Source organism: Demequina aurantiaca (genome assembly GCF_050598105.1).
Lineage (GTDB): Bacteria > Actinomycetota > Actinomycetes > Actinomycetales > Demequinaceae > Demequina > Demequina aurantiaca_A.
In genome coordinates this window covers 2569888-2626251 of record NZ_CP192436.1, presented here as the reverse complement: position 1 = coordinate 2626251, position 56364 = coordinate 2569888, and the positions used below count along the sequence as shown (strand labels likewise).

51 protein-coding genes and 3 tRNA genes (2 of these 54 cut by a window edge) are annotated in these 56364 nt (G+C 67.3%); 35 read left to right on the top strand and 19 right to left on the bottom strand.

The genetic code is table 11. The annotated features are described in order from the left end of the window. Positions 1 to 90: the end of a 2-succinyl-5-enolpyruvyl-6-hydroxy-3-cyclohexene-1-carboxylic-acid synthase gene (menD, locus tag ACQU6B_RS12070; protein WP_430867787.1), read on the top strand. The gene continues 1578 nt to the left of window position 1, outside the view; the window shows 90 of its 1668 coding nt (coding positions 1579-1668); its start codon lies beyond the left edge, outside the window; the stop codon is at positions 88 to 90. A 24-nt stretch (positions 91 to 114) separates the two neighbouring features. Here the strand turns inward: menD and ACQU6B_RS12065 are convergent, their stop codons facing one another. Together ACQU6B_RS12065 and ACQU6B_RS12060 are read right to left on the bottom strand one after the other, a co-directional pair. Continuing rightward, a complete protein-coding gene (locus ACQU6B_RS12065; RefSeq protein WP_430867786.1) occupies positions 115 to 1092 on the bottom strand; it encodes an alcohol dehydrogenase catalytic domain-containing protein in 978 nt (325 codons plus the stop codon). Positions 1093 to 1282: 190 nt separating this feature from the next. After that, positions 1283 to 2545, bottom strand: a complete 1263-nt coding sequence (locus ACQU6B_RS12060; RefSeq protein ID WP_430867785.1) for an isochorismate synthase — start codon at positions 2543 to 2545, stop codon at positions 1283 to 1285. Between the two features lie 276 nt (positions 2546 to 2821). On the opposite strand from ACQU6B_RS12060, the gene ACQU6B_RS12055 reads away from it, so the two are divergent. From ACQU6B_RS12055 to ACQU6B_RS11970, 18 genes are all read left to right on the top strand, one after another. Beyond that, a complete protein-coding gene (locus tag ACQU6B_RS12055; RefSeq protein ID WP_430867784.1) occupies positions 2822 to 4099 on the top strand; it encodes a geranylgeranyl reductase family protein in 1278 nt (425 codons plus the stop codon). Between the two features lie 81 nt (positions 4100 to 4180). Next, on the top strand, positions 4181 to 4513 hold the full coding sequence (gene ndhC, locus ACQU6B_RS12050) for an NADH-quinone oxidoreductase subunit A (protein WP_430869250.1): 333 nt from the start codon (positions 4181 to 4183) through the stop codon (positions 4511 to 4513). Between the two features lie 3 nt (positions 4514 to 4516). Beyond that, positions 4517 to 5068: an NADH-quinone oxidoreductase subunit B gene (locus ACQU6B_RS12045; protein WP_430867783.1), complete on the top strand. Its 552-nt coding sequence runs from the start codon at positions 4517 to 4519 to the stop codon at positions 5066 to 5068. Next, positions 5065 to 5826 carry an NADH-quinone oxidoreductase subunit C gene (locus ACQU6B_RS12040; protein WP_430867782.1) on the top strand — a complete coding sequence of 254 codons (762 nt, stop codon included), beginning with the start codon at positions 5065 to 5067 and terminating at the stop codon, positions 5824 to 5826. Before ACQU6B_RS12045 ends, ACQU6B_RS12040 begins: the two co-directional genes overlap by 4 nt. Further along, on the top strand, positions 5823 to 7172 hold the full coding sequence (locus ACQU6B_RS12035) for an NADH-quinone oxidoreductase subunit D (protein ID WP_430867781.1): 1350 nt from the start codon (positions 5823 to 5825) through the stop codon (positions 7170 to 7172). Before ACQU6B_RS12040 ends, ACQU6B_RS12035 begins: the two co-directional genes overlap by 4 nt. Beyond that, positions 7169 to 7843, top strand: coding sequence for an NADH-quinone oxidoreductase subunit NuoE (nuoE, locus tag ACQU6B_RS12030; RefSeq protein ID WP_430867780.1), 675 nt, complete (start codon positions 7169 to 7171; stop codon positions 7841 to 7843). The genes ACQU6B_RS12035 and nuoE overlap by 4 nt, the downstream gene beginning before the upstream one ends. Further along, positions 7840 to 9174 carry an NADH-quinone oxidoreductase subunit NuoF gene (gene nuoF, locus ACQU6B_RS12025; RefSeq protein WP_430867779.1) on the top strand — a complete coding sequence of 445 codons (1335 nt, stop codon included), beginning with the start codon at positions 7840 to 7842 and terminating at the stop codon, positions 9172 to 9174. The genes nuoE and nuoF overlap by 4 nt, the downstream gene beginning before the upstream one ends. Further along, positions 9171 to 11660 (top strand): NADH-quinone oxidoreductase subunit G, encoded by a 2490-nt coding sequence (locus ACQU6B_RS12020; protein ID WP_430867778.1) that lies wholly within the window; start codon positions 9171 to 9173, stop codon positions 11658 to 11660. The genes nuoF and ACQU6B_RS12020 overlap by 4 nt, the downstream gene beginning before the upstream one ends. An 8-nt stretch (positions 11661 to 11668) precedes the next feature. Beyond that, a complete protein-coding gene (gene nuoH, locus ACQU6B_RS12015) occupies positions 11669 to 13018 on the top strand; it encodes an NADH-quinone oxidoreductase subunit NuoH (protein WP_430869249.1) in 1350 nt (449 codons plus the stop codon). Continuing rightward, on the top strand, positions 13011 to 13799 hold the full coding sequence (gene nuoI, locus ACQU6B_RS12010; protein ID WP_430867777.1) for an NADH-quinone oxidoreductase subunit NuoI: 789 nt from the start codon (positions 13011 to 13013) through the stop codon (positions 13797 to 13799). Before nuoH ends, nuoI begins: the two co-directional genes overlap by 8 nt. Continuing rightward, positions 13796 to 14566 (top strand): NADH-quinone oxidoreductase subunit J, encoded by a 771-nt coding sequence (locus ACQU6B_RS12005; RefSeq protein ID WP_430867776.1) that lies wholly within the window; start codon positions 13796 to 13798, stop codon positions 14564 to 14566. Before nuoI ends, ACQU6B_RS12005 begins: the two co-directional genes overlap by 4 nt. After that, positions 14566 to 14865, top strand: coding sequence for an NADH-quinone oxidoreductase subunit NuoK (nuoK, locus tag ACQU6B_RS12000; RefSeq protein WP_430867775.1), 300 nt, complete (start codon positions 14566 to 14568; stop codon positions 14863 to 14865). Before ACQU6B_RS12005 ends, nuoK begins: the two co-directional genes overlap by 1 nt. A gap of 2 nt (positions 14866 to 14867) precedes the next feature. Beyond that, positions 14868 to 16748: an NADH-quinone oxidoreductase subunit L gene (gene nuoL / locus ACQU6B_RS11995; RefSeq protein WP_430867774.1), complete on the top strand. Its 1881-nt coding sequence runs from the start codon at positions 14868 to 14870 to the stop codon at positions 16746 to 16748. Between the two features lie 3 nt (positions 16749 to 16751). Then, the gene (locus ACQU6B_RS11990) at positions 16752 to 18245 is read left to right on the top strand and encodes an NADH-quinone oxidoreductase subunit M (RefSeq protein ID WP_430867773.1); all 1494 of its coding nucleotides are present in this window, start codon (positions 16752 to 16754) and stop codon (positions 18243 to 18245) included. Further along, a complete protein-coding gene (nuoN, locus tag ACQU6B_RS11985; RefSeq protein WP_430867772.1) occupies positions 18242 to 19822 on the top strand; it encodes an NADH-quinone oxidoreductase subunit NuoN in 1581 nt (526 codons plus the stop codon). Before ACQU6B_RS11990 ends, nuoN begins: the two co-directional genes overlap by 4 nt. 2 nt (positions 19823 to 19824) lie before the next feature. Continuing rightward, positions 19825 to 20868, top strand: coding sequence for a polyprenyl synthetase family protein (locus ACQU6B_RS11980; protein WP_430867771.1), 1044 nt, complete (start codon positions 19825 to 19827; stop codon positions 20866 to 20868). Between the two features lie 17 nt (positions 20869 to 20885). Beyond that, positions 20886 to 21152 (top strand): hypothetical protein, encoded by a 267-nt coding sequence (locus tag ACQU6B_RS11975; RefSeq protein ID WP_430867770.1) that lies wholly within the window; start codon positions 20886 to 20888, stop codon positions 21150 to 21152. A 44-nt stretch (positions 21153 to 21196) separates the two neighbouring features. Next, positions 21197 to 22198 (top strand): NAD-dependent epimerase/dehydratase family protein, encoded by a 1002-nt coding sequence (locus tag ACQU6B_RS11970; RefSeq protein WP_430867769.1) that lies wholly within the window; start codon positions 21197 to 21199, stop codon positions 22196 to 22198. Positions 22199 to 22261: 63 nt separating this feature from the next. On the opposite strand, the gene ACQU6B_RS11965 is transcribed toward ACQU6B_RS11970, so the two are convergent. Continuing rightward, positions 22262 to 22762, bottom strand: coding sequence for a MepB family protein (locus ACQU6B_RS11965; RefSeq protein WP_430867768.1), 501 nt, complete (start codon positions 22760 to 22762; stop codon positions 22262 to 22264). 130 nt (positions 22763 to 22892) lie between these two features. Here ACQU6B_RS11965 and ACQU6B_RS11960 point away from each other — a divergent pair, with 130 nt between their 5' ends. Both ACQU6B_RS11960 and ACQU6B_RS11955 read left to right on the top strand, forming a co-directional pair. Further along, the gene (locus ACQU6B_RS11960) at positions 22893 to 23468 is read left to right on the top strand and encodes a sigma-70 family RNA polymerase sigma factor (RefSeq protein ID WP_430867767.1); all 576 of its coding nucleotides are present in this window, start codon (positions 22893 to 22895) and stop codon (positions 23466 to 23468) included. Continuing rightward, the gene (locus tag ACQU6B_RS11955; protein ID WP_430867766.1) at positions 23465 to 25084 is read left to right on the top strand and encodes a hypothetical protein; all 1620 of its coding nucleotides are present in this window, start codon (positions 23465 to 23467) and stop codon (positions 25082 to 25084) included. The genes ACQU6B_RS11960 and ACQU6B_RS11955 overlap by 4 nt, the downstream gene beginning before the upstream one ends. On the opposite strand, the gene ACQU6B_RS11950 is transcribed toward ACQU6B_RS11955, so the two are convergent. The 8 genes from ACQU6B_RS11950 to ACQU6B_RS11915 all read right to left on the bottom strand — a co-directional run bounded on the left by ACQU6B_RS11950 (position 25081) and on the right by ACQU6B_RS11915 (position 32866). Continuing rightward, positions 25081 to 25296, bottom strand: coding sequence for a hypothetical protein (locus ACQU6B_RS11950; protein ID WP_430867765.1), 216 nt, complete (start codon positions 25294 to 25296; stop codon positions 25081 to 25083). The two genes, ACQU6B_RS11955 and ACQU6B_RS11950, sit on opposite strands and share 4 nt — an antisense overlap. A 61-nt stretch (positions 25297 to 25357) precedes the next feature. Beyond that, positions 25358 to 26311, bottom strand: coding sequence for an EamA family transporter RarD (gene rarD, locus ACQU6B_RS11945; protein WP_430867764.1), 954 nt, complete (start codon positions 26309 to 26311; stop codon positions 25358 to 25360). 114 nt (positions 26312 to 26425) lie between these two features. Beyond that, complete coding sequence (locus ACQU6B_RS11940; protein WP_430867763.1) at positions 26426 to 27313, bottom strand: ABC transporter permease; 888 nt, start codon at positions 27311 to 27313, stop codon at positions 26426 to 26428. Next, the gene (locus ACQU6B_RS11935) at positions 27300 to 28106 is read right to left on the bottom strand and encodes an ABC transporter ATP-binding protein (protein ID WP_430867762.1); all 807 of its coding nucleotides are present in this window, start codon (positions 28104 to 28106) and stop codon (positions 27300 to 27302) included. Before ACQU6B_RS11935 ends, ACQU6B_RS11940 begins: the two co-directional genes overlap by 14 nt. Continuing rightward, on the bottom strand, positions 28106 to 29533 hold the full coding sequence (locus ACQU6B_RS11930) for a sulfate adenylyltransferase subunit 1 (protein WP_430867761.1): 1428 nt from the start codon (positions 29531 to 29533) through the stop codon (positions 28106 to 28108). The genes ACQU6B_RS11935 and ACQU6B_RS11930 overlap by 1 nt, the downstream gene beginning before the upstream one ends. Beyond that, entirely contained in the window at positions 29533 to 30474 is a 942-nt protein-coding gene (gene cysD / locus ACQU6B_RS11925; protein WP_430867760.1) for a sulfate adenylyltransferase subunit CysD, read from the bottom strand. Before cysD ends, ACQU6B_RS11930 begins: the two co-directional genes overlap by 1 nt. Further along, positions 30471 to 31178, bottom strand: a complete 708-nt coding sequence (locus tag ACQU6B_RS11920) for a phosphoadenylyl-sulfate reductase (protein WP_430867759.1) — start codon at positions 31176 to 31178, stop codon at positions 30471 to 30473. Before ACQU6B_RS11920 ends, cysD begins: the two co-directional genes overlap by 4 nt. Then, the gene (locus tag ACQU6B_RS11915) at positions 31175 to 32866 is read right to left on the bottom strand and encodes a nitrite/sulfite reductase (protein WP_430869248.1); all 1692 of its coding nucleotides are present in this window, start codon (positions 32864 to 32866) and stop codon (positions 31175 to 31177) included. Before ACQU6B_RS11915 ends, ACQU6B_RS11920 begins: the two co-directional genes overlap by 4 nt. Positions 32867 to 33295: 429 nt before the next feature. Here ACQU6B_RS11915 and ACQU6B_RS11910 point away from each other — a divergent pair, with 429 nt between their 5' ends. The 4 genes from ACQU6B_RS11910 (at position 33296) to ACQU6B_RS11895 (ending at position 38108) form a co-directional block, all read left to right on the top strand. Then, the gene (locus ACQU6B_RS11910; RefSeq protein WP_430867758.1) at positions 33296 to 34666 is read left to right on the top strand and encodes an FAD-dependent oxidoreductase; all 1371 of its coding nucleotides are present in this window, start codon (positions 33296 to 33298) and stop codon (positions 34664 to 34666) included. A 233-nt stretch (positions 34667 to 34899) separates the two neighbouring features. Continuing rightward, positions 34900 to 35715 carry a zinc metalloprotease HtpX gene (gene htpX / locus ACQU6B_RS11905; protein ID WP_430869247.1) on the top strand — a complete coding sequence of 272 codons (816 nt, stop codon included), beginning with the start codon at positions 34900 to 34902 and terminating at the stop codon, positions 35713 to 35715. A 110-nt stretch (positions 35716 to 35825) separates the two neighbouring features. Beyond that, positions 35826 to 36212 carry a hypothetical protein gene (locus tag ACQU6B_RS11900; protein ID WP_430867757.1) on the top strand — a complete coding sequence of 129 codons (387 nt, stop codon included), beginning with the start codon at positions 35826 to 35828 and terminating at the stop codon, positions 36210 to 36212. A gap of 165 nt (positions 36213 to 36377) precedes the next feature. Then, the gene (locus ACQU6B_RS11895; RefSeq protein WP_430867756.1) at positions 36378 to 38108 is read left to right on the top strand and encodes a thiamine pyrophosphate-dependent enzyme; all 1731 of its coding nucleotides are present in this window, start codon (positions 36378 to 36380) and stop codon (positions 38106 to 38108) included. A gap of 35 nt (positions 38109 to 38143) precedes the next feature. On the opposite strand, the gene ACQU6B_RS11890 is transcribed toward ACQU6B_RS11895, so the two are convergent. Further along, positions 38144 to 38635 carry a YajQ family cyclic di-GMP-binding protein gene (locus tag ACQU6B_RS11890; protein ID WP_430867755.1) on the bottom strand — a complete coding sequence of 164 codons (492 nt, stop codon included), beginning with the start codon at positions 38633 to 38635 and terminating at the stop codon, positions 38144 to 38146. A 134-nt stretch (positions 38636 to 38769) separates the two neighbouring features. Here ACQU6B_RS11890 and ACQU6B_RS11885 point away from each other — a divergent pair. Beyond that, a tRNA-Tyr gene (locus tag ACQU6B_RS11885) sits at positions 38770 to 38851 on the top strand. Between the two features lie 90 nt (positions 38852 to 38941). On the opposite strand, the gene ACQU6B_RS11880 is transcribed toward ACQU6B_RS11885, so the two are convergent. The 5 genes from ACQU6B_RS11880 to ACQU6B_RS11860 form a co-directional block, all read right to left on the bottom strand. Then, positions 38942 to 39925, bottom strand: a complete 984-nt coding sequence (locus tag ACQU6B_RS11880; protein ID WP_430867754.1) for a formylglycine-generating enzyme family protein — start codon at positions 39923 to 39925, stop codon at positions 38942 to 38944. Between the two features lie 43 nt (positions 39926 to 39968). Further along, complete coding sequence (nrdG, locus tag ACQU6B_RS11875; protein ID WP_430867753.1) at positions 39969 to 40517, bottom strand: anaerobic ribonucleoside-triphosphate reductase activating protein; 549 nt, start codon at positions 40515 to 40517, stop codon at positions 39969 to 39971. 3 nt (positions 40518 to 40520) lie between these two features. After that, positions 40521 to 42740, bottom strand: a complete 2220-nt coding sequence (gene nrdD, locus ACQU6B_RS11870) for an anaerobic ribonucleoside-triphosphate reductase (RefSeq protein WP_430867752.1) — start codon at positions 42738 to 42740, stop codon at positions 40521 to 40523. A 146-nt stretch (positions 42741 to 42886) separates the two neighbouring features. Beyond that, complete coding sequence (locus tag ACQU6B_RS11865) at positions 42887 to 44347, bottom strand: sugar porter family MFS transporter (RefSeq protein WP_430867751.1); 1461 nt, start codon at positions 44345 to 44347, stop codon at positions 42887 to 42889. 111 nt (positions 44348 to 44458) lie between these two features. Then, complete coding sequence (locus ACQU6B_RS11860; protein WP_430867750.1) at positions 44459 to 45775, bottom strand: winged helix-turn-helix domain-containing protein; 1317 nt, start codon at positions 45773 to 45775, stop codon at positions 44459 to 44461. A gap of 96 nt (positions 45776 to 45871) precedes the next feature. Between ACQU6B_RS11860 and ACQU6B_RS11855 the strand changes: the two genes are divergently transcribed. The 7 genes from ACQU6B_RS11855 (at position 45872) to ACQU6B_RS11825 (ending at position 51012) form a co-directional block, all read left to right on the top strand. Continuing rightward, positions 45872 to 45944, top strand: a tRNA-Thr gene (locus ACQU6B_RS11855). A 54-nt stretch (positions 45945 to 45998) separates the two neighbouring features. After that, positions 45999 to 46072: transfer RNA gene (locus ACQU6B_RS11850), tRNA-Met, on the top strand. A gap of 74 nt (positions 46073 to 46146) precedes the next feature. Continuing rightward, positions 46147 to 46311, top strand: a complete 165-nt coding sequence (rpmG, locus tag ACQU6B_RS11845; protein ID WP_061963497.1) for a 50S ribosomal protein L33 — start codon at positions 46147 to 46149, stop codon at positions 46309 to 46311. 152 nt (positions 46312 to 46463) lie between these two features. Then, positions 46464 to 47549: an endonuclease/exonuclease/phosphatase family protein gene (locus tag ACQU6B_RS11840; protein ID WP_430867749.1), complete on the top strand. Its 1086-nt coding sequence runs from the start codon at positions 46464 to 46466 to the stop codon at positions 47547 to 47549. Between the two features lie 93 nt (positions 47550 to 47642). After that, entirely contained in the window at positions 47643 to 50015 is a 2373-nt protein-coding gene (locus tag ACQU6B_RS11835) for an arylsulfatase (protein WP_430867748.1), read from the top strand. A gap of 119 nt (positions 50016 to 50134) precedes the next feature. Further along, a complete protein-coding gene (locus tag ACQU6B_RS11830; RefSeq protein WP_430867747.1) occupies positions 50135 to 50581 on the top strand; it encodes an FAS1-like dehydratase domain-containing protein in 447 nt (148 codons plus the stop codon). Continuing rightward, positions 50581 to 51012: a MaoC family dehydratase gene (locus ACQU6B_RS11825; RefSeq protein WP_430867746.1), complete on the top strand. Its 432-nt coding sequence runs from the start codon at positions 50581 to 50583 to the stop codon at positions 51010 to 51012. Before ACQU6B_RS11830 ends, ACQU6B_RS11825 begins: the two co-directional genes overlap by 1 nt. Before the next feature lie 28 nt (positions 51013 to 51040). Here ACQU6B_RS11825 and ACQU6B_RS11820 read toward each other — a convergent pair whose 3' ends face one another. Beyond that, the gene (locus ACQU6B_RS11820; RefSeq protein WP_430867745.1) at positions 51041 to 52105 is read right to left on the bottom strand and encodes a LacI family DNA-binding transcriptional regulator; all 1065 of its coding nucleotides are present in this window, start codon (positions 52103 to 52105) and stop codon (positions 51041 to 51043) included. 148 nt (positions 52106 to 52253) lie between these two features. On the opposite strand from ACQU6B_RS11820, the gene ACQU6B_RS11815 reads away from it, so the two are divergent. Both ACQU6B_RS11815 and ACQU6B_RS11810 read left to right on the top strand, forming a co-directional pair. Beyond that, complete coding sequence (locus tag ACQU6B_RS11815) at positions 52254 to 53621, top strand: MFS transporter (protein WP_430867744.1); 1368 nt, start codon at positions 52254 to 52256, stop codon at positions 53619 to 53621. 35 nt (positions 53622 to 53656) lie between these two features. Beyond that, positions 53657 to 54757 carry a UDP-N-acetylmuramate dehydrogenase gene (locus ACQU6B_RS11810; RefSeq protein WP_430867743.1) on the top strand — a complete coding sequence of 367 codons (1101 nt, stop codon included), beginning with the start codon at positions 53657 to 53659 and terminating at the stop codon, positions 54755 to 54757. A gap of 162 nt (positions 54758 to 54919) precedes the next feature. Here the strand turns inward: ACQU6B_RS11810 and ACQU6B_RS11805 are convergent, their stop codons facing one another. After that, positions 54920 to 56364, bottom strand: the 3' portion of a protein-coding gene (locus tag ACQU6B_RS11805) for an ABC transporter permease (protein WP_430867742.1). The gene runs 1060 nt beyond the window's last position; the window shows 1445 of its 2505 coding nt (coding positions 1061-2505); its start codon lies off the right edge, out of view; the stop codon is at positions 54920 to 54922.

The following is a 56364-nucleotide window of genomic DNA, read 5'->3' as shown; positions in this document are numbered from 1 at the left end:
CACACCGAGGTGCGGTCGGCCGATGCGCTGGCCGCGGCGCTCGCGCAGCCTCCGGTCGGGATTGAGGTTGTCGAGGCCCGCCTGCGTTGACGGCTGACGGCCTGCCGTGGACGACTACCGCGCCGTCAGGATCACCTTGCGCTGGCCTGGCCGCGGCGCTGCTGCCGCGCGGAACGCGTCCTCGACCCGCTCGACGGGGAACACGTCCGTGACGATGTGCTGGGCAAAGTCGGGGTGTGCGATCAGATAGTCCTGCGCCAGCTCGAGCATCTCGCGATGGTGGCGAGTGACGCCGGTGACCAGCGTGCCGTTGTTGCGGAAGAAGGCGCGCAGGGGCAGGGCGTACCAGTCGTCGTCGGGGACGCCGTAGGCGACCACGGTGCCGCCGTTGGCGATCGCATTCATCGCGTCGGCGACCGTGGCGCTCTGGTGGCCGACCATCTCGAAGATCACATCGGGGCGGTCCTGTTCCGCGAGCGACGCCGCCCACACTCGCGACGTGGTGCGTGCCAGCGAGTCGACGGGCAGCCCGACGATGTCCTCGGTCCGGTCGACGGGGTCCACGCCCACGATGCTGACGGCCCCTCGTTCCTTGGCCATCACGCTGGTCATCAGGCCGAAGGGCCCCATGCCGATGATCGCGACCGACTTGCCCTCGAGCGATCCGAGGCGCTCGAACACGGTGAGCAGGCAGGCGACGGACTGGGCGACGGTGACGTGCGCATCCGGCGCGGCCATGCGGACCTTGGAAACCTGGTCGCCGCGGGTGACGAACTGCTCGCGTAGCGCGCACCAGTCGGTGGCCCAGCCGACCACGCGGTCCCCGGGGCTGAAGTCGGCGTGTTCGGAGTGAACCACTGTGCCGACGACCTCGTGCATCGGGTGTCCAGGGGTCGCGTAACCCAAGGGGGGAACCATCGCGCCGCGCGCGAACGGCATGTCGGAGCCGCACACGGCGCCCGCGCTGAGGCGGACGAGGAGCTCGCCCGGTCCGGCCGTGAGCGGCTCCGCGTCCTCCGTGCGCTCGAAGGTGAAGGGCGCGGTGAGGCTGTAGGCCCACTCGGTGCTGGTCTCTGCGGTGTCAATGCTCATATCCGGAACCTAGCGCCGGTGACGGTCGTTCGACCGGGACTTTGGGCCGGTGAGGCGTGGTTGCGGGGCAGAACGGACCCCTACCGCGCACTCACCGCCCAAAACGTGCGGTATCGGACCCATAGGGCGCGGGTGGGGAGCGGCGGGGCGGGTGCGGGAGGTGCGGGTGCGGGCGGCGCGGTGGGGCCGACTACAGCGCCCCCAGGGCCCTGCGCATGGGTTCCAGCTTGGCCTCGGACTCGGCCCACTCGGACTCGGGAACCGACGCCGCGACAATGCCGCAGCCGGCGAACAGGCGCGCGCGGGTGGGGTCCTCGCGGTTGATCTCAGCCGAGCGCAGCGCGATGCACCACTCGCCGTCGCCGGCCGCGTTGGTCCAGCCCACGGGCCCGGCGTACCGGCCCCGGTCCAGGTCCTCGAGAGCGTCGATCACGGCCGCGGCCGCCAGGGTCGGCGTCCCGCACACCGCCGCAGAGGGATGCAGCTCGCTCACCAGTTCCAGCGAGGTCGCGGAGTGGTTGAGGACGCCGGTCACGTCGGTGGCGAGGTGCATGACATTGGGGAGGTGGAGCACCGACGGCTCCTCCGGCACGTTGATGGAAGCGCAGTGGTCGACCAGCACCTCGCTGACGGAACGCACCGCGTACTCGTGCTCCTCGCGGTCCTTGGAGGAGCGGGCCAGGGCGGCGGCGTGGGCGAGGTCAACGAGTTCGTCGCCCGTCGGCCTGATGGTCCCGGCCAGCACGCGCGACGTCACCAGGCCGTGATCGACTCGCGCCAGCAGCTCGGGCGTGGCCCCCACCAGCCCGTCCACGTGGAACGTCCAGCAGCTCGGGTAGTCGTCGGCGAGCGGGCGCAGCACCGCGCGCACGTCGATGGGGTTCTCCGCCTGGGCGCCCACCGCGCGGGCGAGCACCACCTTGTCGACCTCGCCATCGACGATTCGCAGGATCGCGGTACTCACCGCCGCGTTCCAGGTCTCGCTGTCGCCGGTCTCGACGCTGACGTTGCCGAGCGGGGCGACAGGGACGGCCTCGCCCAGCGCATCGGCGAGAGCGGGAACGACGCCGCCGGGTGCCCTGGTGATCTCGGTCATCCACGCGTGGTCGCCGCGCTTGCCCACGACGAACCGGGGCACGATCATTGTGCCGCCCGCCGCGGAGGCGTCGGAGAAGGCGAATGACCCGAAGGCGATCAGGCCGGTGCCGGGCTGACGCAGGTCGTCGTGGACCTCCGCGTGTCGGGTCAGGCGTCGCCACCACGCATTGGCGTCGGTGTAGCGGGTCGCGCCGGCGCCGTCGAAGCGCTCCGCGACGCCCCACGCGATGAGTCCCTCGCCGCGACGAATCCACGAGTAGCCGTCGGGCGGCAGGAGATCGAGCAGGTCGCCTGGGTCGGAGATCGCGACGGTGCGGGCGCTCAAGGGCCCGGCAGTTGTGGAGTTGACGGTCACTCTCTTACCTTACGGCGCGCCGGAGTCGAGGCCGTCCCGGACCCCGACCAGGAGGCCGCGCGACCCCGCCCGGGGTGAGATGGCGGGCGCGGTCAGCGACCTCGCCCGAGGCCGCGGGACCCCGCCCGGGGGGCGATCCCCGGCGCGGTCGGCGACCTGGCGGAGCGCCCAAAAGCCCACCTATATATACGCACAATAATTGTTGCGTTAATCGAGCGCGTTTTGTGCGTTACTCGGAGTGCGCGAGCACCCGTTTTCGGCGCGTACCCTTGACGCGTGAGAACTGAAGCCGACGTCATCGTCATTGGTGCGGGCCCCGGGGGGTCCGCCGCGGCGTACTACCTGGCCCAAGAGGGTTTTGATGTGATCGCCCTCGAGAAGTCGCACTTCCCGCGCGAGAAGGTCTGCGGCGACGGGCTCACGCCCCGCGCTGTGCGCGAACTGCAACTGATCGGCCTCGAGACGCCCCGCGAGGATGGCTGGATTCCGAACAAGGGCCTGCGGATGATCGGCGGCGGCCACCGTCTCGAGTTTCCGTGGCACGACCTCGAGTCCTTCCCCGACTACGGACTCAGCCTGCCGCGCGCTGCCTTCGACCACAAGCTTGCCCAGCACGCGCGAGCTGGCGGCGCCGACGTGCGCGAGGGCTGGTTCGTCACCGGCGCGGTGCGCGACGAGCGCTCCGGACGCGTCACCGGCGTGACGGCCAAGCGCACGGACGCCAACGGCCGCAAGGTGGGCGAAGAGGTCACCTACAGCGCCCCGCTGGTGATTGCCGCCGACGGCGTGAGCGCGCGAATCGCGCTGGGCCTCGGCATCGAACGTAAGAAGAACCGCCCCATCGGCGTCGCCGTGCGTACGTACATCGAGACGCCCCGCGACACCGAGGAGTGGATGGAGGGTCACCTCGAGATCTGGGACGGGGAGCGCGGTGCCTCGAACCTACTTCCCGGCTACGGCTGGATCTTCCCGCTCGGCGACGGCACCGCGAATGTCGGACTCGGCACGCTGAGCGCCAAGGGCATGCCGCCCAAGCTCGACCACCGCGCGCTCATGGCCGACTGGCTCGAGCACTCCGCGGCGGACTGGGAGTTCGGCGACCAGGTAGGCGACATCAAGGGCGCCGCCATCCCCATGGCCTTCAACCGCCAGCCCCACTACGTTCCCGGGTTGATGCTCGTCGGCGACTCCGGCGGCATGGTGAACCCGTTCAATGGCGAGGGCATCGCCTACGCGATGCAGGCGGCGCGGCGCGCAACCGAGGCCGCGGTTGCTTCTCGCGCGGCGACCACCGCCGAGCAGAAGGAGGCCGCGCTGGCCTCCTACGCCCGCATGATGAAGGATGACCTGGGCGGCTACTACACGATGGGTAGGGTGTTCGCGAATCTCGTGGAGCACCCATCGGTGATGCGGCTCAGCACTCGGTACGGTTTGGCTAGTCCGCTGGTGATGGAATTTACTTCTAGACTGCTTGCAGATGTCTACGAGCCGCGCGGGGGTAACTGGGCCGACAAATTACTATCGGCCTTGACTAAGATTACTCCGGCGGCTTAAACGCGTGTCCGGCAATATTTTGGATCGACTGAAACGTATGAAAGGAAGCGCCACGTGAATCCCTACGTACCGATTGTCGTGATGATTGTCATCGCCGCACTCATGGCCATAGGTGGCCTCACCCTTAGTTCGATGGTGGGACCCAAGCGCTACAACTCGGCAAAGCTCGACCGCTACGAGTCAGGCCTGCAGCCCACCCCGGGCGCGGCCGGCGGCGGACGTATCCCGATCAAGTTCTATCTGGTCGCGATGACCTTCATCATCTTTGACATAGAAGTGGTGTTCCTTTACCCGTGGGCCGTCGCCCACGAAGCCCTCGGCTGGTTCGGTCTGATCGCGATCATGACCTTCCTGTTCCTCATCACGATCCCCTTCGTGTATGAGTGGCGCCGCGGCGGATTTGAGTGGGAGTAGACAATGGGACTTGAAGAAAATGCACCTCCGTTCATGCTCGGTGGAGTCGAAGACTTCCTGGGCTACATGCGCGCCGGATCACTGTGGCCCGCCACGTTCGGCCTGGCGTGCTGCGCGATCGAGATGATGGCGACGGGCACACCCCGTTTCGACATCGCCCGCCTGGGCTCCGAGGTATTCCGCGGTTCGCCGCGTCAGGCCGACCTGATGCTGGTCGCCGGACGCGTGTCCAACAAGATGGCCCCCATCCTGCGCCAGGTCTACGACCAGATGGCAGAGCCCAAGTGGGTCATCGCCATGGGCGTGTGCTCCTCCTCCGGCGGCATGTTCAACAACTACGCGATCGTGCAGGGCGTTGACCACGTGGTCCCGGTCGACATCTACCTTCCCGGCTGCCCCCCGCGCCCCGAGATGCTGCTGAACGCGCTGGTCGAGCTGCAGGAGCAGATCCGCAAGACCCCGCTTGGCACCAACCGGATCGAGATGGCCGCCGCAGCCGAACAGGCGGCACTCGCGGCCACCCCGACCTCCGACATGAAGGGACTGCTGCGTTGAGCGACAAGCCCGCAAAGAAGCCCGCGTCGAAGAAGTCCCCTGTGGGCTACACGCCCGAGCAGACCAATCAGGACATCGCGTCGGCGGTGCCCGACCCCGAGGGTCGCGCCCCCATCACGCTGATCAACGTCCGCGAGGGCATGTTCTCCGGGGCCAACGACACCTCCGGCTTTGGCGGACTCGTCAAGGCCGTCCAGATGCCGGGAAGCTCCGAGCGCCCGTACGGCGAGTGGTTCGACGGTGTCGTGGACATGCTCGAGGAGCTGCTTGGCGAGGACGCCGAGGAGGCGTTCGAGTACGTGGTCGTCGATCGCGGCGAGCTCACCATCTACGTGCAGCGCGACCACCTGCTGACCGTCATGACGCACCTGCGCGACGACCAGGACCTGCGCTTCGAGTTCTGCCTTGGAGTCTCGGGAGTGCACTACCCAGACGACCTGGGCCGCGAGCTTCACGCCGTCTACCCGATGCACTCGATCACGCACAACCGCCACATCCGCATCGAGGTCGCCGTGAGCGAAGACGACCCGCACCTGCCGTCCATCACCAGCGTCTACCCGGCCAACAACTGGCACGAGCGCGAGACCTGGGACTTCTTCGGCATGATCTTCGACGGCCACCCGTCGCTGGCCCGCATCGAGATGCCCGACGACTGGGTGGGCCACCCGCAGCGCAAGGACTACCCGCTCGGTGGAATCCCGGTCGAGTACAAGGGCGCGACGATCCCATCACCCGACACGCGGAGGCAGTACCGATGAGCCCGCAGACGTTCAGCACCCACGCCACCGGCGCCTTCTCCTCAGACGAGGACGCCCCGGAGTACACCGCCTACGGCCAGGACTGGTCGGAGATCTCGGAAGAGGCCAAGCGCCTCGGCCAGCAGCGCATCGTCGTCAACATGGGCCCCCAGCACCCCTCGACCCACGGCGTGCTTCGCGTGATGCTCGAGATCGAGGGCGAGACGGTCACCGAGGCCCGCGCGGGCATCGGCTTCCTGCACACGGGCATCGAAAAGAACATGGAGTACCGCTCGTGGACCCAGGGCGTGACGTTCTGCACGCGCATGGACTACGTGCAGTCGATGTTCCAGGAAGTGGTCTACTGCCTGGGCATTGAGAAGCTGCTCGGCATCACCGACGAGATTCCCGAGCGCGCCAGCGTGCTGCGTGTGCTCATGATGGAGCTCACTCGGATCGGCTCGCACCTGGTCGCGATCGGCACCGGCGGTAACGAGATGGGCGCGACCACGGTCATGACCACCGCGTTCATCGCCCGCGAGGACACGTTCCGGATCATCGAGATGATCACCGGCCTGCGCACCAACAACGCGTACATCCGCCCCGGCGGCGTCGCGCTCGACACCCCCGATGGCGCGGTCGACTACATCCGCTCGCTGCTGCCGGACATCAAGATGCGCCTCGACCAGCTTGCGGACCTGCAGCTCGAGAACCCGATCTTCAAGCTCCGCCTCAAGGGCATCGCGAACCTCAACCTGTCGTCCGCCATGTCGCTGGGTGTCACGGGGCCGATGCTGCGCTCCGCTGGTCTGCCTTACGACATGCGCAAGACCAACCCGTACTGCGGCTATGAGACGTACGACTTCCAGGTGCCCACCTCCACCGACGAGGACGCGTACTCACGCGTGGTGCTGCGCATGGAGGAGTGCTACGAATCGCTCAAGCTCATTGAGCAGTGCTGCGAGCGCCTCGACGCAATGGAAGGCCAGCCCGTGATGGTGGCCGACAAGAAGATCGCCTGGCCCGCGCAGCTCGCGCTTGGACCTGACGGCCAGGGCAACTCCCTCGAGCACATTCGCCACATCATGGGCGAGTCGATGGAGGCGCTGATTCACCACTTCAAGCTGGTGACGGAGGGCTTCCCCGTCCCGGCAGGACAGGTCTACCAGCAGATCGAGAGCCCCAAGGGCGTGCTCGGCGTGCACCTGGTGAGCGACGGCGGCACCAAGCCGTGGCGCGCGCACTTCCGCGACCCTGGCTTCAACCACCTGCAGGCGTTGTCCATCCTTTGCCAGGGCGGACAGGTGGCCGATGTGGTGGTCGCCATCGCGACCATGGACTTCGTACTGGGAGGCGTCGACCGATGACCTACGACGAGAAGACCCTCGCGGGTCTCAACAAGGACGCGGCCGAGATCATCGGCCGCTACCCCGTCAAGCGCTCCGCGCTGCTGCCGCTGCTGCACCTGGTGCAGTCGATCGAGGGCTACGTGAGCCCCAACGGCATCGCCTTCTGCGCGCAGCAGGTCGAGCTCACCTCCGCCGAGGTCAGCGCGGTAGCCACGTTCTACACGCAGTACAAGCGCCGCCCCAACGGCGAGTACGCGGTAGGGGTGTGCACCAACACGCTGTGCGCCATCATGGGCGGCGACGAGATCTACCGCACGGTCTCCGAGCGACTCGGCGTCGGGCACGACGAGACGACTCCGGACGGCAAGGTCACGCTCGAGCGCATCGAATGCAACGCGGCCTGCGACTACGCGCCCGTCATGATGGTGAACTGGGAGTTCTTCGACGACCAGACGCCCCAGAGCGCACTCAAGTTGGTCGACGACATCCTCGCGGGCAAGGACATCACGCCCACGCGCGGGCCGGACAAGGTCTCGAACTTCAAGGACACGTCGCGTGTCCTCGCCGGCTTCTCCGACGGCCGGGCTGACCAGGACCAGGGCATCGGCGCGCCGTCGCTCGCGGGACTCAAGGTCGCCAAGGAGCAGGGTTGGTCCGAGAACCAGGGCCGGAAGGAGGCGGGCGAATGACCGATCTCACTCCCGTCCTGAGCGCCACGTGGGGCGCCGAGAAGTCTTGGGCGCTCGACACGTACACCGACCACGGCGGCTACGCCGGCCTGAAGAAGGCCCTCGCCATGGAGCCAGGCGACATCATCGCCGCCGTCAAGGACTCCGGTCTTCGCGGCCGCGGCGGCGCGGGCTTCCCCACCGGCATGAAGTGGGGCTTCCTGCCCCCCGATGACGGCGGCCCCCGCTACCTCGTGGTCAACGCCGACGAGTCCGAGCCGGGCACGTGCAAGGACATTCCGACCATGCTGAGCGCGCCTCACACGCTCATCGAGGGCGTCGCGATCACGTCGTTCGCCATCGGCTCGAACCACGCGTTTATCTACGTGCGCGGTGAGGTCGTTCACGTCTACCGCCGCCTCATGCAGGCAGTCGCGGAGGCCTACGCGGCCGGACACCTGGGAAAGAACATCCACGGCACCGGCTACGACCTCGAAGTCACCGTCCACGCGGGCGCCGGCGCCTACATCTGCGGCGAAGAGACCGCGCTGCTGGACTCCCTCGAGGGCCGCCGTGGCCAACCGCGACTCAAGCCCCCGTTCCCCGCCGTGGCCGGGCTTTACGCCCGCCCCACCGTCGTGAACAACGTCGAGTCGATCGCCTCCGTCCCGGCCATCATCGACCGCGGCGTCGAGTGGTTCACGTCCATGGGAACCGAGCGTTCCAAGGGCATGGGCTTCTTCTCGCTGTCCGGCCACGTCAAGAACCCCGGCCAGTACGAGGCTCCGCTCGGCATCACGCTGCGCGAACTCCTCGAGATGGCGGGCGGTATGCGCGAGGGCCACCAGCTCAAGTTCTGGACCCCCGGTGGATCCTCGACCCCCATCTTCACGGACGAGCACCTCGACACCCCCCTCGACTACGAATCCGTAGGCGCGGCGGGCTCGATGCTGGGCACCCGCGCGCTGCAGATCTTCGACGAGACCACGTGTGTGGTCCGCGCCGTCACGCGCTGGACCGAGTTCTACAAGCACGAGTCCTGCGGCAAGTGCACCCCGTGCCGCGAGGGCACCTACTGGCTCGCGTTGATCCTCAAGCGCCTCGAGGCCGGCACCGGCACCCAGGCTGACATCCAGCAGTTGCTCGACACCTGCGACTCGATCCTGGGGCGCGCCTTCTGCGCACTAGGCGACGGCGCCACGTCCTGCGTCAGCTCCTCCGTCAAGCTGTTCAAGGAAGAGTACGAGGCGCACGTGACCGAGGGTGGTTGCCCGTTCGACCACTCCGCATCGGCGATCTTCGAGTACGAGAACGCTTCCGAATCGCCCGCTATCGAGGAGGCACTCGCATGACCGCCACCGCAGACAAGGCCACGGCCGTCCCCGTCGAGACCGTCACGCTGACGATCGACAACTCCGAGGTCACCGTGCCCAAGGGCACGCTGATCATTCGCGCCGCCGAGCAGGTCGGCATCGAGATCCCGCGCTTCTGCGACCACCCGGCGCTCAAGCCCGCGGGTGCGTGCCGCCAGTGCCTCGTCGACGTCGCTGCCCCCGACCGTGAGGGCAACGTCCGCGCGTTCCCCAAGCCGCAGGCATCTTGCACCATGACCGTGATGGACGGCATGGTGGTCAACACTCAGCACACCTCGGAGGAGGCGGAGCGAGCTCAGACCGGCGTGATGGAACTGCTGCTCATCAACCACCCCCTCGACTGCCCCACGTGCGACAAGGGCGGCGAGTGCCCCCTTCAGAACCAGGCCATGAGCGCCGGCCGCTCCGAGACGCGCTTCGTAGAGACCAAGCGCGTCTTCGAGAAGCCGCTGCCGCTATCCAGCGAGATCCTGCTGGACCGCGAGCGCTGCATCCTGTGCCAGCGCTGCACCCGCTTCTCCAAGGAGATCGCCGGCGACGCGTTCATCGACCTGCAGAACCGCGGCGCGATGCAGCAGATCGGCACGTTCGACGAGGACGTGCTGGGCTTCGACGGCTACGGCCCCATCGGCGTAGCAGCGGAGGACGAGTCGGGCAAGGCCTTCAGCTCGTACTACTCCGGCAACACCGTCCAGATCTGCCCGGTTGGCGCGCTCACGTCCGCGGCCTACCGCTTCCGCTCGCGCCCCTTCGACCTGGTCTCCAGCCCCGGCATCTCCGAGCACGATAGCTCCGGCAGCGCGATCCGCGTCGACCACCGTCACGGCACCGTGATGCGTCGCCTCGCGGACCTCGACCCCGTGGTCAACGAGGACTGGATCACCGACAAGGACCGCTTCGCCTTCAAGTGGCAGAACCTCGACGACCGCATCACCAAGCCGCTCATGCGCGGCGAGGATGGCGAGCTGGTAGAGGTGCCGTGGCCCGATGCGATCGCCGCCGTAGCGGCCGGTCTCGCCAAGGCGACCCGCGACGAGGACGCCAAGGGAGCCGCAGTGCTTCCCGGTGGCCGCGTCACGCTCGAGGACGCGTACGCCTACGGAAAGTTTGCCCGCACGGTGCTCGGCACCAACGATGTCGACGTCCGTACGCGCATCGCCAGCGACGAGGAGCAGGCGTTCCTCGGCTCGCACGTCGCAGCCTCCGGCATCGGCGTGACGTTCGCGGACCTCGAGAAGGCGCCCAGCGTGCTGATGGTGGGCTTCGAGCCCGAGGACGAGGGCGGCGTGGTGTTCCTGCGCATGTTCAAGTCCGTCGGCAAGCAGTCCGTCTTCACCGTAGCGCCGCTGCTGTCGCACGGCTCCGCCAAGCTCAACGCGACCCTCGTCCCCGCCGTTCCTGGCAAGGAGGGCTCGGCGCTGTCCAAGCTCGACGACGCCGCTGTGACGGCCCTGAGCGAACCCGGCGCGGTCATCGTCGTCGGCGAGCGCGCAGCGGGCTCCGCCGGCGCCCTCACCGAGGCACTGAAGCTTTCCGAGCGCACGGGAGCCCGCCTCGCGTGGATCCCGCGCCGAGCAGGAGAACGCGGTGCGGTCGAGGCCGGCGCTCTTCCGGGACTGCTTCCGGGTGGCCGCGACGCAGGCTCAGCCAAGGCTCGCGCCGAGATCGCGAAGGCGTGGGGGGTCGAGGCTCTCCCGGGTACCCGTGGCCGCGACGCCGCAGCCATCATCGCCGCGGCATCGGCCAAGAAGCTCGACGCGCTGATCGTCGGCGGCGTGACGCCGTCCGACCTCTCGGGTGACGTGCTGAAGGCGCTGGAAAACACGCCGTTCGTCGTCAGCCTCGAGGTGCGCCGCACAGAGGTTTCCGAATACGCCGACGTGGTACTGCCCGTCGCGCCGCCCACCGAGAAGTCCGGCACCTACGTGAACTGGGAGGGGCGCCTGCGCGCGTACGCCACGGCGATCGCGACCGACGCGCTTCCCGACTATCGCGTGCTCGAGCTCATCGCGCGGGAGATGGGTGTCGACCTCGGCACCCGCTCACTCGCGTCGGTGAACAGTGAGCTCGCGTCAATCGCCGCTCCGGCAGCAGCGGTCCGACCCAAGGCCCCCGCGGTCAGGGTGGCCGCAGCCAAGGCCGCCAAGAAGAGCGACAGCATCGTGCTGGCCTCGTGGCACCAGCTGGTCGACGAGGGCGCGCTGCAGGACGGCGAGCCCTACCTCGCCGGCACCGGCCGCACCGCCGTCGCGCGACTCTCGCAGGCTACGGCCGATGCGCTGGGCGCCGCCGGTGGAATGGTGACCTTGATGGGTCGCTCGCGTCAGTCTCTCGAACTCCCCGTGCACGTGACCGATATGGTCGACGGCGTGGTGTGGGTTCCAGCCAAGTCCCCGGGATCCTGGGTCGCACGCGACCTCGGGCTCGAACCGGGCGACTCGATCACAGTTAAGGGTGGCGTGTGATGACCAGCATGAATCTTCTCGCCGCTGCGGTGGAGCCGGGCTCCGAGGCGGCAGCCTTCGCGGCCGACTCGATGTGGACGGTCATCGTCAAGGCCATTCTCATCGTGATCTTCCTGCTGACCTCCGTGCTGTTCGCGGTGTGGTTCGAGCGCCGCGTGATCGGTCGCCTCCAGGAGCGTCCGGGTCCGAACGTGCACGGGCCCTTCGGCCTGCTGCAGTCGGTGGCGGACGCCATGAAGCTCATGTTCAAGGAAGACATCACGGTGCGCGCCGCGGACAAGGTGCTCTACATCGCTGCGCCGATGATCTCCGTGTTCTCCGCGCTGCTGATCTTCTCCGTGATTCCGTTCGGCCCCGTCACGCGAATCGTGGGCACGGACTTCTCCACGCCGCTCCAGCTCACCGACATCCCGGTGGGCGTGCTGTTCATCCTGGCCGTGGCCGCAGTCGGCGTCTACGGCATCGTGCTTGGCGGCTGGTCCTCCGGCTCCACTTACCCGCTCATGGGCTCGATCCGTTCGACCGCCCAGATCATCTCTTACGAACTCGCCATGGGTCTTTCGCTCGTGACCGTGTTCATGCTCGCCGGCTCGATGTCCACGGCGGACATCGTTAACTCGCAGGTAGACCGCTGGTGGATCTGGCCGCTGCTGCCCGCCTTCATCCTTTACGTCATCTCCATGGTCGGCGAGACCAACCGTCTTCCCTTCGACCTCCCCGAGGCCGAGGGCGAGCTGGTGGCCGGCTTCATGACGGAGTACTCGTCGCTGAAGTTCGCGTGGTTCTTCCTCGCCGAGTACATGAACATGATCAACGTCTCGGCCGTCGCCTCGGTACTGTTCCTAGGAGGGTGGCGCGCGCCGTGGGCCGCGAGTTGGCCGGGCGCCGAGATGCTCAATACGGGCATCTTCCCGCCGATCTGGCTGATCCTGAAGATCTGGCTGTTGATGTTCGTGTTCGTGTGGATCCGCGGCTCGGTGCTGCGCTTCCGCTACGACCAGTTCATGAAGATCGGCTGGAAGGTCCTCATCCCCGTGGGCCTCGGCTGGTTGGTCTTCTTCGCGGTTGGCCGTCAGGCATTCAGCTCGTGGGGTCGCGACCTCAACGTGTTCGACGGCCTGGCCGGGTTCATCGGAATCCTCATCGTCATCGCCGTCTGGAGCTTCGTGAACGACGCCCGCAAGAACGCCGAGGCGGAGGAGCTCGCATCACGCGAGCCCGAGCCTGAGACGCTCGACGCCTTCGCCGGCGGCTACCCGGTGCCGCCGCTGCCGCACCAGTCTTTGCCGCCTTCACCGCGATCCGGCCGTACGGTCGATGCGCCCGCCAGCAAGCAAGAGGAGGACGCTGATGCCTAAGTCAGACGACGTCTGGGAAGTGAACCGTGAACGCGACGGGCAGTCCAAGCCCTTCGAGTCCAACCTCCCCAAGAAGGGCGCGGTCGGTCAGACCTTCGCGCCCGTAGCCGGTTTCGGCGTCACCCTGCGCAACTTCTTCCGTCCCACAGTGACGGAGCAGTACCCGCGCGTGAAGACGCCGCCGATGCCGCGCTATCACGGCCGGCACCAGCTGAACCGTCACCCCGACGGGCTCGAGAAGTGCATCGGCTGCGAGCTGTGTGCGTGGGCCTGCCCCGCGGACGCAATCTACGTCGAGGGCGACTCCAATAGCCCCGAGAACCAGGTCAGCCCCGGCGAGCGTTACGGCCGCGTCTACCAAATCAACTACCTGCGCTGCATCTTCTGCGGACTGTGCATCGAGGCGTGCCCCACCCGCGCGCTGACGATGACCAACGAGTACGAGCTTGCCGGTCCCACGCGGGAGGGCCTGATCTACGAGAAGCAGGACCTGCTCGCGCCGATGGGCGAGAACATGCTCGCGTCCCCGCACCCGATGGTGCCTGGCACCACGGACGACAACTACTACCGCGGCGACGTCACCGAAGCGGTCGAGTCGCAGGTCGAGTGGGTCCGCGAGAACCGTCCCGAGGACCCGACGCTGCCGGAGAACCAGAAGTACCAGGCTCCCGACGAAGATTCGAGCAAGGTTCCGCACAACGCACCTGCGAGCGACGGCAGAGCTGCTCCTGCGGGCGCGATGAACAACGCCATGCAGAACAAGTTCGGAGGCGGCTCGTGATTAGTCCGCTCCTGTTCTGGGCCGTCGCGCTCCTCACGGTCCCGCCCGCGCTGTCGCTGCTGTTCGCCAAGAAGGCCGTGCACATTGCGATGTCGATCGTGCTCGTCATGGTCGGACTGGCCACCGCGTACGTCGGCCTCGACGCGCCGTTCCTCGCGGTCGTGCAGATCGTCGTCTACACCGGCGCCGTGATGATGCTGTTCGTGTTCGTCCTCATGCTGGTCGGTGTCGACCAGCGCGAGGACCTCAAGGAGACCATCAAGGGCCAGCGCTGGATCGCCCTGTTCGCCGCCGGCGGTCTGGGGATCTTCCTGATCTCGGTCATCGCGCGCGTGACGCTGCCGACCTCCAGTTCTCCCGTCACGGGCGACCCGGAAGTGATCGCCGACGTGCTGTTCTCCAAGTACGTGCTGGTCATGGAGGTGCTGGGCTTCCTGCTTATCACCGCCGCGATTGGCGCACTCGTGATGACGCACATGCCGCGCATGCGCCCGCGTCACACGCAGAAGGAAATTTCCGCCGCGCGAGTCAAGGTTGGCGCGGACCCGGTCAACCGCCCGATGCCCGGCTACTACGCGCGGCACAACGCCCTGGACGTGCCTGCGCTCGACCCCGAGGGCAACCCGATTCCGGACTCCGTCTCTCGCGTGCTCGAGTCGCGTAATCAGACGCAGGACGGCGTCGAGTTCCGCGCGCACCTAGAGGACCCGCGCGTGCGCCGGCCCAAGGCAGCCGAGATAGAAAATCCCGAAGGGAAGGGAGAGTAATGGATCCCATTAGCTTCGTTTACCTCGCGGCAGTCCTGTTCGCGATCGGTTCGGCTGCAGTGCTCACGCGCCGCAACGCGATCGTCGCCTTCATGGGCGTCGAGCTGATGCTCAACGCCGCGAACCTGTCCCTCGTGTCCTTCTCTCGTATCCACGGTGAGGTTGACGGCCAGGTGATGGCGTTCTTCGTCATGGTCGTGGCCGCAGCCGAGGTCGTCGTAGGCCTCGCGATCATCATCGCCGTGTTCCGAACCCGCCAGAGCATCTCGCTCGACGAGCCCGCAGAACTGAGGGGTTAAGCATGCTGGATTTGTCCTGGCTCTTGATTGCCGTGCCATTGGTCAGCGCGTTCGTGCTGATCCTGCTCGGCAAGCGAGCCAACTCCTGGGGACACTGGGTGAGCGTGGGGGCGTCGTCCCTCTCGTTCGTCATCGGCCTCGTCATCTTCCTGCAGATTGTCTCCAGGCCGTCCGACGACCGCATCGTCAACGTGCACCTGTTCGACTGGATTCCGGGCGGAGACTTCCAGCTCGACGCCGGGCTGCTGGTTGACCCGCTGTCGCTCACCTTCGTCCTGCTCATCACGTTCGTCGGCACGTTCATTCACATCTACTCCGTTGGCTACATGGCGACGGACAAGAACCGCCGCATCTTCTTCGCGTACCTCAACCTGTTCATCGCCTCGATGCTGCTGCTGGTTCTGGCGGACTCCTTCCTGCTGCTGTTCGTGGGCTGGGAGGGCGTCGGCCTCGCGTCGTACCTGCTGATCGGGTTCTGGAACTTCAATCCCGAGTACGCGACCGCGGCCAAGAAGGCGTTCGTCGTCAACCGCGTCGGCGACATGGGGCTCATCATCGCGATGGGCCTGATGTTCGCGACCTTCGGCAGCGTGGACTTCGCGACCGTGTTCGACAACGTCTCCAACGCCTCGCCCGCCATGATCACGGCCATCGGCCTGACGCTGCTGTTCGCCGCGGCCGGAAAGTCCGCACAGTTCCCGCTGCAGTCCTGGCTCGGCGACGCGATGGCTGGCCCCACCCCGGTGTCCGCGCTCATCCACGCCGCCACCATGGTGACCGCCGGTGTCTACCTGATCGTCCGGTCCGCGGACATTTTCAACGCGACGCCCACCGCGCGCGTCGTGGTCGCCTCGATCGGTGCCTTCACGCTGCTGCTCGGTGCCGTCATCGCGCTCGCCAAGGACGACATCAAGAAGGCGCTCGCCGGGTCGACCATGTCCCAGGTGGGCTACATGATGCTCGGCGCGGGCCTGGGGCCCATCGGCTACGCGTTCTCCATCTTCCTGCTGGTCGCGCACGGCTTCTACAAGGCGACCATGTTCCTCGGCGCCGGCTCGGTCATGCACGGCATGAAGGACCGCCTCGACATGCGTCGCTTCGGCGCGCTGCGCGGCGCCATGATCGTCACCTGGATCACCTTCGGCGCCGGCTGGCTCGCCATCATGGGCATTCCGCCCTTCTCCGGCTACTTCTCCAAGGACAAGATCATCGAGACCGCGTTTATCGGCGAGGGCTGGCAGCCATGGGTCTTCGGTGGCGCAGCGCTCCTGGGCGCCGGGCTCACCGCGTTCTACATGTCGCGCATGTTCTTCATGACGTTCCACGGCAAGGCGCGCTGGGAGGACGACCAGCACCCGCACGAGTCGCCTCGCATCATGCTGATTCCGATGATCGTGCTCGGCTTCGGCGCGGCCTTCATTGGCCTGATTCTGGCAAGCGGCAACCGGTTCGTTAACTGGCTCGAGCCTGTGACCGGCCACGCCGAGCACGGCGAGCCCGTCATCCCGGAGAACATGATCATCGCGCTCACGCTCGCGCTGGTGTTCCTGTCCATCTTCTGGGCATGGCGCCGGTACGGCGCGGTCGACGTCCCCACCGAGCCGCCCGCTGCCTCGCTGGCCACGATCGCCGCCCGGAACGACATGTTCCAGGATTCGGTCAACCGTGCCGTGTTCCAGCGTCCGGGTCAGCACCTGACTCGCACGCTCGTGTACGCGGACGCGGCAGTGGTCGACGGAGCCGTCAACGGCACCGCGGCCGGCGTCGCCAAGACCGGTGAAGCTACCCGTAAGTTGCAGACGGGCCAGGTGCGCGGTTACGCCGCGACGATGCTCGTCGGCCTGGTCATACTCGTCATTATTGTGGTCCAGGGAGGTCTCTAAACCATGTTTCCGTTCCTGACTGTCCTCGTAGTGCTGCCCGCCGTTGGCGCGGCGGTGCTGTGGGCGCTACCCGCATCGGCCCGTGGCCGGGTGCGCGAAATCGCGCTCGGCATTACCGTGATCGAGCTGCTGCTGGCAGCCGTCATGTTCCTACAATTCGACCGCGACGCGGCCGGCGCCTTCCAGTTCGCGGAGCTCCACAGTTGGATTCCGCAGATCGGCACGTCCTGGGCGCTCGGCATCAACGGCATCGGCCTGTCGATGGTCCTGCTCGCCGTGATCCTCACCCCGGTGGCCATCGTGGCCGGCTGGCGCGAGGACACCGACCTCAAGAAGCGCACCAACTACCTCGCGCTGATCCTGCTGAGCCAGGCCTTCATGGTGGGAATCTTCGTCGCCCGCGACGTCTTCCTGTTCTACGCGATGTTCGAGGCCATGCTGATCCCGGTCTACTTCCTCATCGGCATGTTTGGCGGGCTACAGCGCCGCTACGCCGCGGTGAAGTTCCTGATCTTCTCGCTCGTGGGCGGGCTCATCATGCTCGTCGGCGTCATCGCCCTTTACTTCCAGGGACCCGGTGGCGAACAGGGCTTCCTCACGGACAACCTCACCGGCCTCGACCTGGCGACCACCACCGAGCGGCTGATCTTCCTCGCGTTCTTCCTCGCCTTCGCGATCAAGGCGCCGATGTTCCCGGTGCACACGTGGCTGCCGGACGTCGCCGAGACGGCCCGCGTCGGCACCACCGCGCTCCTTGTAGCGGTGCTCGACAAGATCGGTACGTTCGGGATGCTCACGCTGTGCGTGGTCCTCTTCCCGGAGGCCGCACGTTGGGCAGCCCCCGTCATCATCGTGTTCGCGGTGCTGTCGATCCTGTACGGCGCGCTGCTGGCAATCGGCCAGGAGAACATGCTCCGCCTGGTGGCCTTCACCTCGATCAGCCACTTCGGCATCATGGTGCTCGGCATCTTCGCTTTCCAGCAGACCTCCATCGAGGGCGCCTCGCTGTACATGTTCAACCACGGCATCTCCACGGCCGCGCTGTTCTTCGTGGTCGGCTTCCTGATCGTGCGCCACGGGACGGCGAACATCAGCGAGTTCGGCGGACTCCAGAAGGTCGTCCCCATCTTTGCCGGAACGTTCCTGATCATCGGACTGAGCGCGTTGGGCCTTCCGGGTCTATCTCCGTTCATCTCCGAGATCCTGGTGCTGATCGGTGCGTGGGGCGCGGTGCCCGTCGCCGTGGCCTTCGCCACGCTGGGCGTGGTCCTCGCCGCGATCTACATTCTGTGGCTGTACCAGCGGGTATTTGCCGGGCCCACGCGCAAGGGTCTCGAGAAGACCCGCGAGCTCAGCCTGCGCGAGCGGCTGGTGGCCTGGCCGCTTATCGCGGTCATGGTGATCCTGGGCTTCTTCCCCGCGATCGCCATCAACTACCTGCGGGATCCCGCCCAAGACATTGTGTCCATCGTGAGTGTTGAGGAGGCCGGTCAATGACCTTCGTGACCCCCACTATTAATTGGGCGCCCATGCTGCCCATGCTGATCGTCTTCGGGGCGGCCGCGCTCGGCGTGCTGCTCGAGGCCTTCATCCGTACGCCCGCGACCCGTCGTGTGGTGCAGTTCCTGCTTGCGATCGGCGCGCTCCTGCTCGCGGTCGGTGCCGCTGTAGTGCAGTGGGCCACGCTCGACGGCGCTGGCACCGTCGTGATGGACGGCATGATCACGGTCGATCGCCAGGCGCTGCTCTGGCAGATCATCATCCTGGTGATGGGCATCTTCGGCGTCATGCTCTTCGCGAGCCGCACGTCTTCGGGCGAGTCCGGCTTCACGCCGCTCGGCGCCTCCGTGCCCGGCTCGCAGGAAGAGACCATCGCGCGTCGCAAGGGCTTCGAGCTGACGGAGGTGTTCTCCCTCGGGCTGTTCGCCGTCGGCGGCATGATGCTGTTCACCTCGGTGACCGACTTCATCTTCCTGTTCGTCGCGCTCGAGGTGTTCTCGCTGCCCCTGTACATCATGGTGGCGCTGTCCAGGCGTAGGCGCCTGCTCTCTCACGAGGCGTCGCTGAAGTACTTCCTGCTGGGCGCGTTCTCCTCCGCGTTCTACCTGTTCGGCGTAGCGCTCCTGTACGGGGCGACCGGTGAGTCGTCGTACAGCGGAGTTGCCGCCGTCATTCAGGCGACCGCCACCACCGACCCGCTGCTGCTCACCGGAGCGGTCATGGTCATCTCGGGCCTGTTCTTCAAGCTGGGCGCGGTGCCGTTCCACGCGTGGACGCCGGACGCCTACCAGGGCGCACCCACGTCGGTGACGGCCTTCATGGCCGCCGCGACCAAGGCGGCGGCTGCCGCCGCGCTGCTGCGCATCGTCTACACGACGTTCTACACGCTCGGCTGGGAACTGTCCTGGCTGTTCTGGACCGTCGCGATCGCGTCGATGGTTGTGGGCACCGTGGTGGCGCTCGTGCAGACCGAGATCAAGCGCATGCTCGCCTACTCGTCCATCGCGCACGCCGGGTTCATCCTGGTGGCGTTCGGCGGATTCTCGTCGATGGCCCTTAGCGCGCTGCCCGTCTACCTGCTGATGTACGGCGTCGCTACTGTCGGCGCCTTCGCGGTCGTCACCCAGGTGCGCGAGCGCACCGAGGACGGCGCGATCGGCAGCGAGGCCACCAGGCTCGGCCAGTGGGCCGGGTTGGGCAAGCGCTCCCCGTTCCTGGCCGGAGCCATGGCGTTGTTCCTGCTCTCGTTCGCGGGTATCCCGCTGACGGCAGGCTTCATCGGCAAGTTCGTGGCGTTCAGCGCGGCAATCGATGGCGGCGCTTGGCCGCTGGTCCTGATCGCCGTCATCGCGTCGGCGGCATCCGTGTTCTTCTACGTCCGGTTGATCATCCTGATGTTCTTCACCGACGTGCCGGAGGGCGCTGAGGACTCCATCCAGGTGGACTACTCGCCGCTCGCCCGCGTGGTGGTCATCGTGACCGTCGCCCTCGTCCTGGTGCTCGGCATCCTGCCGGGATGGTTCCTGGACGCGGCCAACGACGCGGCCGTGTTGCTGGCGAACGTAGCTAGCTAGTCATGGCCCTCCCCATCGGAAACAGCGCACTCGATGCGGTGATCCAGCCCCGACTGGCAATCGTCGAGGAGAGGCTGCGAGACGCCGTCACGCAGTCCGATGCCCTGGCCGACGCGACCAGCCGACACCTGGTTGACGCGGGCGGAAAGCGACTGCGGCCGATGCTCGCACTGCTGACCGCGCAGCTGGGCGACGGCACGCGGCCCGAGGTGGTCGAGGCCGCAGTGGTGGCCGAGCTGACCCACCTCGCGACGCTGTATCACGACGACGTCATGGACTCGGCTCCCACCCGTCGCGGCGCGCCCGCGGCGCACGAGGTCTGGGGCAACTCGGTGGCCATCCTCACCGGCGACCTGTTGTTCGCGCGGGCCTCTCGAGTGGTGGCAGGCCTGGGCCCGGACGCGGTCCGCATCCAGGCGATTACCTTTGAACGCCTGTGCATCGGGCAGCTGCACGAGACGGTTGGCCCCGTCGAGGGCGAGGACCCCACCGCGCACTATATTCAGGTGCTAGCGGACAAGACCGGATCGCTAATAGCTACCTCCGCGCGCTTCGGCGCGATGTTCGCCGGCTGCGAGTCCGCCATCGTGGAGCAGGTCACCAACTACGGAGAACTCGCAGGCATCGCCTTCCAGCTCGCTGACGACGTGATTGACGTGCGTTCCGATGCTGAGACCACCGGCAAGACCCCCGGCACCGACCTGCGCGAGCGGGTTCCCACTATGCCGGTGCTGCTGCTGCGCGCCCGCGTCGCGACGGGCGCCGATGCTCCGGCCGAGTTGGGTGGGGAACGTATCCCGCTCGACGCGGCGACGCTAGAGAGCGACCGGGCACTACTGGCGGAGATCGACGGGGACCTGACCGCAGACGCGGCGCTCGCCGCAGTCGTCGAGAAGCTGTCCGTGCACCCCGTCGTCGACCAGACCGCCGTGCTCGCACGCAGCTGGAGCGACCAGGCCATCGAGTCCATCGCTAACCTGCCTGAGGGCGACGTCAAGAGCGCGCTGGTAACGTTCGCGCAGGCTCTCGTCGCGCGCGCCGCCTGATTATGGCCGGCGAACGGATGCTGTTCCCTCAGGGCGAGGGCGAGTTTGAGCGTTCGGTGCGCCGCTTTCAGGGCCTCGCGCTCGGCGCGATCGTGATGGTGCTGCTCGTCGGCGTGCTGGCGATCCCCCTCATGCTGTGGCAGCCGACTGTCCTGTGGGTGCTGCTGGGGATGGTGCTGGTGTACCTGCTGGCGCTGATTCCCTTCGCGATCAAGGTCTCGCGAGAGGGCAAGCTCCTCAAGTATCAGAGACCCATTCCGCCGCAGGCTCCCGACCTCAGTTAGTCGCTTTGGTGCCGCCCCAGTCCAGGGCAGTGTTGAATGGACGCATGGCAAACGTACTGATCCTCGGCGGCACCCAGTGGCTGGGCCGCACCCTTGCAGAGTTGTCCCTTTCGCGCGGTGACGCCGTCACCTGCCTGGCGCGGGGTGAATCTGGCGACGTCCCCGAGGGGGCGCGGCTCATCCGTGCCGACCGTCGCGGCGTCGACGCCTACCGCATGGTCAAGGACCAAGACTGGGATTCGGTCATCGAGGTGAGCTGGCAGCCCGCCTGGGTGCAGGCCGCAGCGCAAACGCTCGGCGAGCGAGCCAAGCACTGGACGTACATCTCGTCGATCTCCGCGTATGCGCCGGGCAGCCCCGTGGGTTCCGACGAGACCGCGCGACTGTTGCCGCGGTTGCTCGCGGGCAGCCGGGCGGACATGAGCGTCTACGGACCCGCGAAGGTGGCCAGCGAGCAGGTCACCCGCGACGCGGTGGGCGACCGTCTTTTCACTCCGCGACCGGGCATCCTTGCCGGCCCAGGGGATCCCACCGACCGCTTCAGTTACTGGCCCGCGCGCTTCCACACCGCGGGTGAGGGCCCGGTGCTGGTGCCTGACAACCCCGACCTGAATGTACGCGCGCTCGACGTGCGCGACTTCAGCGAGTGGGTCCTGGACTCCATCGCGGCCGGCCTCACCGGACCTGTCAACGCCGTGGGCGAGGACATCTCGTTCGCCGACTTCATCGCGCTAGCGCGCAGCGTGGGCGGCCACACCGGGGACGTGGTCACACCGACCTCGCAGTGGTTGATCCACCAGAGCGTGAACACGTCCAGCGGCGAGCGGTCCCTGCCGTGGTGGCACCCCGGAGACATCCCCACCGACGGCACGATGTACCTGTCGGGACAGGCAGCACTGGACGCGGGCATGACTCGACGCCCGCTCCGGGACACCCTCGCGGACTGCATCGAGGACGAGCGTGAGCGCGGGTTTGACCGGGAGCGCGAGGCAGGTCTCACGCGCGGCGAGGAGACCTTCCTGATCGACCGCTGGGAAACCCGCTAACGGACCTACACCGTCGAGCGCGTAAACGCGGATCGACCCAGACCCGATGCGGTGGGCAAGTCGCTATTTCAAGCCGAGGCGAAGCAGGAGTTCGGACGCGGTGACGTCGTTCTCGCCCTCGGCGAGGTCGATGAACGCTGACGCCTGGGCCCGCTGCGCGCGGGTCGCCTGCGGGTTCAGGTGATGGCACCACGGTGGGTACACCCGGAAGCCGCGCTTGCCCGGCGCGGAGTCGGTGCTGACGACCCCAAGTTCCGCCAGGTGGGCGGGCGTGAAGTGGAAGACCCCGGTGTGGGCCGCCTCGGCGACAAACACGAGCACGCCTGCCTCGGCATCGGCCGCGGGAAAGGGTTCGGTGCCGCCGTCGGGCGCGCGGCGCCACACGGACACGAAAGCGCCGGGCTTGGTGGGGGTCACGCGGGCCTCGCGAACCCTGAGCCGCACCGTGCCAACGGTCAGGACGGCCGCCGAGTACGCGGCGTTGTCCGGCTCCGGCGCGACGGCGTACTCGATGCCAGCGGGGACCAGTGCCCGCTGCGCGAAGCTCTCGAGGCTGCCTGTCACTACTGCTCCTTGGGGACGCGGGTCGCACGTACTGGGCTGATCGTACCGACCGCCGGGGAGGCCGTGGCCAGTCACCTCGTCCGGCGAGTTCCGGAACCGACTACAACGTTTGCGTGCCGAGTCCCGTTCAATGGGTAAGAGCAACACAAATTGGGGTGAGCACATGGGCAACTGGCAACCGCTGGTGGACGAGTTGATCCGCGACCGCGGACCGCAACTCGTCGCGTACGGCGCGATGCTGGTGGGCCGCGACGGCGACGCCGAGGACCTGGTCCACGACGCCATCGTCAAGACGTTCTCCAAGCGCCGCAGCATCGGCTCGTTGAACGAGGCGCACGCCTACGTGCGCAAGGCGATGCCGAGCATCGTGATCGACCGCACCAGGTCCGCCGCCGCGCGTCGCAGGGCGATGAACCGCTCCTACGAGCGCCCGCAGGAGGTATCGGACCTGGACGCGGGCGTAGACCTGCGCCGGGCGCTCAGGACCCTCTCCCCGCGCGAGCAGGTGTGCGTGGTGCTCAGGTACTTCGACGACCTCACGGTCGCGCAGGTCGCCGCGCAGTTGGGGCTCGCTGACGGCACCGTCAAGCGCTACCTCGCCAACGCCAGGGTCCACCTGGCACAGGAGTTGGACATCACCGAGGACTGGGACGACCCGCGCGAGCGTGCCGACGTGGTCTCCGTGCACGAAGGGAAGAAGTCATGACGCAGATTCACGACATGTTCAACGAGGGCTTCAGGAGCCACGCCGATGCGCTGGCCCGGTCCGGTGGGCTCGGCGAGGAGTTCGAGCAGGGCGCCGTGAAGTCGATCCGCCGCCGTCGCAACGTCCGCGCGGCGGGGTTTGGTGCGGGCTCCGCGCTCGCCATCGGTGCCGTGGGTGTCGCGGCGTGGGCCGTGCCGGGAGTGCGCGACGGTATGGCGGCGCCCGCGGGCACGCAGGGCTGCGAGATCAATCCTTACCTGCCGCCTAGCCCCGCATCGCTGGGGGATGCCCCCTTCATGTTCCGGGCGTACGTCGACCTTCGACCCGACACTGCCGATCCCAAGGTCGTAGTCGTGTATCAGGACGGCAAGTACGTAGACCTCACGCCGAGTTCGAGCGGCGAGTATGTCATCAACTACGAAGGTGAGGACTACGTAGTGGCCAGCACTAGTAGCGGCGAAATGTATCTCAGCGACAGTGCGATGGTGTTGGACTGGCACACCCCTTCGTCTCGCGGCGGGGGCATCTGGGATGGCGTGAATCCATACTTAGTCGGATACGGCTGGACGACAACAGTCCCTGACTACGTGCCAAAAGATATCGACCTGCCGGGATTGTCATCGACCTTTGATCTTTCTATCAATGGCGGTAGCGGTGGTGGATGGCAGGGGTGGCTGTCAGACAGCGCAGTCACGGACCTTCTGGTGACGTCAAATGGCACAATCTCGACCGCACATCTAAGCGAGGGGGACTACTCGCCTACGCCCGATGAGATTGAAGGAGCATCCCGGGTCGAGATGCGGGTGAGCGGTCTGCCCGACGGCGAGACGTTCTCAATCGTGTCGACCTTCGACGCGAACAACATTCCCGAGCTCACCTGCCTCACCAGCAGTGTTGACGCGACGCCAATCCCCGATCCCACAGGCACGCAGGGGTGCGAGATCAATCCGTACCTGCCCATCAACCCGGACTCACTGGCGGCACCCACGTACAGCTATCGAACATACGTCGACCTCCGGCCCGGCACCGAGCGCCAGAAGGTCGTCGCCGTTTTCCCTGACGGCACCTATGTTCTGGCGACCCTGGATGAGGAGGGCGCCTTTAGGCTTGACGACGCGCATGGCGGTTTCGAAGTGGCAAACCTGGACCCGCTCTATCCGGGCGAGCACGAAAGCGCATGGGTAGTCGACCACTTCGCGAACGGCGGAAGCGGGGGCAGTCGTTGGGACGGGGCCACGCCCAACCTGGCTGGATACGGCTGGACCACTGAGGTTCCACTGGAGGTGCCCGATGGTATTGACGTTAATGCGTTGGCGTCGACGTTCGACATCGCGATCAACGCGGGCGGCACAGGGTACTTACCCGGCTCGGTGCCCAACGGCGCCGTGACTGATGTCATCATCACGTCCGATGAGGAAGTCACGACCACGCGCCTGGAGGACGGTGATCCGGCGCCTTCGGCCGACGAGGGGCAAGGTGCCACACGAGTGGAGATGCGCGTGAGCGGGCTGCCCGACGGAGGCACGTTCTCGATCGTGTCGACCTACGACGCGAACGACATCCCGGAGCCGACTTGTCTCCCTGAGGATGTAGACCCCGCGTTGCTCCCGAACTAGGACGTCTGGCCCTCAGCTTGCTCGTGCCGCGCACCCCGGGACTTCCATCCGCGCTGGATCAAGATGCCGACCGCGTACACGGCGACTAGCACATACAGCAGGTGCCAACCGGTCAGCCACACAATTCCATTCGCCACAAGTGCGAGCGCGCCAAAGAATAGCAAAGTGAGCAGCAGTTCTTTGACCTTGGAGCGCGACGTCCTTTGGAGCATATCAACGACGCTACGTACCCGAACATGCCTCGTCAAACGCGGGCGCCGCCACGCTTGCGCGCTAAAGCGGCTCGGCGACCTCGCCCACGGGGGCGGTCTTGGGGATCTTCCTGCGCGACTGCGAGCGGAAGCCGTCCACGGTCAGCACGATGAGTGCTACCCAGATCAGGGCGAAACCGGCCCAGCGGCTGGGCGGCATCGGCTCGTTGAAGTGCCACACGGCCAGGATGAACATCATGGTGGGCGCGATGTACTGCAACAGTCCAGTGACATAGAGCGGCAGGCGCCGCGCGCCGGCGGCGAACAGGATCAGCGCGCCCGCGGTGAAGATGCCGGTGGACATCATCAGCAGGTCGTGACTAATCCCCAGTCCCTCGGAGCCGCGCTGGAGGAACGTCATGCCGTTGTTGGCGGCGATGATCCACAGCCCGATGAGCGCGATGGGGGTGAGCACCATCGTCTCAACCGTCAGCCCGGTGACCGCATCCACCTTAGAGCCCACGCGCTTCTTGATCAGGCCGTAGATGCCAAAGGACGTGGCGAGCGCGAGCGAGATCCAGGGAAATTCGCCCAGGCCGACGCCGATCACGATCACGGCGATGACGCCGATCGCGATCGCGACCATCTGCAGCCGGCGCAGGCGCTCGCCCAGCACCAGCACCCCCAGCGCGACGGTGAAGAGCGGGTTGATGTAGTAGCCCAGAGACGCGGAGTTCACGTGGTCCGTCATGATCGCGTAGACGTACAGGAGCCAGTTCACGGCGATGAACCCGCCGGCCGCGGCAAGGGTCAGCACCACCTTGCGGTCGGAGAGCGCTGCCCGCAGCTGACGCCAGGTGCGCATGAACGCCACAAAGATCAGGCACACCACCAGCGACCAGACGGCTCGGTTCGCGGTGATCTCGAACGCGCCCGCGGGCGCGAGCGCCGCCATCAGCAGCGGAAACAGACCCCACATGAGGTACGCGCCGGCGCCGTAGAGCAGTCCGGGCTTGTCGAGGGTCTCGTTCACCATGCCAGTGTCGCACCATCAAGGGCAACCGGCCCCCAAAATCCAGTGCCAGTGGGCCCGCAACTGGTTCCTGCCGGGTCCTCCGCGCGCGCAGTCAGCGAGCGGGGTACCTGTGGGCTAGTGGGGCAGGCCGGCGTCCACGAGGCCGCGCGAGACGCGCAGGCGGTGGTGAACCCGCGCGAACAGCAGGCGGTCCACGAGCATGGTGAACGCGAGCACGATCATGATGGTGGCCATCATCTCCGTGAGGTTGCCGGTCTCGCGAGAGCGGGCGATGACCGAGCCGATGCCGGTGCCCGTCCCCGAGCCGGACAGCACCCCGGAGAAGATCTCGCCCGCGATGAGGCAACGGAACGCGATCGACCAACCGAGTTCGAGGCCGGTGGTGATGCCCGGCATGGCCGCCGGGAGGACCACGTGACGCATGAGCGTCCCGCGGTCCGCGCCGTACGTGCGCCCGGCCCGGATGAGCAGGGGCGGGACGCTCTTGACCGCGCTACGGGTCGCGAGCATGATCGCGGGCATGGCGCCGATGCTGACGACCGCGCCGAGCGACCAGGCGGAGGTGCCCAGCACCACCGCGGCGACCGGGATCCACATCGAGGTGGGCATGCCCTGAAGCGCGGCCAGGTACGGAGACAGCCCGCGGTCGAGGGTGGGGTGAGCGCCCAGGACGAGCCCCAGCGCGACGCCACCAACCGCGGCTATGGAGAAGCAGATGGCCATGAATGCCGTGACGCGCCCGAAGATGGAGACCAGCTGCCCGTCCTCGGCCATGCGCACCAGCTCGCGGGCCGTGGAGTCCGGACTGGGAAGCGTGTCTACGAAGAACGAGGTGAGAGCCCAGAGCGCCAGAATCACCAGGCCGGTCACCAGGATGGGCAGGCCGTTCTTCCAGCGCCCGCCGCGCGCCGGGGCTATCGGAGCGATGGGTGGGGAGACGGATGGGCGCGCCTGCGGGGTGGCCGGTGACAGGTCGCCGCCGGTGGCATCAGATAGTGACATGGCCGTCCTCCGCCCCGCCGCGAGGCGCCGAGATGCCTAGCTGATCCGCCGCGTCCAGCAGGCCGCGCACCTCGCGCGCGAGCGAAACGACGCGGTCGGACTCGACCACGCGCGGGCGTTGGAGACCCACGGACACCTCGCCGATGATGTGGCCGGGTCCAGAGGACAGCACGACTACGCGCGAGCCCAGCGCCACGGCCTCGCGCACGTTGTGGGTCACGAAAATGATGGTGGTGCCGGTCTCCTGCCACAGCTCCTGGAGCTCGACGTGCAGGCGGTCACGCGAGGGGGCGTCCAGCGCGGAGAAGGGCTCGTCCATGAGCAGCACCTGCGGCCGCATCGCGAAGGCTCGCGCCAGCGCGGCGCGTTGGCGCATTCCGCCGGACAACTCGTGGGGATGCAGATTCGCGGCATCGCTCAGGCCCACCTTGGCGAGCCACTCGGTGACGGTGGCCTCGCGCTCGTCGGCCGGAACCCCGGCGTTCTTGAGGCCAAAACCTACGTTCTCGCGCACCGACAACCAAGGGAACAGCGCGTGCTCCTGGAAGACCATGACGCGGTCCAGCCCGGGGCCCGTGACCTTGGCTCCTCCCACGTCCACCGTGCCACGCACTGGCCGGGTGTGGCCCGCCACCAGGTCAAGCAGGGTGGACTTGCCGCAACCGGACGGTCCGACGATGCAGACAAAGTCGCCCGAGTCGATGGACAGGGTGACGCCGTCCAGCGCGAGGCGCGCCGGACCGCGCCCGGAGAACTGCTGGGCAACGTCGGTGAGGGTGACTGGGGAGCTCATTAGATGCTGACGTACGCGTCCTCGGCGGTGCCGGGCACCTGAGCGCGAGCCGTGCCGGCTCCCAGGGTGTTGCCATCCTGGGGGTCGATCAGGCAGAACGCGCCCGTGCGACGGTGGCGACCGTAGTCCTCCACCGCGAGCGGCTGGGCGAGCTGGAAGGACACCACGCCGATGTCGTTGAGCAGCAGCTCGTGACCCTTGGCGATCGAGTTGTCCAGGGTGCCTCCCGGCAGGGAGATGTCCAGGATGCCGTCGATGCTGGTGACCATGGCCTGCACCATCGCGGTGCCGTGCTGGACCAGGACGCGGTCGCGCACGCGCAGCGGGCGGTCCGTCAGCCACGCCACGTGGGCGTGGAACTGGCGCTCGGCCTTGGGGGCGTCGTCGCCAAAGGCGAGCAGGTCGCCGCGCGCGATGTCGACCTCGTCCGTCAGGCGCAACGCGACGGACTGCCCGGTGAAGGCCTCCGTCAGTTCGCCGGTGGCGGTGTCGATCCCCGCGATGGTCGAGGTGCGGCCCGAGGGAAGCACCGTGACCGGATCGCCGACCCGAATGGTGCCCTCCGCGACCTGGCCCGCGTAGCCGCGGTACTCGCGGTACTCCGGGCTGATCGCGCCGTCCTGCGGACGAAGCACCAGCTGAACGGGGAAGCGCCAGCCGGACTCCGCATCGGCCGCATCCTCCGCGGTGGGGTGCTTGACGCCGCGCCTGTGCGCGGCGGCGTAGAGGTCTGCGCCGTCGTCGATCGACGGCACCGTCTCCAGCACGTCCAGCACGGTGGGGCCCTCGTACCAGGGGGTAAGCGTGGAGGGGATGGCGACGTTGTCGCCCACGAGCGCGCTGACGGGGATGCTGATGACGTTCGTCAGCCCCAGCGACTCGGCGTGGGACTGCACGTGTCGCTCGATCGACCGGAACGGGCCCTGCGCGTAGTCGAGAAGGTCGATCTTGTTGACGGCGACGATCACGTGCGGGACGCGCAGCAGCGCGGCCACGGCGAGGTGGCGCTTGGTCTGCTCGACGACCCCGTAACGGGCGTCGATCAGCACCACCAGCGCATCGGCCGTGGAGGCGCCGGTGACGGCGTTGCGCGTGTACTGCACGTGGCCGGGGCAGTCCGCGAGGATGAACGTGCGCTTGGGCGTGGAGAAGTAGCGGTAAGCCACGTCGATGGTGATGCCCTGCTCGCGCTCGGCGCGCAGGCCGTCGGTCAGCAGAGCCAGGTCGGGGGCCTCGAGCCCGCGGTCGCGCGAGACGCGCTCCACGGCCTCGTAGGCGTCCGCGAGGATCGACTTGGTGTCATGCAGCAGGCGGCCCACGAGCGTGGACTTGCCGTCGTCGACGGAGCCCGCGGTCGCGAAGCGCAGCAGTGAGGTGACGCGCGAGTCGGCGGACTCGGGCGCGAGGTCGGTGGTGGCACTACTCATTAGAAATAGCCCTCTTTCTTGCGGTCTTCCATCGCGGCCTCGCTGACACGGTCGTCGGCGCGCGTGGCGCCGCGTTCCGTGATGCGGGTCGAGGCGACCTCGGCGATGACGTCTGAAATTGATGATGCGGGGGACTCGACGGCGCCGGTGCACGACGCGTCTCCCACGGTGCGGTAGCGGACGGCGTGAGTCTCGAGCTGCTCGCCGTCGCGCATCTTCACGGCGGGGTGGGGGGACAGCCACATGCCGTCGCGGCTGAACACCTCGCGATCGTGCGAGTAGTACAGGGACGGAAGGTCCAGGTTCTCGCGCTCGATATAGCGCCACACGTCCAGCTCGGTCCAGTTGCTGATGGGGAACACGCGCACGTGCTGGCCCGGCAGGTGACGTGGGTTGTAGAGGTTCCAGAGCTCGGGGCGCTGGTTGCGCGGGTCCCAGGCGCCAAACTCGTCGCGCAGCGACACGACGCGCTCCTTGGCGCGGGCCTTCTCCTCGTCGCGGCGTGCGCCGCCGAACACCACGTCGTACTTGTGCTGAGTGATGCCGTCGAGCAGCGGCACGGTCTGCAGCTGATTGCGAGTGCCGTCGGGGCGCTCGCGCAGGCGACCGTCGTCGATGTAGTCCTGCACCTTCATGACCTGCAGGCGCAGGCCGAGGCGCTCGACGGTGCGGTCGCGGAACTCGATCACCTCGTCGAAGTTGTGCCCGGTGTCGACGTGCATGAGCTCGAAGGGAACCTTGCCCGGCCAGAACGCCTTGGTGGCCAGGTGTAGCACCACCACGGAGTCCTTGCCGCCGCTGAACAGCAGCACCGGCTTGCGCGCGGTGCCCACGGCCTCGCGGATGATGTGGATGCCCTCAGCCTCGAGCGCGTCGAGCGTGCTCATTCGCGTGGGCTCGTGGGTGGTCGCGGGTTCTGTCGTCACGTGTTCCTCGCTCATTCGTGGATTCCGCACTCTGTCTTCTCCTGGCCGGACCAGCGACCCGATCGCGGGTCCTCGCCTGGCGCTACCTTCTTGGTGCACGGCTCGCAGCCGATGCTGGGGAAGCCCTGCGCGACCAGCGGGTTGCGCGGTAGGGAGTTGGTCATTTGGTAGACCTCTACGTCCATGTCGGTCCAGGCCGCGATGGGGTTGATCTTGACCAGGCCGTGGCCCTCGTCCCAGGACACCAGCGGCAGCTCCGAGCGGGTGACCGCGTCCACGCGGCGCGCGCCGGTCACCCAGGCGTCGTAGCCCGCGAGCGAGCGCGCGAGCGGGTCCACCTTGCGCATAAAGCAGCACAGGTTGGGATCCCGCGCGAACAGGTCCTTGCCGAACTCGGCATCCTGCTCAGCGACGGTCTTCGCCGGCAGGGCGTTGACAATCGTGATGGGGAAGCTCTTGGCGGCCTCGTCACGAGTCGCGATTGTCTCCTTGAAGTGGTAACCGGTCTCCAGGAACAGCACGTCGGTGCCCGCCTGACGCGCGCCGAACATGTGCGGCAGGATGGTGTCCTGCATCGACGCGGCGACTATCAGCTGCTTGCCGAAGGTAGCGACCGCCCAGTCGGCGATCTGCCCGGCCGATGCCCCGGCCAAGCTCTCGTTCGCATCGGCGCAGGTCTGCGCGTTCCACACGGTGGTCTTGGTGGTGTCGGCGGTCACTTGATGAGCTCCTCTTCCGCTCGGAAGGCCCAGTCGGAGAACGTCTCGTCCTGGGTACGGTGCTCGAGGAAGTTCTTGGTGACGCGCTCGACGTAGTCGGGCATGCCGTCCTGCGTCACCTTGTGGGCACGAATCTTGCGACCGAAGTCGTTGTCGTCGCCGCGACCCAGCCGGCCGCCCAGGTGCACCTGGTAGCCGGGGACCTGCTCGCCGGACGCCTCGTCCAGGACCAGTTGGCCCTTGAAGCCGATGTCCGCCGTCTGCACGCGAGCGCACGAGTTGGGGCAGCCGTTGACGTGCACAGTTATAGGAGTGTCGAGCGTGGGGAAGATGTCGTCGAGCTTCTTGACCACCTCGCGGGCCGTCGCCTTGGTCTCCACGATCGCGAGCTTGCAGTACTCGATGCCGGTGCAGGCGATCACGTTGCGGTGGAACTCGCGCGGGTTGGCGTCGAGCTCCAGCGCGCGCAGGCCGTTGACCACGTCGTTGACGCCGGGCTCGGGGATGTCGAGCACCAGGATCTTCTGCAGCGGGGTGAGGCGGATGCGGTCGGAGCCGACGGCCTCGGCGATGTTCGCGATCTCCTGCAGCTTGGTGCCGGAGATGCGTCCCGCGACCGGGGCGACGCCCACAAAGAAGTTGCCGTCGCGCTGCTCGTTGATGCCGACGTGGTCCCCACGGGCACCGGGCTTGCCGATCTTGGGGGCCGGACCCTCGGGAAGGGCGTAGCCGAGGTAGTCGTCCTGCAGTACCTGGAGGAACTTCTCGCCACCCCAGGCCTTGACAAGGAACTTCAAGCGCGCGCGGGTGCGCAGTCGCCGGTAGCCGTGGTCGCGGAAGATGCCCACGACTCCGGCCCACACCTCTGATACCTGCTCGGGCTTGACGAAGACGCCGAGGCGGATTCCCAGGTGGGGGTTGATCGACAGCCCGCCGCCAACCCACAGGTCGTAGCCGATGCCCAGCTCGGGGTGCTCCACGGCGCAGAATGCGACGTCCTGGACCTCGTGCAGGATGTCCGGCACGGGGGTGCCCGTGATCGCGGTCTTGAACTTGCGAGGCAGGTTGGTGAACTGCGGGTCGCCGATGTACCGCGCGGTGATCTCGTTGATGTTGGGGGTGGGGTCGATCAGCTCGTCCTTGGCGATGCCAGCCACGGGGGAGCCGAGGATCACGCGGGGCACGTCGCCGCACGCCTCGGTGCAGAACAGGCCGACTGCCTCGACGCGGCGGAAGATCTCCGGCACGTCCTCGATGCGGATCCAGTGGAGCTGAATGTTCTGGCGGTCGGAAACGTCTGCGGTGTCGCGGCCGAACTCCTCGGAGAGGTTGCCGATCTCCCTGGCCTGGGCCACGGACAGCTGCCCGCCGTCGGAGCGAATGCGGAGCATGAAGTATTCGTCGTCGAGCTGGTGCGGCTCGAGGATGGCCGTCTTGCCGCCATCAATTCCCTGGCGGCGCTGCGTGTACAGGCCCCACCAGCGGAATCGTCCGCGCAGGTCTCCGGGGGGAATCGACCAGAAACCCCACTTGGAGTAGAGGTTCTCGATGCGCTCGCGGACCTCGAGCGGGTCCGCGACTGCCTTCATCTCCTCGTTCGGGTTCAGCGGCGTCTTGTCGCCGGCAGCCCATTGACCGTCCCTCGAGGCCGTGTTCTTGCGCGCCGATGCCTCCCGGGTGCGGATCAGTCGCGCCTCCTCGCGGTGGCGGCGGCGGTCCTCCGCCTCGGCCGTCGCCTGAGAATTGGGCGCGCCGGCATCGGCAGCTGTGGCTCCGGTGGGTGTCACTTAAGACTCCTCGACTCAAATGGTGGGAGCTTGACCGTACGAGCGCGACAAATGACGCTCGTAAGGCCGAGCGCCCAGGGTTACAGGTTGGTGTATCCGAGGGCAACTAGGCCGAGGGACACATGGCGCGGCAAACACAGCACATCATCGATGCGCGGGCGTTCGACTTGTGGGCCATGCGGTGATTCTGGCACACGGCGCTCAGATGCGCCAGTATTCGGGTACAAGTAAGACGGTGGACTTTGTGCAATCCGACATGTCTATACTCTGGGGCTATCGCGACCGCGAGCGCCCTCGGTCGTGTCCGCCACTCCAAGGATTGTGAGACTCGTGACTTCCGAACGCCCATTGCGCGTCGCCATCATCGGCGCCGGCCCGGCCGGCACTTATGCCGCCGATATTTTGTCGAAGACCGAACTGCAGGTGTCGATCGACATCATCGAACGACTCCCCGCGCCCTTTGGTCTGGTGCGCTACGGAGTGGCCCCCGACCACCCCCGGATCAAGCAGATCATCGTCGCCCTCGCGAACGTTTTGGGCCGGGGCGACATCCGCCTCTTGGCCAACGTGAACGTCGGCACGGACCTCACCCTGAAGGACCTCGAAGAGCACTACGACGCGGTCATCTACGCGACGGGCTCGTTCCGCGACGCGAACCTCAACATCCCTGGTATCGACCTGGAAGGCTCGTACGGCGCAGCCGACTTCGTCAGCTGGTTTGACGGGCACCCCGACGTGCCGCGCACGTGGCCGCTGGACGCCAAGGAAGTGGCCGTGTTCGGCGTCGGAAACGTCGCGCTCGACGTCGCCCGCATCCTCGCCAAGCACCCCAAGGACCTGGCCCCCACCGAGATCCCCTCGAACGTCATGGAGATCCTCGAGAACTCGCCCGTGACGGACGTCCACATCTTTGGCCGCCGCGGCCCCGCGCAGGTGAAGTTCAGCCCGTTGGAGCTGCGCGAACTCGGTCACGTCCCCGACGTCGACGTGATCGTCTACCCCGAGGACTTCGACTTTGACGAGGGCTCCATGGAGCTCATCGAGTCCAACCGTCAGGCTAAGCAGGTCACCAAGACGCTCACCGACTGGACTCTGAAGGAGCCCACCGGGGCGTCGCGCCGCATTCACCTGCACTTCTTGCAGAGCCCTCACGAGATCCTGGGCGAGGACGGCAAGGTCACGGGCGTGCGCGTCGAGCGCACCGCTTTGCAGGGGGACGGGACCTCCAAGGGCACGGGAGAGTTCATCGACTATCCCGTCCAGGCCGTCTACCGCGCCGTGGGTTACTACGGCACGGAGATCCCCGGTGTTCCGTTCGACGACGCCAAGGGCGTGATCGCCAACGAGGCCGGACGCGTGGTCAACAACGGCGACGTGGTGCCCGGCGTCTACGCGACCGGGTGGATCAAGCGCGGCCCCGTCGGCCTCATCGGCCACACCAAGTCCGACGCGTCGGAGACGATCGCCAACCTTGTCGAGGACGCGGACCGTCTCTACGCGGAGTCCAAGGCAGGTGCCGAGCAGCGCAGCCCCGACAACATCCTGCGCCTGCTCGTGGACCGCGGCGTCGACGTGGTGCAGTGGCACGACTGGGAGGTGCTCGACGAGCACGAGCTAGCCCTGGGCGAGGCCGCCGGACGTCAGCGTGTGAAGGTGGTTCCACGCGAGGAAATGACGAACATCGCGCTCAAGCGCAACTAAGTCAAGTCTGAACAAGAAGGCCCCGATTCCGGTAGGGAGTCGGGGCCTTTTTGCGCGTTGTTGTCAGACGTTTGACGGAAACTGGAACCCGTCGCCCCGGTGACGCGTTTTGTACGTGGGTGCCCGTAATATTGCGTGGCCATAGATGCCGTCAAGGTCTGATTACGGGAGAAGGTTCGGTGGGTAGCAAGAAGTACTTCAACGGCGTGAAAACGTTCGGTTTGTTCCTGGTGATGTGGGTCGTGCTCCTCGGTCTGGGGTCGGTCGTCGCCGGTGGTGCCTACCTATGGTTCTTTGTGCTGCTGTCAATCGGCGGGACCGCGTACGGCTACTGGAACTCGGACAAGCTCGCGATTAAGGCGATGCACGCGCGCCCGGTGACCGAGGTAGAGCAGCCCGCGATGTACCGCATCGTCAGCGAACTCTCTCGAGAGGCCCGCCAGCCGATGCCGCGGCTGTACGTCTCTCCCACGGCCGCGCCGAATGCCTTCGCCACCGGACGCAACCCGGCGAATTCCGCAGTGTGCTGCACCGAGGGCATCCTGGGTCTGCTGAACGAGCGCGAGCTGCGCGGGGTGCTGGGGCACGAACTCATGCACGTCTATAACCGCGACATCCTGATCGGCTCTGTGGCGGCGGCGTTCGCCGGCATGATCACCGCATTCGCCCAGATGATGCTGTTCTTCGGCGGCGGGAGCGACCGGCAGGCTAACCCGCTCGCGCTGCTGTCGATGCTGATTCTCGCCCCGTTTGCCGCGATGCTGATCCGCACGGCGATCTCGCGCACCCGCGAATACGACGCGGACGAGGACGGCGCGAAGCTGACCGGTGACCCGCTCGCCCTCGCCTCGGCGCTGCGCAAGCTGGAGGCTGGCGTGGCGGCGCGTCCGTTGCAGCAGGACCCCAAGCTAGAGAACGTGTCGCACATGATGATCGCCAACCCCTTCGCGGGGGCTGGCCTCGCCAAGCTGTTCGCCTCGCATCCGCCCATGGCGGACCGCATCGCGCGTCTCGAGGCGATGGCCGGCGGACGGCCCGGCATCAGTTGATTCCCGCATTTACCGAGTGGGTCCTCCGCGTCGGCGGCGATCGGGGCGTCGCCGGTGCACTCGAGTCCTACGGCGACGTATGGTCCATGGACCAGGGAAGCGTCGAGGTGATGACGAACCCTCGGGTCGACCGCAAGGAACGCGCGCGGCTCCTGGCTCTCGACGCCCCCGGTCTGGTCTCGGCTACTGTGCTCGAGCGCGCCCAGTGTCTCGACGCCGCTCACACCCAGATTGTCAGACGTGCGAATCGCTCAGGGGGACTGATCTTCGCCGCGAGCATGGTGCTCTGCGGTCTCGCGCTGCTCGTGCTGTTTCTTGTCCTGGTGGGAGACGCTGAGACACCCTGGGCCGGACTAGCAGTTGTATTCGGTGGTCTCGCGTTGCTGGCAGGTGGCGAGTGGGCGGGGGGCCTCATCGAGCGACGCAAGTTATTGGCGGAGGCTGCTCGCCAGCGCGAACGGTTGAACTTTTGGCGCAGAGACGGCACCCGACGCTAGTCAAGGCTCGGCAAAGCTGTTCGCCTCGCACCCGCCCATGGCGGACCGCCTCGCGCGTCTCGAGTCGATGGCTGGCGGACGCCCGGGAATTAGTTAGGCATCGCGGACGGTTGCACTAGGTGCAGGATCTCTCGCACCCGAACCGTCGATGCAAAGGAATCAAGCATGAGCCAGACAGTCGCACAGAGCATGATCAAGGCGCTCGCGGACCACGGCGTCACGCAGGTGTGGGGCGTCGTCGGCGACGCTCTGAACCCGTTGACGAACGCGATCCGCACCGAAGACCGGATCGAGTGGGTGGGGGTCAGGCACGAGGAGGCGGCCGCGTTCGCGGTAGCCGCGCAGGCGCAACTCACCGGGCGCATCGGCGTGTGTATGGGCACCGTGGGCCCCGGCTCTATCCACCTGCTGAATGGCCTTTACGACGCGAAGAAGTCGCACGCGCCGATGCTCGTGATTGCGGGCCAGGTGCCATCGAAGGACATCGGCACGGAGTACTTCCAAGAGGTCAACAACGACCAACTCTTCGCGGACGTCGCCGTCTGGGCCCATACGCTGACCTCGGCCAGCCAGATGCCACAGATGCTTGAGCAGGCCGTTAACGCCGCGTACGAGCACCAGGGCGTCGCGGTTCTCACCCTGCCAGGAGACCTGGGGACAGCCGACTTGCCCAAGGACGCGGGTGAGGCTCGCTTTGTGCCGACGCCGGTCTACACCTGCGCGCCGCAGGAACAGCTCACTGCCGTGCTGGAGGCGTTGGCGGGCGACGACAAGGTCACCATGCTCGTGGGTCAGGGCGCGCGTCACGCCCGTGACGAGGTGCTGCAGCTGGCGGAGGCCCTCAAGGCGCCGATGGTGCTGACGATCAAGGGTAAGGCGGGCCTCGAGCGCGACAACCCATACGCCGTTGGGCAAGCCGGTCTGCTGGGAAACTCGGCCGCCGCCGCGGCCCTGGACGCGTGTGACACGCTGCTGATGGTGGGCACCGACTTCCCCTACCGAGACTCGTACCCCAAGGGCAAGCGGGTCATCCAGATTGATATTCGCGCGGGCCACATCGGCCGGCGCACCGGCGTCGACGTGCCCGCGGTGGGGGACTCCAAGCAGACCCTCGCCGCGCTCCTGCCGCGCGTCGAGGCGCGCACGGATCGCTCGCACCTCGACAAGGCCGTGGAGGCTTACGGCGCGTGGGGCGACAAGCAGGCCGAACTCGCGGATCCCGACTACAGGGACTCATCCGTGGTGGCCAAGGTGCGCTCCGTCTTCGACAATCCTGACGCCCGCATCCGGCCCGAGGTGGTGGCCGCGGCGCTCGACGCCGCAGTGCCCGACGACGCTATCTTCACCACTGACACCGGGATGTCCACGGTCTGGTTGGCCCGCTTCATCAAGATGCGCGGCACTCGCGAACTCATCGGCTCGTTCAACCTGGGCTCCATGGCGAACGCGATGCCGCAGGCCCTCGGGGTGCAGGCGCTCGACCGCGACCGCACCGTGGTGTCGCTCAGCGGCGACGGCGGCCTCATGATGCTGTTGGGGGATCTGCGCACCGCGGTGACGTACAAACTTCCCGTCGTGGTCGTGGTGTTCAACAACGGGCGCCTCGGCATGGTCAAACTGGAGCAGGAGCAGGGCGGTCTACCCGAATTCGGGACCGAACTGGACAATCCTGACCTGGCGGCCGTCGCATCGGCGATGGGCCTCCAGTCGCGTCGCGTGGAACGCGCGGGCGACGTGGCGGGGGCCGTCGAATGGGCGCTAGCCCAGGGCAGCCCGGTGCTGCTTGACATGGTCACGAATCCCGACGAGATCTCCGTGCCCCCGAACGTTGGGGTATCAGACGCGTGGGGCTTCGCGGTGGCGAAGATCACCGAGGCGGTCGAGAGCCGGCGTTAGCGCGGCTCACCTCCCACACCTCGGCGCATCTCGCGTCAGCGGTAGTTGACGAACTGCAATGCAGCCTCGACGTCCGCGCCCTTGAGCAACGACATGGTGGCCTGCAGGTCGTCACGGCTCTTGGAGCTGACGCGCAGCTCGTCACCCTGGATGAGGGCCTTGACGCCCTTGGGTCCCTCGTCTCGCACGAGCTTGGTGAGCTTCTTGGCCACGTCCTGGGCGATGCCCTCCTTGACCTCTGCGGTCAAGCGGAACTCCTTGCCGGACGGGGTGGGGTCCCCGTACTCGAGGGCCTTCATGGAGATGTCGCGCTTGGCGAGCTTGCCGATGAAGACGTCGAGGACCGCCTTGACGCGCTCCTCGGAGTTCGCCTTCATGAGGATGTTCTCGCCGGACATCTCGATGGAGGCGCCGACACCCTTGAAGTCGTATCGCTGAGCGATCTCCTTGTGGGCCTGGTTGAGCGCGTTGTCGACCTCCTGCTGGTCCACCTTGGATACGACGTCGAACGAAGAATCGCTGGCCATTTGTGCCTCCTATTTGGGCCCTACGCCGGTCGGGGCGAGGGGGATTCGTGCGGTGATTGGGCCTCAGTTAGCGTCAAGGCCGGTTCACTTGCTATTCTTCCATGCGCGCCACCTTGGTTTCCAATGCGGCGCATGGCGAGTTGCCCGAGCGGCCAAAGGGAGCTGACTGTAAATCAGCCGTCGTAGACTTCGTGGGTTCGAATCCCCCACTCGCCACATCAGGCCCGCTGCTTACCCGCAGCGGGCTTTTTTGTGCCCGCGCGAGCGCGGTCTAGGCGCTCAAGGAATTCTGCCCGTCCGAAACCGCTAGAGGTCCTTGGCGCATCGGAAGCCGATGTGCGTGGTGGCCGAGTCCTCCGCCTGGGGTGAGCGCGCCGCCGGACGGTAGCGCAGGCAGTACTCGGGCGCGCACAGGTGGGAGCCGCCCTTCAGGACGCGCCGGTTGTCCCGCGCGCCCACCGCGGTGTCCGCCGCGGGGCGCGCCGCAGACGGGCCGCACGTGCAACCGTCGCCGCAGCCCGCTTCGGTGGGGGCGGCGCCGGCGTGGTCCGCGGCACTGCTGGTCCCGGGCACCGAGAGTAGGTTGGCACCCGCGCGGGGAGCGTGCCCGGGCGTGTATTCGTCGGAGGTCCACTCCCACACGTTCCCGATCATGTCCACGAGTCCCCAGGGATTAGGCGGGAAGGTGCCCACCGGCGACGTGCCGACCCAGCCATCGGCGCCGGTGTTCTCGTAAGGAAACTTGCCTTGCCAGGTGTTCGCCATGAGGGTGCCGCCGGGGGAACGCTCCTCGCCCCACGCGTATGTGGCCCCATCGGCACCGCCGCGCGCCGCGTACTCGAACTCGGCCTCGGTGGGAAGCCGCTTGCCCGCCCAGGTCGCGTAGGCGACGGCGTCCTCGTAGGCGACCTGGACCACGGGGTGGTCGGGACGATCTGACACATCGGCCTGGGGGCCGAACGGGTGGCGCCACGAGGCGTCGGTGGTCCAGGCCCACCAGGCCTGCCAGTTGGCGAGGTCCACCGGGCCTTCGGTGCGGCTGAAGGTCATCGACCCGGGGGCGCGGTCGGCGGCGCTGAGCTCCGGGAAGGCCGCCGCGTCGAGCGCGCGTTCGGCGACCGTGACGTAGCCCGTGGCGTCGATGAACTGGGCAAACTGAGCGTTGGTGACCGGGTGCGGGTCCAAGAGGAACGAGCGAACGGTGCGCTCGTGGACAGGCCCCTCGTCCGGGTAGAAGTCCTCCGACCCCATCGTGTACGTGCCGCCCGGAATCGTGACCATGGTGTCCATTCGCCCAGGCTACCGCGCGCGATTGGGGCGCGCCGCCGGGCCCTTAGCGGATCACTGCCCGGCCCTGCGCGGCCGATGCGCGGGCGTCGAGCACTCGTTGATTGGTCGACCCGCGGTGGGCGAGGGAGAAGTCCTTCTGGGACTGCTCGAACCGGCCATCCACCAGCACGTCCAGGTAGGACAGTAGCTCGCGCTTGTCGGGGGAGTCGGTGAGGATCTCCTCGACCGTGTAGCCCGTCCAGCACCAGATGTCGCGGGCGTCCCCGAACTCGGCCCGCACGCGGCGCACCGCCGCCAGCGCCACCCCGGTGTTCAGGAACGGCTCGCCGCCCATGAGCGACAGCCCCTGGACCGACGGGTGGCTGAGGTCCACGATGAGTCGGTCCTCGAGCGCTCGCGAGTACGGCTCGCCGTACCGGAAGCTCCACGCGGCCTCGTTGTAGCACCCCTCGCACGCGAACAGGCAGCCGCTCACGTACAGCGAGCAGCGCACCCCCTCGCCGTCCACAAAGCTGAAGGGCTTGTAGTCGGCGACGTAGCCGTGGCTGACCTTGTCGGCCTGCCACAGCCGTGGATCGGGATCGCGGGCCATGAGCTACGCCGGCGCGTCCGTGGCGTCGCCGACGCGCACCGACCCCGGCAGGTGCTTCACGCGCGACGCGATCTCCGCGTGACGCCCGTGCACCATCGGGCGCTGTTGGGGGTTGCCGAGGTAGCCGCAGGTGCGCTTGACCACGTCGCAGGTGCGCGGGTCCGCGTTGCCGCACTCGGGGCACTCGAAGCCGCGGGCGGTGGGGTCGAAGTCGCCCGCGTAGCCGCACGCGAAGCAGCGGTCGATGGGGGTGTTGGTTCCCAGGTAGCCGATGCGGTCGTACGAGTAGTCCCACACGGCCTCGAGTGCCCGCGGGTTGGTCTGCAGCACGGGGTACTCGCAATAGTGAATGAACCCCCCGGACGTGTACCGCGCGTACTCGGCCTCGAAGTCCAACTTCTGGAAGGGCGTGGGGTTCTTGCGCACGTCGTAGTGGAAGCTGTTCGTGTAGTAATCCTTGTCGGTGATGTCCGCGACGGATCCGAACCGCTCCTTGTCGAGCCGGCAGAACCGGTCCGTGAGCGACTCGCTCGGCGTGGAGTACACCGACACCTGGTAGCCGGAGCGCGCGGTCCACTCCTGAGCGGCCGACTGCAGCCTGCGCAGTACCGCGAGTGTCATCTCCTTGGCAGTGGGGTCGGTCTCCCAGTCGGGTCCGAAGAACGCGGTGGCCACCTCGTAGAGGCCGATGTAGCCCAGCGATACTGTCGCGCGGCCGCCGCGGAATAGGGTGTCCACGTCCTCGTCGGGAGCCAGGCGCCCGCCGAAGGCCCCGTGCACGTAGAGGATGGGCGCGTTGCCGGGGACCGCCTCCTTGCAGCGGTCGATGCGGTACATGAGGGCGTCGTCGACTGTCGCCAGGCGCTCGTCTAGTACTCGCCAGAAGGCGTCCTGGTCGCCGTCCGCCTCCAGCGCGATGCGCGGCAGGTTGAGCGTGACCACCCCCAGGTTCATGCGTCCCGAGACCTCGTCGTTGCCATCCTCGTCGCTCCAGCCCTGGAGGAAGGAGCGGCAGCCCATCGGCGCCTTGAAGGATCCGGTGAGCTCCACGATCTTGTCGTAGTTGAGGACGTCGGGGTACATGCGCTTGGTGGCGCACTCCACCGCGAGGGTCTTGATGTCGTAGTTGGGGTCCTCCGGCTCGAGGTTGACGTGGCGACGCAGGGTGAAGAGCAGCTTGGGGAAGATGGCGGTGCGGCCCTCAGCGCCCAGTCCGCGAATGCGCACTTCCAGGATCGCGCGCTGAATCTCGCGCTCGTACCAGCCCGTGCCCAGGCCAAAGCCGACCGAGGTGAACGGCGTCTGGCCGTTGGAGGTGAAGAGCGTGTTGATCTCGTACTCGAGGCTCTGCATCGCGTCGTAGATGTCCTTGCGGGTGCGCTCGCGGGCAAAGTCGGCGCGGCGGGCCTCGTCCTCCATCCACTCGTCGGCCTCCGCGACGTGCTTGGCGTGATTGAGGCGCGCGTAGGGCGCCAGCAGTTCGTCGATGCGGTTGACGGTGCAGCCGCCGTACTGGCTGGACGACACGTTCGCGATGATCTGGGAGATCTGGGCGGTGGCCGTCTGGATGGATCTGGGCGGCTCCACCTGCGCGTTGCCAATCCGGAAGCCGTGGCTCAGCATGGTCTCGAAGTCGATCAGGCAGCAGTTGGTCATGGGCGAATACGGGTGGTAGTCGAGGTCGTGATAGTGAATGTCGCCCTTGACGTGCGCATTCGCGACGTGGGGCGGGAGCATCCGCAGCCCGATGGTCTTTCCCACCACGCCCGCCGTGAGGTCGCGCTGGGTGTTGTACACGTCGGCGTCCTTGTTGGCGTTCTCGTTGACAAGCGCGGAGTCCTTGTCCAGCAGGCGGACGATCGCGTGGTTGAGGTCCTGGGACTTGTTCCTGGCGACGTCGGCCTGGACGCGATAGTCGATGTAGGCCCGCGCCACTCGGTGAGCCCCCGACTCGAGCAGCTCGTGCTCCACGACCGACTGGATCTCGTAGATCTGCACGGTGTCCGCGAAGCGCGCGGAGACGAGGTCGCTCACCTGTGCGGTGAGGCCGACGATGGTGATGCGGTCCGCCGTCGTGGCCTGCCCGTGAACCGCGGCGAAGGCCTTGGTCAGCGCGGTGGCGATGCGCGCCTCGTCGAAAGGCAGGGTGCGCCCGTCGCGCTTGACCACCCGGGGGCGTGTTGCTGTCGCTGAGACGGGGGGTGCAGCTTCTACGGTGCTCATGTCTGTCCTCTTGGCGAGCGACAGGAAAGGCGCCCGCAACCACTAGATATGGTGTCGAATTAGTATTTCGACACTAGATCTAGTTGTGAGAGGGGCGTGGGACCATGGTCCCGGTTCGCTTCGCGGGGGGCTTCTCAGGCGACCTGCTAGTCGGTGTAGACGAACTTTCCGCGCTTGACGATCACGTCGTCGCGCATGTCCTCGAGTTCCATGCCGCGCGTCTCCGGGACCCGGAAGTAGACGAAGATTAGCGAGATCACGGCCATGGATGCGTAGAACCCGTAGGCGAACGTCAGGCCGATGTCGGCGAACAGCGGGAACGTCATCGTGATGGCGAAGTTGGCGATCCACTGGGCGGCGGCGGCCACGGCCAGCGCGGTGGCGCGAATCCGGTTGGGGAACATCTCGCCCAGCAGCACCCACACCACGGGGCCCCATGTGGCGCCGAAGAACACCACGAACAGGTTGGCGAAGATCAGCGCGGTGGTCGCCCAGCCGCCGGTCAGTTCGACATCTCCGCTGGAGGTGGGGGTCGCGTTCGCGAATGCGACGGCCATCATGCCGAGCGACACGGCCATGCCGGTAGAACCGATGAGCAGCAGCAGGCGCCGGCCAATCTTGTCGATCAGCATGATCGCCACGATCGTCACCACGATGTTCGTCACCGACGTGATGGTTGAGGTGAGGAAGGCCTGCGATGCGCCGAAGCCGACCGCCTGCCACAGGGTGGTCGAGTAATAGAAGATGACGTTGATGCCCACCAGCTGCTGGAAGGCGGAGAGCAGGATGCCGGTCCACACGATGGACTTGAGTCCGAAGGTCTTGCCGCGAAGGTCCTTCAGCGAGCGCTTGTCGTCGTCGCCCAGCGTCCGCTGGATCTCGCCGATGCGAGCGCTGACGTCCGTCTCCCCGGTGAAGTCCTGCAGCACCGTGGCGGCCGCTTCTGGCCGGCCCCTGCCCACCAGGTAGCGAGGCGACTCGGGTAGCCGGATGGCCGCCAGCCCATAGATGATCGCGGGAACGGCGGCGGCCATGAACATCCAGCGCCAGGCCTCGAGCCCAAACCAGAGAGTGTTCTCCGCGCCGCCGGCGACACCCGCGAAGACCTGGTCGGTCAGTAGCGCGGTGAAGATACCGAGCACGATCGCGAGCTGCTGGAGCGAGCCCAGGCGCCCGCGGAACTTGGACGGCGCCACCTCCGCGATGTACGCGGGGGCGATCACGGAGGCTGCGCCAATGGCCAGGCCCCCGAGCACACGCCAGAAGATCAGGTCGTAGACCCCGAACGCGAACCCCGATCCGAAGGCGGACAGGAAGAACATGATCGACGAGATCACCATGACGCGGATGCGGCCGTACTTGTTCGCCAAGGAACCGGCGAACCAGGCGCCCACCGCACAGCCCAGGAGCGCGGATGCCACGGTGAAGCCGGTCACGGCAGCGCTCAGGGCGAACTCCTCCTCGATGGCATCCACGGCGCCATTGACCACGGAGGAGTCGAACCCGAAGAGGAAGCCTCCCAGCGCGGCGCCGATGCTGATGAAGATGACCTTGCGGTTCAGCTTGGCATCGGGGGCCGGTGAGGTGCTATCTACGGGGACGGCCATGGGGGCTCCTTTGTAGGGTGCGAACACGCATTCGCGTTCCAGACAGATACACCTCACAGTAGCGCGCGTCCCGCCCGGTGCCGCACGTTTGACGGCGCACTTTAAGGCGAATTACGTGGCGGTTCCCAGCGACGCGCGCGCGACTGAGCCCGCGAGGTTCCCGCGCGGCTCGACGGCAATGGACCCGAGCCCAAGCCACCCGGCCATGAGTCTCAACTCTGCCCCGACGGCCTGTGCGATCTCGTCGTCGCTACGCCTGCGCGCCCCCGGCACCGCGTGCTCCTCGCGCCATGAGGCCAGTACCCGCAGCGTGCCCGTCGCGCGGTCGGCCTTGAGGTCGAACCTCCCGACTATCTGGTCGCCCAGCAGGAACGGCAGCGTGTAGTACCCGTGGACCCGCTTGGCGGCAGGGGTGTAGATCTCTATCCGGTAGGTCATCCCGAACATGCGCTCCAGCCGCGGCCGGTACCAGCACACGGGGTCGAAGGGGCTCAGGAGTGCGGCGCCGGTGGCGCGACCGGGGTCCGTAGCGCGTTGCGCGAGCAGCGCGGGCTCGGACCACCCTTCGACCTCGACCCACGAGGCGACCCCCCGCGCCACGGCATCGGCCGCGTGCAGTGCTGCGGCGCCCGGCTTGAGCCGGAAGTGGTCGGCGACGTCCTTGGCGGTGCTGATGCCAACGGCCCGTATCGCGTGGTCGAACAGCGCCTGACGAGCGCTCGCGGGCGGCAGCCCCCAGTCGCCCACGTCGGCGGCGGCCACCCCCCATCCGCGAGTGGTCGCGTCGTACGCGCGCCGAAAATGGTCGCGCCGGGTGGCCGCGACCTTGCCGGTGATGAACAGGTGCTCGAGCGCCCACTTCACCTGACTCTGATCCCACCAGGCGCCGCGCACTCCCTCGCGCGGAGACAGGTGGTCCAGGTCGCCCGCGGTGTACGGGCCGGAGGCCTCGACCGCGGCGCGCACCTCGGCGATGAGCCCGGGGTGGGCAGCCTCAATACGGGCCTCGGATCTGGACCCCCACGCCCCGACGTCGGTCATCTTGACGTGCATCGCGGGCAGGAGTTCGAGGGGCGAGACCGACGCCTCGTGCCCCCAGTGCTCGAACGCGTGCGCCGAGTGCCCGTGCCGCTCGCCCCACAGGAACTGGTCCAGCGCGTCGCGGTCGTATGCGCCGTAGCGCGAGAACATCGGCAGGTAGTGGGCGCGGGCCAGCACGTTGACGCTGTCGAGCTGCAGTACGCCCTGTCTGCGCAGGTACTCGCCGAATTGGGCGTCCCCCACCTGAGCACCGCCGCGTTTGCGCGCCAGCCCCTGGGCCTGCAGGAAGACGCGGCGAGCCTGCGCCGCGCTCAGCGACCCGCCCGCTTTCAAGGGCACGCGGGGCGTGGCCCCGGCCCCGGCATCGGCGCCCAATGATGGTGTCATTTTGCTACCCTAATGGCGGCGCCGGACACGGCGCACAGGCGAGTCTTGGACGCGATTTCACTCCTACGGCATTTGGCGTGTATTCTTGTCCGGCTTGCCCCGATAGCTCAGTCGGTAGAGCGTTTCCATGGTAAGGAAAAGGTCCAGGGTTCGATTCCCTGTCGGGGCTCAGATTGATGGTTGCCGCCGCTTGCATTTGCAGGCGGCGGCGCACGTCTTTCATGGCGGGGTAGCTCAGCTGGTTAGAGCGCACGACTCATAATCGTGAGGTCGGGGGTTCGAGTCCCCCCCTCGCTACGCACAAGAGATTTAAGTACAAAGGATTCGCCGGCTGTCGGCGGGTGCTGAAAACACAAGGCTGGGAGACAAACATGGCCAAGAATGACGTTCGCCCGAAGATCACGCTCGCGTGCACCGAGTGCAAGAACCGTAACTACATCACGCGTAAGAACCGTCGCAACACGCCTGACCGTGTAGAGCTCTCGAAGTTCTGCCCCAAGTGTGGCAAGCACACCGCGCACCGCGAGACGCGCTAAATAGTCTTCAATCCTTTCAAGACGCCCGTTCCCTCATTCGAGGGGGCGGGCGTTTTGCGTTTCCGGGTCTAGATGGCGGCCGATGCCGGGGCGAGGTTTCCGCCCCGCGGCGAGCCTGCGCGCCACCGGGCTCCGCGTGGAACACTGAGCGCGTGCACAATACCGAGCCGGATTCGCCTGCCCCTGACGGTCTTGAGTTAACCGCGGCGTCGGAGCCCTCGCGGGCTGTCGCCGCGCAGGTCGACACGGAAGGCGCGCGCGAGCGGCGCTGGTCGATGGGGCGCAAGACATTGCTTGTCCTCGCCGCGCTCGCGTTCGCGGCCGTGCTGATCCCAGTGTTGGCGCGGTTGCTCGGCATTGAGTCCGGCCCGCTGGCCATCGCGGTGTCGCTGATGCCGTGGGTGACGGTGGCGTGCGTGGTGCCGGTGGTGCTCTCCCTGGCGGCGCGGGCGTGGTGGCTGGTCGCCGCATCGGCCGCCGTGTTGGCACTCTGCGTTTACTGGGCCGTCCCGATGTTCACCGCGCAGCAGGCGTTGGGCGAGGAGGTCCTGACCGTCGCGTCGATCAACCTCACGTACGGCGGCGCTGACGCCGATGCGGTGGTGGCGCTGGTGAAGCAACGGGGCATTGACGTGCTCGCCGCCCAGGAGGTCACGCCGGAGGCCGTCGAGGCGCTCCGGGTCGCCGGACTGGACGACCTCTTGCCGTTCTCGGAGGTCGCGGCTGAGCCGGGGATCACCGGGACCGCGCTGTGGTCGCGTACCCCGCTGGCCGACGCGCAGACGCTGGAGCGCTCGAGCGAGGTCGAGGCGCTGGGCGGTTACGTATCGCAGGCGGTGCGCGGGGATATCGAGGTCGACGGAGACACCGTGACGGTATTCGCCCTGCACCCCGCGGCTCCGGGCCCCACCGTGCACGCGAGTTGGGAAGCTGACCTGGAGCGTCTCACCCAAGAACTTGCCCGGCAGAGCGAACCCACGTTGGTGCTCGGCGACTTCAACACCACCCGGGATCACCGGGCCTTCAGGGACATTGAGGCGCTCGGATTCGCCGATGCGGCGGACCAGGCCGGTGCAGGATTCCTGCCCACGTTCCCCGAGGGGCGCGGGCCGTGGCCGTTCGTGGCGATCGACCACGCGCTCGTGGGGCACACGGACCTGGTCGCGACCTCGGTCGAGACCGCGACAGTGGCGGGGGCGGACCACCGAGCGCTGGTGGTCACCTACTCGCAGCGGTGAGCCTCGCCGAAAAGATGCTCCACCAGTTGTGGAGCGCATCGTCCGTTCATTAAAGTGGGACTCGACGTCGACGTCCAAACAAGGGGATCCATCATGGCTAATCAGCCTGACCGCCACGCGCGCACCATGCTTCCGATTCCGGACCGGCCCAAGCCGGGACTGACTACCTACGACGCGAAGGACCCCGACACGGCGTTCCCGCCGATCGAGCCGCTGATGCCCCCAGAGGGAGCGCCCAACGTACTCGTGGTACTCCTCGACGACGTCGGCTTCGGCGCGTCGAGCGCCTTCGGCGGACCCTGCGACACGCCCGCCACCGAGAAACTCGCGGCCGGCGGACTCAAGTACAACCGCTTCCACACCACCGCGCTATGCGCACCCACGCGCGCCGCCCTGCTGTCCGGCCGCAACCACCACTCGATGGGCATGGGCAGCATCACCGAGACGGCCACCTCCGCGCCGGGTAACAGCTCGCTGCGCCCGAACACCAAGGCGCCGCTCGCGATGACCCTCAAGCTCAACGGGTACTCGACGGCACAATTTGGCAAGTGCCACGAGGTGCCGGTCTGGCAGACCTCGCCGATGGGCCCGTTCGACGGCTGGCCCTCCGCCGGTGGAGGCTTCGAGAAGTTCTACGGCTTCATTGGCGGCGAGAACAACCAGTACGACCCCGCGCTGTACGACGGCACGACTCCGGTCGAGCCGCCGTCCACCCCGGAGGAGGGTTACCACCTCACCGAGGACCTCACCGACCACGCGATCACCTGGATTCGCACGCAGAAGTCGCTGATGCCCGACCGCCCGTTCTTCGCCTACTTCGCGCCCGGCGCGACGCACGCCCCGCACCACGTCCCCAAGGAGTGGGCGGACAAGTACGCGGGCAAGTTCGACGCCGGTTGGGACGCGCAGCGCGAGACCACCTTCGCCCGCCAGCAGGAGATGGGGATCATTCCCGCGGACGCGAAGCTCACCCCCCGCCACGACGAGATTCCGGCGTGGGACGACATGCCTGATGAGCTCAAGCCGGTGCTGGCGCGTCAGATGGAGGTCTACGCGGGCTTCCTCGAGCACACGGATTATCACGTGGGGCGCCTTTTCGACGCCATCGAGGACCTGGGCGTGATGGACAACACCATCATCTACTTCATCCTCGGTGACAACGGGGCCTCCGCGGAGGGAACCGTCAACGGCGCGTTCAACGAGATGGCCAACTTCAACGGCATGGCCGCGCTGGAGACGCCGGAGTTCCTGAACTCGAAGATGGACGAGCTGGGCTCGGAGAGCTCGTACAACCACTACGCCGTCGGTTGGGCGTGGGCGATGAACTCGCCCCTGCAGTGGACCAAGCAGGTGGCCTCGCACTGGGGCGGCACCCGCAACGGAACCATCGTGCATTGGCCCAAGGGCATCAAGGAGAAGGGTGGCCAGCGCACTCAGTTCACCCACGTGATCGACTTCGCGCCGACCATCCTCGAGGCGGCCGGCCTGCCGGAGCCGACCATGGTCAACGGCGTGCAGCAGTCGCCCATCGAGGGCACCAGCATGCTCTACAGCTTCAACGAGCCCGAGGCGCCCGAGCGGCACGACCTGCAGTACTTCGAGATGTTCGGCAACCGCGGAATCTACTTCAAGGGCTGGAGCGCCGTCACTAAGCACCGCACGCCATGGGAAATGGTGGGCGCTGACCTGGCGGCCTTCGACGACGACGTCTGGGAGCTGTACGACGGCACCAAGGACTGGAGTCAGGCGAACGACTTGTCGGCCCAGATGCCGCAGAAGCTGCACGAGCTGCAGCGACTGTGGCTGATCGAGGCGACCAAGTACAACGTGCTCCCCATCGACGATCGCGGCGCCGAGCGGCTCAACCCCGATATCTCCGGCAGGCCCCAACTCATCAAGGGAACGAGGCAGCGGTTCTTCCCCGGCATGGGCAGGCTCTCCGAGAGCAGCGTGCTCAACATCAAGAACAAGTCGTTCTCGGTGACCGCCGAGGTGCACATCCCCGAGGGCGGCGCTTCTGGCGTGCTCATCGCGCAGGGCGGCCGGTTCGGTGGGTGGACGCTGTTCGTCAAGGAGGGCAAGGCCAAGTTCGTGTACAACGTGCTGGGCATCCACTCCTTCCCGGTCGAGGCTGACACTGAGATCCCTGCCGGCAAGCACCAGGTGCGCATGGAGTTCGCCTACGACGGCGGGGGACTCGCCAAGGGCGGAGACGTCACGCTCTACTACGACGGCGAAGCCGTGGGCACCGGCCGAGTGGCGGCCACCCAGCCGATGATCTTCTCAGCCGACGAGACCACCGACATCGGCTACGAGTCGGGCACCATGGTGTCGCCCGACTACACCGGGCCGACGAGCAAGTTCCGCGGCAAGATCGAGTGGGTCCAGATCGACCTCGGCGAGGACAACCACGACCACATGATCGATCCTCAGGAGCGTCTGCGGATCGCAATGGCGCAGCAGTAGGCCGGTTGAGTCTCGAATAGCGTGGCCGACGCCCCCAGCGACTTCGCCGGGGGCGTCGGCATGCCACCTCGGCTCGCGGGCCCATTCTCAGAGAGAGGCAAGTTCGCTAGGCTGGGCGCATGCCCGTGAACCCAGATGCAGTTGGCCGCCAGTACGGCCCGTCCGAGGCCTACGAGGTGACGCGCGTGAAAATCCGCGAGTTCGCCGATGCGGTCGACGCGAGGTCCTTCGCTCACCGCGACGTGGCCGCCGCCCGCGCGGAGGGCTACGACGACCTTGTCGCCCCCACCACCTTTGCGGTGCTCATCTCGCAGCGCGCGGAATTCCACGTGGTGGTTGACCCCGAGGTGGGCGTTGACTTCACCAAGGTGGTGCACGCCGACGAGCGTTTCACCCACCACCGGCCCATCGTGGCCGGCGACGTGATCGCGACCACAGTCCACATCGACAAGATCACCCAGCGCAGCGGCATCTCCATGGTGACCACGCGCGCCGAGTTGGCCGATGCCGACGGAAACCCCGTGACCACGGTGCTGTCCACCCTGGCCGTGCGAGAGGACGCCTGATGAGCGACGAGAACCGCCCTTCCTTTGACGGTCTCGAGGTCGGCGCAGTAGTCGCCGAGCGCGAGGTTGAACTCACCCGCGACACCCTGGTGCGCTACGCGGGCGCCTCCGGCGACTTCAACCCCATTCACTACAACGACGTGATGGCCGAGTCCGTGGGGCTGCCGGGCGTCATCGCGCACGGCATGCTCACCATGGGCGCGGCCGCATCGGTCGTCGAGGAGTGGGCCGGACCCGGCAACGTGGCGGACTTCCAGACCCGCTTCACGCGCCCCATCCCGGTGCCGAACCCCGGCGTCGCGACGGTCAGCGTCACCGCCAAGGTCGGCGCGCTCGACGAGGAACTACGCACCGCGCGCATCGACGTCGTGGTGGACTTCGACGGCGTGAAGGTGCTGGGCAAGGCGCAAGCCATCGTCCCCTGCGCCTAGGCCCCACGCACCGCGACTTACGTCCGGATCACCGGTCGGGGTTGACGCGCCCGATCGTATTGCCCTCGCGGTACTCGAGCGGCGTGAACGCGGGCGTGGGGGTCTCGCCCGCGAGCAGCGACTTGACCTCCGCGGCGAGCGCGTGGCCCTTCTTCTCGCCGTCCTGCTTGACTGTGGTGAGCTCGACGGGGGACAGCCAGGGAAGGTCGAGACCGTCGAAACCGGTGATGGACACGTCCTGCGGCACGCGGATGTCGAGCTCGCGCGCGGCGAGTAGCACGCCGGCGGCGAGCTGGTCGGACTGCACGACGATGGCCGTGGGGCGGGAATCGTGGGTCAGCGCGAGGTGGCCGGCTGCGATGCCCTCCTCCACCAGCGACTCGCGCGCGCTGACGATGACGCACGGCTCGATGCCGGCGTCCTCGAAAGCGTGTAGGCGGCGCTGGGTGGGGGCCCAGGCCGACTCGCGGTAGTCCTCCAGGGTGCGCAACGCCGTGTCCAGTCGAGGCGCGATGGGCAGGGTTACCGTTCCGATGCGCTCGTGGCCAAGGGCTTGAAGCCGCGTGATGAGGTCGACCGTCGCCGCACCATCGTCGATGGTTACCACGCCGCCGCCGGCGGGCGGCTCGCCGTCCATGACGACGATGGAGATGCCGCGCCTGCGCAGGATCTCGAGCGCGGGCTCGTCGTGGTCGCGCATGCGCAGCAGCACTGCCGCATCCATCGGCGCGGTCTCGAGTAGCGAGTTTTCCTCGGGGATCCCCGAGGGCGACGTCAGCAGCAGGACTCCCAGGCCCATTTCGCCCAGGTCGGAGATGAGCCCGTCCATGATCTGCAGGATCAGCGGCGCGCGGAAGGCCAACGTGAGGGAGTCGTGGATGACTACGCCGACCACGTGCGATCGGCCGGAGCGCAGCGCCCGGCCAGCTGCGGACGGGCCGCCGTACTCGATGTCGGCCGCCGCCTTCTCGACGCGCGCCTTCATCTCCGGGGAGATGGGCCCCGCGCCCGAGTAGCTGAGCGAGACAGTGGACAGCGAAACGCCAGCCTTCGCCGCAACATCGGCCATGGTTGGCCGGCCGTTCTTCGCCATTGAATGCCTCCGTGTAGTGGTGCTTCGCTTAGACTATCGGTGAACGAGGCACCTGGCGCCACTGATTTACGGGGCGCGCCGCGGTACCGCCGACGTCGCACTTGTGCTGACGAGCGTGCGAGCGGGAGGGCCTCCAGGAACAGGAAACATGGCTCTCACACTCGGGTTCGCGCCCACCTCAGCACCGTCTACGAGTCGCGTCCGCCAGGCACGCGTCGGGGTGCTGTTGACGTTCGCGCTCATGGGCATGGTGTTGTCGACGTTCCTGTCGCGGGTGCCGACCATCCGCGACCTGCTGGACGTGGACGCCAGCGGGCTCGCCAACCTGATCATCTTTGGCGCCGTGGGCGCGCTCGCCGGACTGCTGGTGACCGGCTGGGCGGCCGCGAAGTGGGGAACCCGCGCGCTGCTGCTGTGGTCGAGCATGGTCGGGATGCTCGGCATGCTGGGCGAGGCGTTTGGCCCGGCCGAGGGCTCGAAGGTGCTCTTCGCGGCCGGCTTCTTCCTGGTGAGCTTCAGCTTCGCGTTCACCAACGTCGCGATGAACACCGAGGCCGCGGAGGTTGAGCGGCACATGGGCAAGCCCGTGATGTCGCAGTTCCACGCCGGATTCTCCGTCGGGATGGCGCTCGGACTCGCGCTCGGTGCGATCATGTCCCACCTGGGCGTGCCGGTGCAGTGGCACTTCACCGTAGTGATGCTGGCCATCACGGCGGTGCGCATCAGTGTGGCGGGCATGGCCGCGATCAACGGCGTGCCGGATCCCGATGCCCCGCCCGCCGCACTCGGCGGACCATTTGCCACCGCCAAGGCCGAATACAAGAACAAGCGCATCGTGCTGATCGGCGTGATCGTGTTCGCCGCGTCGATGGCGGAGATGACGGCCGCGCAGTGGATGGCGCTCGCGGTAGTCGACGACTTCGGCAAGCCGGAGTCGATGGGCGACCTGATGTACTGGACGTTCGTCATCTCCATGGTGACCGTCCGCTGGCTGGGCGCGCCCATCATCGGGCGCCTGGGACGGGTGGTGTCCCTGCGCACCGCCGCAGTCTCCATCACGATCGGGGTGTTGCTGTTCGCGTTCACGCCCGTGTTCTGGCTGGTGCCCGTGGCCGCGCTGTTCTGGGGCGTGGGGTGCGCGCTCGGTGTGCCCATCGCCTTCAGCGCCGCCGCGGACGAGCCCAAACGCGCCGCGGCCGCCGTAGCCGCCGTCGCGTCCTTCTCTACCGTGTCTGGGCTGCTGGTGCCGCAGGCCATCGGCCACCTCGCGGGCTGGGTACCCCTGCGTGAGGCGATGCTGCTGGTGATACTCGCCGCTGCGACTACCTTTGTGCTCGCGCGTGCCGTCCGCCGGGACGGGAAACTGTTCCGCAGTCGGCGCGCGATGGAACGGAGCGTCGGTTCCGCGGTGCTTCACAGCGACGAGGCCGCTACCGGGGTCGGAGTCACGGGCGACTGGGAGCCACGGGAGCCGAGCGTCGGCCGGCCACGCGGAGACTCGACGACCCGATCCTAGCCAGCCGCGGCATCGGCGCCGGATACGCTTGCGCCATGACTCAACGCGCGACGACCCAACTGGCGGACCTCACCACACTGCGGGTGGGCGGCGCCGCGGGCGCGCTCGTCGACGCGAACTCGGAGTCCGAGTTCATCGACGCGGTACGGACCGCGGACGCCACCCAGACGCCGCTCTTGGTCCTGGGCGGCGGCTCGAACATTCTGGTGTCGGACGACGGCTTTTGCGGCACGGTGGTGCGCGACGACCGCCACGACCTGAGCATCCAGGACGACGGCGCGTGCGGCGGGGTCTCCATCACCGTCAGCGCGGGCATGCCCTGGGACGACGTGGTGGCGCGCGCGGTCGAGGAGGGCTGGGTTGGTCTCGAGGCACTGTCGGGGATTCCCGGCTCCACGGGCGCGACGCCGGTACAGAACGTGGGCGCGTACGGCGCGGAGGTCGCGGACTGGACCGCGCTGGTGCGTACGTGGGACCGCCACGAGAATCGTGTGCGTTCGCTCGCGCGGGTGGACTGCGAGTTTGGCTACCGCGACTCGCTGCTGAAGCGCACCATGCGCGGACTGGGCCCCGACGGCCACCTGTGGCACCCCACTCCCAGGTACGTGGTCCTGGACGTGACGTTCCAGATGCGCTTCGGGACGCTGTCTTCCCCGATCCGGTACGCGCAGCTCGCTCAGGCACTCGGGATCGAGCTGGGCCAGCGCGCGCCGATGGTCGACGTGCGCACCGCGGTGCTGGAGCTGCGAGGGTCCAAGGGCATGGTGCTGGACAGTGACGACTTCGACACGTGGAGCGCGGGCTCGTTCTTCACTAACCCCATACTGAATGCGGCCGCAGCGGCGGCGCTGCCAGCCGACGCCCCGCGCTACCCGGCGGGCGACGCCCACCCCGAGGGGTCCATCAAGGCCAGCGCGGCGTGGCTGATCGAGAACGCCGGCTATGGCAGGGGCTTCGCGCTCGCGGACCATGCCGGGGCCAGCCTGTCGACCAAGCACACCCTGGCGCTGACCAACCGAGGCAACGCCAGCGCGGCGGACGTCGTGGCGCTCGCGCGGGCCATCAGGCAGGGCGTGCGCGACGCGTTTGGCGTGAACCTGGTGCCCGAGCCGGTCACGCTCGGCGTCGACCTCTAACCAGCTCAGCGCCACCCGCGTCTACGTCCGCACCGTAAAACGCCCTCGCGCATTCGCGCTCGTGCGTAAGCCCGCTCGAACAGTGTCGATTTACGGTGCGGACGTAGTAAGCAGAACGGCCCCCACCCCGCGAGGGATGAGGGCCGTCGTGACAAACGCGGACTACTCGGTGGCGATCGCCTGCAGGATGTCCAGCTTGGATGCTCGCCAGGCCGGCCAGATCGCTGCGACCACTCCGGCGATCGCGGCCAGGACCGTGTAGATCACGAGCCAGAACCACGGCACCGTGACGCCGTCGAAGCCCAGGTCCTGAAGCGCGAGCACCAACGCGGCGCCGAGCCCCACTCCCAGGATCATCCCGAGTATCGCGCCGAAGATGGCCATCACCATCGACTCCAGCGTGATCATCCTCCATACAGACCGCCGGCGCAGGCCGACCGCCCTCAGGAGGCCGATCTCGCGGGTGCGCTCGGTGACCGACAGCAGCAGCGTGTTGGCCACGCCCAGGATCGCGATCACGAGTGCCGAGCCGAGCAGCGCGGAGATGATGCCGAGCAGCAGGTCGATGAACTGGTTGGCGAACTGCGCCAACTGGTCGGGCGACTGCAGCAGCACCGTCGGGTAGTCGGTCGCGAGCTCCTCCTCGAGGGTGCTCTGCAGCCCCTCGATGTCGGCGCCCGGGTCAGCCGAGATCAGCAGCTGGGAGACAGGTACGTCGCCCAGCAGCTCCTCTCCCGTGGCCCAGTCGACGTTGAAGTCGCCGCCGTTCTCGTCGTTGAAGAGCCCGGTGACCTCGAGGTCCTGCGAAGAGCCGCTGCCGGTGAGGGTGACGGTGTCGCCCACCCCGACGCCGAGGTCCTGGATGGCGACGCTGATGTAGGTGCCGCCGCCCACCTCGGTGATGGCGGGCTCGGTCTCGAACGAGATCAGGTCGCTCGAGGCGTCCACGTCGATTACCGCGAGCGAGCTCGAGGTGCCGTCGTATTGGACCTCGCCGATCCCGACACGAGCGACCTGGTCCACACCATCGGTGCCGGAGATCAGGTCGATCGCTCCCACGGGGATTCCGGTCCCAGCGGTATCGATGGCGAAGTAGTCGGCCGACGTGGCGTCGAACTGCGCGGTCACGACTGACTTGAGCGACTCGGTGAACGTCGCCACGAGCGCGAGCAGCATGACTCCGATCATCAGCGCTGCAGCGGTGTTCGCGCTGCGACGCGGCTCGCGACGGATGTTGTTCGCCGCGAGCTTGCCATCCACCTTGAACATGCTGGTGAGCACACCGCGCAGCCCGTAGGCGATTGGCACGAGCAACTGCGCGGCCAGGAGCGTGATGCCCAGCACGAGCAGCACCGCGCCCGCGCCCACGTAGATGTAGGGCCGGTCGAAGTCGCCGTACAGGCCAAGGAAGATCGCGCCAAGCGCCACCACTGACATGGCCGTACCGACGATGTTGCGGGTACGCAACGGCTTCTTTGACTCCGTCGCGGACTCGCGCAGCGCCTCCATGGGGGAGATGCGCGAGGCGTGAATCGCGGGTGCCAGGGCGGACGCGAGCGTCACAAGGATGCCCAGGCCGTACGCCCACGCGATGGCGTCGGGCGGCA

What these genes read in the sequence shown, in the direction of transcription:
- ACQU6B_RS12065 (WP_430867786.1), bottom strand. Translation starts at nt 1,092, where the DNA reads ATGAGCATTGACACCGCAGAGACCAGCACCGAGTGGGCCTACAGCCTC.
- ndhC (WP_430869250.1), top strand. Translation starts at nt 4,181, where the DNA reads ATGATTGTCATCGCCGCACTCATGGCCATAGGTGGCCTCACCCTTAGT.
- ACQU6B_RS12045 (WP_430867783.1), top strand. Translation starts at nt 4,517, where the DNA reads ATGGGACTTGAAGAAAATGCACCTCCGTTCATGCTCGGTGGAGTCGAA.
- ACQU6B_RS12035 (WP_430867781.1), top strand. Translation starts at nt 5,823, where the DNA reads ATGAGCCCGCAGACGTTCAGCACCCACGCCACCGGCGCCTTCTCCTCA.
- nuoE (WP_430867780.1), top strand. Translation starts at nt 7,169, where the DNA reads ATGACCTACGACGAGAAGACCCTCGCGGGTCTCAACAAGGACGCGGCC.
- nuoF (WP_430867779.1), top strand. Translation starts at nt 7,840, where the DNA reads ATGACCGATCTCACTCCCGTCCTGAGCGCCACGTGGGGCGCCGAGAAG.
- ACQU6B_RS12020 (WP_430867778.1), top strand. Translation starts at nt 9,171, where the DNA reads ATGACCGCCACCGCAGACAAGGCCACGGCCGTCCCCGTCGAGACCGTC.
- nuoH (WP_430869249.1), top strand. Translation starts at nt 11,669, where the DNA reads ATGAATCTTCTCGCCGCTGCGGTGGAGCCGGGCTCCGAGGCGGCAGCC.
- nuoI (WP_430867777.1), top strand. Translation starts at nt 13,011, where the DNA reads ATGCCTAAGTCAGACGACGTCTGGGAAGTGAACCGTGAACGCGACGGG.
- nuoK (WP_430867775.1), top strand. Translation starts at nt 14,566, where the DNA reads ATGGATCCCATTAGCTTCGTTTACCTCGCGGCAGTCCTGTTCGCGATC.
- nuoL (WP_430867774.1), top strand. Translation starts at nt 14,868, where the DNA reads ATGCTGGATTTGTCCTGGCTCTTGATTGCCGTGCCATTGGTCAGCGCG.
- ACQU6B_RS11990 (WP_430867773.1), top strand. Translation starts at nt 16,752, where the DNA reads ATGTTTCCGTTCCTGACTGTCCTCGTAGTGCTGCCCGCCGTTGGCGCG.
- nuoN (WP_430867772.1), top strand. Translation starts at nt 18,242, where the DNA reads ATGACCTTCGTGACCCCCACTATTAATTGGGCGCCCATGCTGCCCATG.
- ACQU6B_RS11980 (WP_430867771.1), top strand. Translation starts at nt 19,825, where the DNA reads ATGGCCCTCCCCATCGGAAACAGCGCACTCGATGCGGTGATCCAGCCC.
- ACQU6B_RS11975 (WP_430867770.1), top strand. Translation starts at nt 20,886, where the DNA reads ATGCTGTTCCCTCAGGGCGAGGGCGAGTTTGAGCGTTCGGTGCGCCGC.
- ACQU6B_RS11970 (WP_430867769.1), top strand. Translation starts at nt 21,197, where the DNA reads ATGGCAAACGTACTGATCCTCGGCGGCACCCAGTGGCTGGGCCGCACC.
- ACQU6B_RS11960 (WP_430867767.1), top strand. Translation starts at nt 22,893, where the DNA reads ATGGGTAAGAGCAACACAAATTGGGGTGAGCACATGGGCAACTGGCAA.
- ACQU6B_RS11955 (WP_430867766.1), top strand. Translation starts at nt 23,465, where the DNA reads ATGACGCAGATTCACGACATGTTCAACGAGGGCTTCAGGAGCCACGCC.
- ACQU6B_RS11950 (WP_430867765.1), bottom strand. Translation starts at nt 25,296, where the DNA reads ATGCTCCAAAGGACGTCGCGCTCCAAGGTCAAAGAACTGCTGCTCACT.
- rarD (WP_430867764.1), bottom strand. Translation starts at nt 26,311, where the DNA reads ATGGTGAACGAGACCCTCGACAAGCCCGGACTGCTCTACGGCGCCGGC.
- ACQU6B_RS11940 (WP_430867763.1), bottom strand. Translation starts at nt 27,313, where the DNA reads ATGTCACTATCTGATGCCACCGGCGGCGACCTGTCACCGGCCACCCCG.
- ACQU6B_RS11935 (WP_430867762.1), bottom strand. Translation starts at nt 28,106, where the DNA reads ATGAGCTCCCCAGTCACCCTCACCGACGTTGCCCAGCAGTTCTCCGGG.
- ACQU6B_RS11930 (WP_430867761.1), bottom strand. Translation starts at nt 29,533, where the DNA reads ATGAGTAGTGCCACCACCGACCTCGCGCCCGAGTCCGCCGACTCGCGC.
- cysD (WP_430867760.1), bottom strand. Translation starts at nt 30,474, where the DNA reads ATGAGCGAGGAACACGTGACGACAGAACCCGCGACCACCCACGAGCCC.
- htpX (WP_430869247.1), top strand. Translation starts at nt 34,900, where the DNA reads ATGTGGGTCGTGCTCCTCGGTCTGGGGTCGGTCGTCGCCGGTGGTGCC.
- ACQU6B_RS11900 (WP_430867757.1), top strand. Translation starts at nt 35,826, where the DNA reads ATGACGAACCCTCGGGTCGACCGCAAGGAACGCGCGCGGCTCCTGGCT.
- ACQU6B_RS11895 (WP_430867756.1), top strand. Translation starts at nt 36,378, where the DNA reads ATGAGCCAGACAGTCGCACAGAGCATGATCAAGGCGCTCGCGGACCAC.
- ACQU6B_RS11890 (WP_430867755.1), bottom strand. Translation starts at nt 38,635, where the DNA reads ATGGCCAGCGATTCTTCGTTCGACGTCGTATCCAAGGTGGACCAGCAG.
- ACQU6B_RS11880 (WP_430867754.1), bottom strand. Translation starts at nt 39,925, where the DNA reads ATGGACACCATGGTCACGATTCCGGGCGGCACGTACACGATGGGGTCG.
- nrdG (WP_430867753.1), bottom strand. Translation starts at nt 40,517, where the DNA reads ATGGCCCGCGATCCCGATCCACGGCTGTGGCAGGCCGACAAGGTCAGC.
- nrdD (WP_430867752.1), bottom strand. Translation starts at nt 42,740, where the DNA reads ATGAGCACCGTAGAAGCTGCACCCCCCGTCTCAGCGACAGCAACACGC.
- ACQU6B_RS11865 (WP_430867751.1), bottom strand. Translation starts at nt 44,347, where the DNA reads ATGGCCGTCCCCGTAGATAGCACCTCACCGGCCCCCGATGCCAAGCTG.
- ACQU6B_RS11860 (WP_430867750.1), bottom strand. Translation starts at nt 45,775, where the DNA reads ATGACACCATCATTGGGCGCCGATGCCGGGGCCGGGGCCACGCCCCGC.
- rpmG (WP_061963497.1), top strand. Translation starts at nt 46,147, where the DNA reads ATGGCCAAGAATGACGTTCGCCCGAAGATCACGCTCGCGTGCACCGAG.
- ACQU6B_RS11835 (WP_430867748.1), top strand. Translation starts at nt 47,643, where the DNA reads ATGGCTAATCAGCCTGACCGCCACGCGCGCACCATGCTTCCGATTCCG.
- ACQU6B_RS11830 (WP_430867747.1), top strand. Translation starts at nt 50,135, where the DNA reads ATGCCCGTGAACCCAGATGCAGTTGGCCGCCAGTACGGCCCGTCCGAG.
- ACQU6B_RS11825 (WP_430867746.1), top strand. Translation starts at nt 50,581, where the DNA reads ATGAGCGACGAGAACCGCCCTTCCTTTGACGGTCTCGAGGTCGGCGCA.
- ACQU6B_RS11820 (WP_430867745.1), bottom strand. Translation starts at nt 52,105, where the DNA reads ATGGCGAAGAACGGCCGGCCAACCATGGCCGATGTTGCGGCGAAGGCT.
- ACQU6B_RS11815 (WP_430867744.1), top strand. Translation starts at nt 52,254, where the DNA reads ATGGCTCTCACACTCGGGTTCGCGCCCACCTCAGCACCGTCTACGAGT.
- ACQU6B_RS11810 (WP_430867743.1), top strand. Translation starts at nt 53,657, where the DNA reads ATGACTCAACGCGCGACGACCCAACTGGCGGACCTCACCACACTGCGG.